The sequence below is a fragment of the Wolbachia endosymbiont (group B) of Aricia artaxerxes genome, from assembly GCF_964026975.1.
Lineage (GTDB): Bacteria > Pseudomonadota > Alphaproteobacteria > Rickettsiales > Anaplasmataceae > Wolbachia.
Genome location: NZ_OZ034718.1, coordinates 115,344 through 173,014, shown reverse-complemented (window position 1 = coordinate 173,014; position 57,671 = coordinate 115,344). Strand labels below are relative to the sequence as shown.

Below are 57,671 nucleotides of genomic sequence, written 5' to 3'. Positions count from 1 at the left end.
GAGGGTATTATTCCTTGTGGACTAAAAGATTACGGCGTTACATCAATGGAAAAACTAGGAGTAAAAGTTTCTCTTTGCGAATTAGATGATATATTAAAGCAAGAGTTTCATAAGATATTTTAATGTATTCCTTTATTCTTTATTTTCTATGCCTTTTACTCACTAATCCTGCAAATCAAGTTGATATTATTGCTCCTTCTTCGAAGGGAAAAGAATCGGATCTGCCCACTATAAAAGAATCCGTAAAAACTTTGGGTTTTAATCCTCACATTTCGGAGAAAATATACAGTAATGACAACCCATTTTATTCTAACTCTGATGAGTTTAGAGCGAATGATTTGGTTAATGCGCTCACTGATGATAGCAAAATAATTTGGTGTATCAGAGGAGGAGAAGGGGCTTCTCGGCTAATTCCCTATCTAGAAAAGTTACCCAATGATAAAAAAGAAAGAATTGCTCAAAACAAAAAAATTCTTATAGGCTATAGTGATATCACTGCTTTACATATTTATCTGCAAGTTAAATATGACTGGCAAACTCTTCACGGTACCATGTTGGAAATGATAGTAAATAACTCTGTTGCTGAAACCTCTGTTGAAAAATTAAAAGAGTTAATTCTTAAGCAACGCAACTCTATCAGATTTGATAACCTAAAAATGATCGACAATGGCATTAGACTAAAAAATGGCAAATTAGAGTCTAAAATCATCGGTGGTAATATGACTTTGGTTGAAAATAGCATAGGAACTGCTTGGCAAATAAACGCAAAAAACAAAATTCTATTTTTAGAAGACATAAAAGTTTATCCATATTCAATTGAGCGAAGTCTAGATCACCTAAAACAAGCTCATATTTTTGATGGAGTAGATGCAGTAATATTCGGTGACTTTGTTAACTGTTATAATGATAATCTTGTTGAAATTGTAAAAGAAAGGTTTGCAAAAAGTGTTAACTTTCCAGTATTTACAATAAAAGGGGTAGGACATGGACATAGAAATGACCCTTTACCTCTCAACACTCACACTATCATCAGCATGCAAGACGAGAAAGAGTTTATGGATGTGCAACAGTTATACAAGTAGCTTTATCTCACACTCCTTTCATTCCAGCACCTTCGTTGTCATCCTAGTATCCCCCCTTGTCATCCCAGTGCCTAGACACTGGGATCCAGATCAAGTACGGCTATTATCCAAATAACCCTTCGTTGTTATTCAAGCAGCCCCTTCATTGTCATCCCAGTACTGGGATCCAGGAACCTGCGTCACGCGCTCTAATATGAAGAAATGCTAGTAACTCCCTGCTGTTCATTTATTGAGTTGACAATTGGTTTTTCTGCTCCATCAACTTTAGTACTAGGCTTTAGTAATTCATATGTAGCACAACCAACTACCAGTGCTGCTGCTGTAACTGCAACCACTGCTATAACGATAGGTATCAACTGAGCTGTAATTGTTCCAGTTGTAAAAAGTGCCACTGCTATAGCAGTGCCTAATAATGTATTCACTCCACCAGCAATCATTGCCTTATTACGTGCTTTCACAAAAGAACCTCCTCTTGCGTCTAATAGAGCTTTTACTACGTCTTGATTCTTAGCATAACCTTCAGCATAATCTAAAGGAGTCTTTCCATATCGATCTACTGCGTTAACATTTGCTCCTTCTTGGATTAAAACCTCTACTGTCTTTTTGTGACCATTCCTAGCAGCGAAATGCAAAGGAGTCGCATCACGCCAACCTTTCTCATTAACATTTGCTCCTTTTTCGAGTAAAACCCCTACTATATTTGCTCGACCATGAAGAGCAGCGACATGTAAAGGAGTCCACCCTTCAATATCTACTGCGTTAACATTTGCTCCTTCTTGGATTAAAACCTCTACTGTCTTTTTGTGACCATTCCCAGCAGCGAAATGCAAAGGAGTCGCATCACGCCAACCTTTCTCATCAACATTTGCTCCTTTTGCTAGTAAAACCTCTACTACACTTGCGTGACCATTCCTAGCAGCGAAATGCAAAGGAGTCGCATCACGCCAACCTTTCTCATTAACATTTGCTCCTTTTTCGAGTAAAACCCCTACTATATTTGCTCGACCATGAAGAGCAGCGACATGTAAAGGAGTCCACCCTTCAATATCTACTGCGTTAACATTTGCTCCTTCTTGGATTAAAACCTCTACTGTCTTTTTGTGACCATTCCCAGCAGCGAAATGCAAAGGAGTCGCATCACGCCAACCTTTCTCATCAACATTTGCTCCTTTTTCGAGTAAAACCTTTACTACATCTACGTGACCATTCTTAGCAGCTAAATGCAAAACAGTATTACCCGAATGATCTCTCTCATCAACAACTACTTCTTTTTCTAGTAAAAGGTTTACTATATCTACGTGACCATTCCCAGCAGCTAAATGCAAAGGAGTCATATCATACCAATTTTTCCGATTAACATCTGCTCCTTTTTCTAGTAAAACATTTACTATATTTGTGTAACCATTCTTAGCAGCTAAATGCAAAACAGTATTACCCGAATGATCTCTCTCATCAACAACTACTTCTTTTTCTAGTAAAAGGTTTACTATATCTACGTGACCATTCCCAGCAGCTAAATGCAAAGGAGTCATATCATACCAATTTTTCCGATTAACATCTGCTCCTTTTTCTAGTAAAACATTTACTATATTTGTGTAACCATTCTCAGCAGCTATCGTTAATAACGTACACTCACAGAAGAAGAGAGAAAATACATAATTTACATCAAATTTACCTTCCTCCCAATTTTTATATAGACCTTGATCCCGTTCCTCTAGTTCTGTTTTTATTTTCTCAATTATATTATTGAGATTTAAATCTTTCTCAGCCTCAATCGTCTTTAGTACTTTTTCCAGTGACTCATATCCTCCTGTCATAATTCTACCTTCAATATTAAACAATATGTTTAATTATTACATAATTATGATGAAAAGTCAACTCAAATAAGCTAATAACCGGGATTGTGAATAGTAAATTAGATTCAAATAGCCTCTTTGGTGTCATCCGAGTAGCTTGACACTGGAATCTAACTAAGTTGGTAAACACGAAAGCGCTTTTTTTGACGGAATTGCACAAAAAAACTGGATGCCAGTGTCAGCTACTTGCATGACATCATCTTTTTTATCAGATGCATATGAAACCAGTGCTTTCTTGTCATCCCAGTACTCCTTATTCTTGTCATTCGAGTAACCCCTTCAGTGTCATCCGAGTAGCTTGACACTGGGATCCAGAACAGGTAATAAGAAGCACTGAAATGACATCTCTATAGAACTCCTAACCAATCAAAAATATTAAGAAATTTACCAAGCAAAAAAAGGCAAAAGAATCCCCCAGTAGTGAGTTTTAACCCTATAATAATGTAAATCGGCATTGTAATAATGTGCTAACGCTTATTTAAAGCGCGTTTTGGCTGAATGTAGAAAAAATAAAAAAGACATGCAGCCGCTATAATTTTATGTAATCTGCCAATATATACCTGAGTTTTTTACTGAATTTTTGTTGTTAAATCTGCAGAGATTAAAAACAAGGATAAATACTCTTATTGTCATGATAAGAAGACTGATGAGGTTTGTCAAGTTGACTCTATTGCATATCCTTATAAGTAAATTAATGTTATCCTTAACTATTGCTAATCTAAAATTTTTTATGTTCATACACTTACGTGTTCATAGCGTTTATTCTCTGCTTGAGAGTTCGGTTAAAATTGAGGAGCTGATTGGTCTTTGTTTGCAGAACAAAATGCCGGCAGTTGCAGTTACTGATTCAGGCAACTTATTTGGCTCACTTGAATTTGCAGAATATGCAGCAAATAAGGGAATACAGCTAATAGTAGGATGCAATATTATCGTTCGACACTTAGAACAAAATTTATCAATACTCCTACTTGCAAAAAATGAACAAGGGTACACTAATTTAGTCACTTTGGTGAGTGAGTCTTTTAAAAAGCGCAAAAATAGCAGCGATATTCCCTACGTTGATTTTGATGAGCTATTAAGTTTTAATACAGGTCTAATCGCCTTAACTGGTGGATGTTTGGCTCAACTGTTATTGGAGCAAGACAAAGAAACGGTTGAAAAACTGCTTTCAGCATTCGATGGTCATTTATATGTTGAATTGCAGCGTCATGGGCTGAATAAAGAGCTAGAGCTTGAAGAAGCTTTAATAGATTTTGCTTATCAGCGCAATATACCACTAGTGGCAACGAATGATGTGTTTTTTTCAAATAGATCTGATTATGAAGCTTATGATATATTAACGTGCATATCGGAGGGCAGTTATGCCCTGGAGAATAACAGAAAGAAGTTAACTACCGAGCATTACTTCAAATCTGTGGCAGAAATGGAGGAACTGTTCAGCGACATTCCCGAAGCAATTTATAACACTTTAGTGATAGCTAAGCGGTGCTCTTACATGCCAAGAAGCAGGCAGCCTATCTTGCCTAAATTTCCTTGTCGAGAAAATAAAACTGAGAATGAAGAACTGAGGGAGCAGGCAGTTGCAGGATTAGAATTCCGCATTGCAAATGAAACGGACATAGACCTTAAACAATACTACGATCGGCTGAATTACGAACTAAGCGTAATAACTTCGATGAACTACGCTGGCTACTTTTTGATAGTTTCTGATTTCATTCGTTGGAGCAAAGCAAATGGCATTCCAGTTGGACCGGGAAGAGGTTCTGGTGCTGGATCAATTGTTGCTTGGAGCTTGCAGATTACAGATCTTGATCCAATAAAATTTGGTCTGATCTTTGAAAGATTTTTAAATCCTGATCGTGTATCGATGCCTGACTTTGATATCGATTTCTGCCAAGAGAAAAGGGACCTGGTTATTGATTATGTTCAGAAAAAGTACGGTTATGTTGCTCAAATAATCACTTTTGGAAAATTGCAAGCAAGGGCAGTATTGCGTGATGTTGGTAGAGTATTGCAAATGCCTTACTCTCAAGTGGATAAAATATCTAAAATGGTTCCATTTAATCCAGTAAATCCTGTAACTTTATCGCAAGCGATAGAGTTTGATCAAAATCTTCAGAAAGAAAGGGATAGTGATGAAGTAATTGCCAAACTTCTTGATATATCTCTAAAGCTCGAAGGAATATATCGTCACGTTTCAACTCATGCTGCTGGAATTGTAATATGCGATCAAAAATTAGAAAATTTTGTTCCCGTCTATTATGATCCAAATTCGGCTCTGCCAATCACTCAATACAGCATGAAATATGTAGAGAAAGCTGGGTTAATAAAATTTGATTTTCTTGGACTTGGTACGCTAACACTAATAGATCATGTATGTCGTTTAATTAATCGTGATAAAAAAAAATTTGATATTTCCTCAGTTTCTTTGATTGATCAAAGAACCTATGAAATGCTCTCAAGAGGTGATTCAATCGGAGTGTTTCAGCTTGAAAGTTCGGGAATGAGAGAAGCTTTAATAAAACTAAAGCCAGACTGCATTGAAGATATCATCGCTTTAATTTCTCTTTATCGCCCAGGGCCTATGGATAACATTCCAACTTATGTTGCAAGAAAGCATGGACTTGAAAAGCCAGATTACATTCATCCATTGCTTGAGGAGGTGTTAAAAGAAACATTCGGAGTAATAATCTACCAAGAACAGGTAATGGAAATAGCGCGTATTCTCTCTGGATATAGCTTAGCAGAGGCGGATTTACTCAGACGTGCCATGGGTAAGAAAATTAAGGCAGAGATGGATAAACAACGTGAACTTTTTGTTCAAGGAGCAACAAAAAACGGTGTTGATTACGACAGGGCAAGTTATATTTTTGATCTTGTTGCAAAATTTGCTGGTTATGGATTTAATAAATCCCACGCTGCAGCATATGCGATTATATCTTACCAAACAGCTTACCTTAAGGCTAACTACCCGCTAGAATTTTTTACGGCCTTGATGAATCTCAACATTGATGATAGAGACAAACTGAATTTGTTTTATCATGCTGCAAAATTCAGTGGAGTTGCTGTTCTTTCGCCTGATATCAGCAAATCTAAGGCTGAATTTTCAATAGAGGGTGAGCACATACGCTACGGAATTGCTGCTTTGCGTAATGTTGGTTTTGCTATAGCAGAAGGAATAGTAAATGCACGCTCAAGTTCTTATAAGGACATATGGGAATTCATTCAAAATTTGGGGCATATAATAAATAAAAGGGCATTAGAAAGTTTAATTAAATCTGGAACATTCGATAGTGTGCACAAAAATAGAAAGCAGTTATACGAGTCAATAGACACATTGATTTACTTTGCAAATAAAAATAGGCAGTCAAATCAAGCTGCTTTATTTGGTAATCTTGATATTCTGAAGCCAAAACTTGAGAACGTGGAAGATTTTAATGAAGAGGAAAAATTAGAGCATGAGTTATTTTCATTGGGATTTTACTTAACTAATCATCCACTTGAAAAGTTTAGAACTCTCTTGAAAAAATTAAATATTGGGTTTATCGGAGAGAGTAAAACGATAAAAACTGCTGGTGTAATATTAAATGTGCGTATGAGAACCTCAGAACGTGGAAGATTTGTTATACTAACACTTTCTGATCCCCACAATGTTTCTGAAATAGCATTCTACAATAATGAAATAATAGAAGAAAAAAGGAATCTATTTTCACCTGGAGCATTTGTGATAATTGATCTTGAAATTTCAGAAAACACAACGAGACTATCAGGAAAGGACATATCTGAATTTACAGAAAAGGTTACTTCTCTAATGAAAGGATTAGTTTTAACTGCTGTATGTTCAGACTCGCAAAAAGTTGCTGAGGAGTTGAATGCAGTGTTGAAAAATGGAGGCAAAACCAAAATAATGCTAAAGTTTCTTCTCGAAAAACATAAAGTCAGCATCTTGTTGCCAGGTACATATTCAATCACCCCCAAAGCTATTTATGAAATATCTCACTTAAGTTGGATTGAAGACGTAGAAATTAATACAAATAACTTGCTTATATAAAAAAGTTTTATATAATTAAAGTGTTTAATTGATATTAAAGGAAGATATAGTGAATCTCTATGAATTTACTTTTATAGCACAACCGAACTTATTGCAGCAAGAAGTAGAAGAAATGGTCCAAGAATTGGCTATTTTGTTGAAAAATATTAAAGCAGATGTTATTTCTCAGGAGGTTAAAGGTCTCATAGAAAGAGAACATAGCACAGTTATAAAACAAGAGCTAGAGGCAAGTACCGAAAGCATTAAAAAAAGTCTGATTGTTTACTCTGATTTTTTGGAAACTCTGACAAAAATTTTGTGGGTTGAATTGGAAGAAGATTTTTCAAATTTAAAAGAAATAAAGTCAAGAATCGATAAAGAATTGAAAAATGAACTAAGTGATACGGGAATAAAACAAAATTTTATGGACCTTCCAGGAGCTAACACTAAAAGTGCATTTATCTATAATGTAGTAAATGCTTTTAAGGAAAATATTTCACAACATCTAATAAAGCCCCTTCAAGAGGTTTTAAAAAGTTTTAAAATAGTAGACTCAAATCAATTGAATAAAACGCTGGAAGTGCTTTTGAAAAATATTGAAGCTTCAGGATTGATAAAATATGAATATTGGGGTCTATTGGATTTTGCATACCCAATAAATAAGATGAAAAGTGGTCATTACTGTATGATGTGTATAAGTTTTACTTCAAGCATTATGGATGAATTTGAGCGTAGAGTAAAACTGAATGAGAATATTATTCGCCACTTGTCTGTACGGGTTAATGAGTTTTTTAAAGGTAAATCTTACATGATGGATAAACAAATTGAGGAGAAAAGTGCATAATGATGAAAAGACGAAATAGTTTTAATAATTCTTACGTGTCTGTAAATAACAGAACTGGCTTTAGGCGTCCTAAGGTCTGTCCTCTTGCTGCATCTAAAGATGAGGACATAGACTATAAGAATATAGATTTATTGTCCAAATTCACCTCTGACTATGGTAGAATATTACCTAGAAGGTTAACAGGTGTGTGCGCAAGAAAACAAAGAAAGTTGCGCTTAGCAATTATAAGAGCACGCTTTTTAGCTCTTGCTCCTTACTGTACTAAAAAAGTTAGGTGATTTATGTTAATAATTTTAAAGGAAAATATAACAACTTTAGGTAAGCTTGGTGAAGTTGTCAAAGTTAAGCCAGGTTATGCACGTAATTTTCTTTTTCCACAAAAAAAGGCGATGAAAGCCACTAAGGAAAATTTAATAAAGTTAGAGGAACAGCGTTTATTATTGGAAGAAGAAAATACCAAAAAATTAAATGCAGCAAAAGTGCTTGCATCATCACTGCATGATAAATTTATTATATTAATAAAGCAAGCTTCAGAGGATGGAAAGATTTTTGGCTCTGTAACCACACGTGAAATTGCAAAAACTTTATTACAAGAAGGATATGATATAAGTCATCATAGTTTATCTTTGGGTGGAATAAGCATCAAAAATTTGGGCGAGTATCAAGTGAATATAGAATTACATAGTAAAGTGATAGTGCCAATTACTATATACGTTGTCAGATCTGAGAAAGATGCACATGAATTAAGGCAAGCAAAGTTGCAAAATCAGAAATCTGAGCAACAAGAGGCAGAGCAAGATGCGAGTAAAGAAGCTACTGATGCTGATGATAGCTGATCAAAGATGATCCCTTGTTATAGTCGTAAAGAAATGTCTTCCATTGCTAAGCTGGTATCATCCCAGTGCTTCCCTCATGTCATTCCAGTGCATGACACTGGAATGACACCATTATTGGAATAAATCAAAAATGATTCCACGCTATAGCCGCAAAGAAATCTCTTCTATTTGGGAAGAAAAAAATAAGTTCAACATATGGCTCAAAATAGAAAAATTAGCATGTGAAGCTCAAGCAAAATTAAAAGTTATTCCAAATGATGTTGCTGAAAAGCTCTCTGGTGCTATTGAATTTGATATTGAGCGTATTAACGAAATTGAATCCATTGTAAAACATGATGTTATAGCCTTTTTGACATATATTGCTGAAAAAGCGGGAGTTGATGTTCGTTATCTCCATTACGGAATGACAAGTTCTGATGTTTTAGATACATGCTTTGCAGTGCAGTTGAAAGAGTCATGTGATATTTTACTCAAGAATCTAAAAAATTTACTTATAGTATTGAAAAAAAAAGCTGAGGACTATAAAGATATTGTTTGTGTTGGGCGCAGTCATGGAATGCATGCAGAACCAATAACTCTTGGATTAAAATTTGCTAGATTTTATGCTGAATTTAAACGCAATTATCAGAGATTAATTAGCGCGCAAAAAGAGATCTCAATTTGTAAAATATCAGGTGCAGTAGGTAATTTTACAAATATTAATCCATTTGTTGAAGAGTATGTAGCGAAAGAAATGGGACTCATACCTGAAACCATATCGTCTCAAGTCATCCCTCGTGATAGACATGCCATGTTCTTTTCAATTTTGGGAGTAATTGCAAGCTCAATAGAAAATATTGCAATTGAGATTCGTCATTTGCAAAGAACTGAAGTCGGCGAAATCTCTGAATATTTTTCCACTGGACAGAAGGGAAGTTCTGCTATGCCGCATAAGTGTAATCCTATTTTAAGTGAGAATTTGACTGGGCTCTCACGCTTAGTACGCAGCTACGTTTTTCCTGCATTAGAAAATGTTGCATTATGGCACGAACGAGATATATCGCACTCGTCTGTGGAAAGGTGCATTGCTCCTGATGCTTGTATAGCAATGGATTTTGCTTTAGTACGATTAACAGATTTGATAGATAAATTGGTGATCAATAAGGAAAATATTGAAAAGAACTTAAATTCTTCAAAAGGCTTGGTTTTTTCACAACGAGTATTACTCGAGTTGGTAAATAGTGGTTTGGCGAGGGAAGAGGCGTATAAAATTGTTCAGAGCAATGCAATGAAAGTGAAACAAAACAATAGTGATTTTCTGGCCGAACTGAAACAAGATAAATCCTTACTTGAAGTTATTAACTCTAAAAAACTTGAATCTTTGTTTGATTTGAAGTATTATACGAAGCATGTAGATCATATATATAGCAAGGTTTTTAATGAGGCTGAGTAGCTCAGTGGTAGAGCAGGAGGATCATAATCTCTTGGTCGGGGGTTCAAATCCCTCCTCAGCCACTCAAGCTAAGCTATGGTTTGGCGATAGCAGCGCATTTGACAAAATAACGTGATTCATTGTCAATTAACTGAAGTCTTTTTTCAGTTGTTCATATAGTATATGGAATAATGTATGTGAAGTGATAAAGATACAACATTTGTTGTATCTATTCAGGGGAATGGCTAATGGTATCCGTTCAAGAAAGTGGTAAGGTAGATGAGAAAAGACAACTAAATGAATTTCATCCGAGTAGCTGACACTGACATCTATATAAAGACAATCTAATGCACTCATTTAAAGTGAAGTTTTCTGGATCCCAGTGTCTAGGCACTGGGATGACAAGAAAAGAGTTGACTTGAATGACACCGAATAGGTACTGGGACAGAGGCTACTTGAATAATATTTCACCATGTCATTCCAGCACTTGATGCTGGAATGGCTTTGTTGCACCACTCAAGGAAAGAACAGGCAGTTACTGATGGAATTTGTTATAAAATAGATATTTAGCCGACAAAGGAAAAATATGCCAATAAGAATGAAAGTCAGTAACTGCAATGAATATAACAAATTTCTTCAAGAAAGGGGAAATGTTTTTCATTATATCAACGATGCCATTGAAAATTGGTACGAAAATAGTCCAAAAGTAGCAGGTGGCAACAATGTCTACAGCGACAAAGTAGTGATTCTAATTCACATAATAACCTATCTATTCAGGATTGGTCTTAGGCAAACAGTGGGATTTATAGAGAAATATCTTGAGCAAATAGGGAAAATTTTGCAAATTATCAGCTATTCGCAGGCTTCAAGAAGGTTTAAAAAGCTTAATATCAAAATCAACGACTGCAGAGTTGATAAGAACGATATGGAAGATATTGAAATTGCTATAGATAGTACAGGTATCAGCATCTACAATAATATTCCAGGCCATAGTAAGGCAAATGGTACAGATAGAAAGTATCGCCGCTATGAGCAAACAAGAAAGCTACATGTAATGCTAGAGATAGGTAGTAAAAAAGTTATAGCTGCAAAATACAGTAGTGGAGTTTATTCCGACCACTATGGAGCCTGTGATCTTATTGAAAGAGTGGATACCAAGTATAACATAAGCACGATATATGCAGATAGGGCATATAATCGAAAGAAGTTATACAAACTGTGCGATGAGCTTGAAATAAAGACAAGGATTCCTCCGCAAAATAATGCAGTAGAGCATCCAAAGTTGGATTATATGAATGAGAGAAATTCTACAATCAAGCTCATAAAGTCATATGATGAAGATGGTATGAAGAGGTGGAAAAAAGAGATAAATTATTGGAAGAGATCTTATATAGAAAGTTTTTTCTCGCGACTGAAGCAAATATTTGGATTTAGTTTTAGGAATAAATCTGAGATTAATCGTGAGAAGGAACTGCTACTCAAGTGTTATTTGCTTAACAAATTTACTGAAATAGGCATGGCTAAGTTTGATATAGCTTCATGAATTTATTATACATTACCCACTATCCGAAGAGCTGTGCAACAAAGCCTGCTGGAATCCAGAAGTTTTTTGAGCACAAAAGTCATGCTAAGTTTTTGTTGTTAAGAAAGGCTGGATAGCTACTTGAATGACACCATTTGTTACTGTGTTTTTGTCTATCTTATTTTGCTACCCTACTGAACGAATACACAAAATCTAACTTTTTTCTATACAACCAGCTAGGTCAAGAAAGGTGAATCTATCTCTTGTTGCAAATGTAAGATTGACTACCTTGCAATATTGCTCTTTGTTCCAATTAAGATGCTCCGGTAAGTACGGAATTGATAGATCTTCAAATACTTTCTGCAGGTGTTTTGCAGATAGTAAATTTTGCTTAATTAAACTAGAAATATTACTCCATTCTTTGTAAATAATCTCTTGAATTTTTTGCTGCATAATTTGCTTCTGCTTTAGAATTTTTATAAATTCGGTATTACCAAAGCACTGAGTTATATGTTTTACATCTAAAGTGATCGGTTTGGTAATCGGGTTTTGTATTGACAATATCTCCTCTTGCAAGTTAGCCATAGTAATCGTCGTAACAGCAATTTTTTCGCCATGTAACGAGGAGGAATAATCTTTTGTTACCGTCTCCATTGCATGAGCTATCATATGTTCTCCTTGGCTTGCAGAGTAGCTGCCTTTTGACATCACCATTCCAAGTCCTGAAATCAATAAGGCTTCCATAAGTAATAAAACTACTCTTTTATCTTTTTTAGCAAGTGCCAAGTGTTCTCTGAGCAAAATTTCCTCCAGATTGCGAACAAGTTTAAAGGGGAGTTCATTATATTCTGTGCCAAGTAATAGATGAGATAATAGCCAATCGGCTTGTACTGTTGAACGGCAGATGAAATCTGCAAATCCACTTAATGTGAGGCGTGGTGGTGCGTTGGCAATTATATCGTTATCAATGTATATTGCCTTTGGAAGATGTGCTCCGAACGATTTTTTATATCCATCAACTAATATTGAAGCGTTTGCAGAGCTATACCCATTCATGGAAGCGGCTGTTGGGAACGATATATAATCTTTTTTCTCGAGGTAGCTTGCATATTTGCAGATATCATTAACAGTGCCACTACCAAATGCAACCATTAAGTCACTATCTTTTGCTTTATTTCTAACTAGGTTTACAGTTTGGAGGGAAGCAGCGCTGTTCAGTCTATTTGGTGTCATCCAAGTAGCGTGACACTGCGATCCATCATAGTCACGCGCTGGAATAATTAAATGAGAAACTTTATTAAGTATGTTTTTGTTTAAAAGTTTTGCTGTATTTTCATCTGCAATCAGAAAAATGTCATTTCCGTATTGTCTACATATTTCATAGATATTATCAGCAAGTACTGTTACTTCCCTAATAAGAACTTGTTCTGTGTGCTGTAATATTTGTTTTAAATATCGCATAGAATGTTTACAATACGGTAATGTTAGTATTTCAAGATTGATATGAAGATTGACCCTGTAGAACTAACTAAGAAATTAATTTCTTTTAAAAGTATAACACCAAAAGACGATGGGGCAATAGAGCATATAGCAGCCATTCTTAAGAAAAGTGGTTTTGAATGTGAGATTTTAGAGTTTGGTGATAAAGTTAAAAATCTTTATGCGAAATATATAAATGGAGTACCAAACTTGTGTTTTGCTGGACATGTTGATGTTGTACCACCAGGTGAGTTAAAAGATTGGATATCTGATCCATTTAAGCCAGAAGTTAGAAATGGAATGCTATACGGAAGAGGAGCAGCTGATATGAAAGGCGGAGTAGCTGCATTTATTGCTGCTATCGTAGATTCAGTTGCAGGTAAGTTTCGATTCAGTGGTTCAATCAGTGCATTGATTACCGGTGCTGAAGAAAGCACGGAAGAACATGGAACAAAGGCCGTTTTGGAATGGATGAAAAGTAAGCAAAAAAAGATAGATTTTTGTATAGTTGGAGAACCAACGAGTAGTGAGAAATTAGGTGATACCATAAAAATAGGTAGAAGAGGTTCTGCAACATTTAAATTGATTTGCCATGGTAAACAAGGGCACGTTGCCTACCCAGATCTAGCAGATAATCCAATATATAAAATGGTATCGATACTAAGTAAGATAAAAGATACCACTTTTGATACTGGTAATAAATACTTTCAGCCTTCACATTGCGAAATTACTACTATCGACGTTGGAAATAATACTAATAATCTAATACCTAGTTCAATAGCAGCAGGTTTTAATGTTCGATATAACAATACACAAACACCGGACGTTTTATATAAGATGATTGATGCAATATGCACCAATGTGACTAACGATTATAAACTGTCTATGCAGAGCAGCAGGGACGTTTTTCTCTCTACTCCTGATAGAAATACTGATATTATGCTTGATGCGATAAATAAAATTACCGGTATTGATGCTGTGCTGAGTACAAATGGTGGCACATCTGATGCTGCGTTTATTAAGGATATTTGTCCAGTAATTGAATTTGGTATGATCAACAAAACCGCACATCAGGTAAATGAATGCGTATCAATAGACGATATACATAAATTAACAGCTATATATAAGGAGTTTATAAAAAATTATTTTTACCCCACTAATAAAATATTAAACCAAATCAATGTAATTGGTAATACGCCTGATGGTCCATTATTAGCTTGAGGTGCAGTTGCATAGAGAAGAAACTTACTAGACACATTTTACCAACCCCTTATTATAATATTAAGGGTATTTTTGACTCAAAACTTGTCTTTGATCTGTGCGAGCTTAATAACAAAAATTCAGTAGAAAGCTTATTGGCGAAAATTATCTGTTCAGCAGAGTGACAAAATAAGATAGACAAAAAGGGTGTAAGAACAAATAGTGTCATGCAACACTGGCTTTTGTACACAAAACGTTGTAAAGCGCTTTTGTCAACCTGGATCCCAGCAGGCTTTGTTGCACCACTCAAGGAAAGAACAGGCAGTTACTGATGGAATTTGTTATAAAATAGATATTTAGCCGACAAAGGAAAAATATGCCAATAAGAATGAAAGTCAGTAACTGCAATGAATATAACAAATTTCTTCAAGAAAGGGGAAATGTTTTTCATTATATCAACGATGCCATTGAAAATTGGTACGAAAATAGTCCAAAAGTAGCAGGTGGCAACAATGTCTACAGCGACAAAGTAGTGATTCTAATTCACATAATAACCTATCTATTCAGGATTGGTCTTAGGCAAACAGTGGGATTTATAGAGAAATATCTTGAGCAAATAGGGAAAATTTTGCAAATTATCAGCTATTCGCAGGCTTCAAGAAGGTTTAAAAAGCTTAATATCAAAATCAACGACTGCAGAGTTGATAAGAACGATATGGAAGATATTGAAATTGCTATAGATAGTACAGGTATCAGCATCTACAATAATATTCCAGGCCATAGTAAGGCAAATGGTACAGATAGAAAGTATCGCCGCTATGAGCAAACAAGAAAGCTACATGTAATGCTAGAGATAGGTAGTAAAAAAGTTATAGCTGCAAAATACAGTAGTGGAGTTTATTCCGACCACTATGGAGCCTGTGATCTTATTGAAAGAGTGGATACCAAGTATAACATAAGCACGATATATGCAGATAGGGCATATAATCGAAAGAAGTTATACAAACTGTGCGATGAGCTTGAAATAAAGACAAGGATTCCTCCGCAAAATAATGCAGTAGAGCATCCAAAGTTGGATTATATGAATGAGAGAAATTCTACAATCAAGCTCATAAAGTCATATGATGAAGATGGTATGAAGAGGTGGAAAAAAGAGATAAATTATTGGAAGAGATCTTATATAGAAAGTTTTTTCTCGCGACTGAAGCAAATATTTGGATTTAGTTTTAGGAATAAATCTGAGATTAATCGTGAGAAGGAACTGCTACTCAAGTGTTATTTGCTTAACAAATTTACTGAAATAGGCATGGCTAAGTTTGATATAGCTTCATGAATTTATTATACATTACCCACTATCCGAAGAGCTGTGCAACAAAGCCTGCTGGAATCCAGAAGTTTTTTGAGCACAAAAGTCATGCTAAGTTTTTGTTGTTAAGAAAGGCTGGATAGCTACTTGCATGACAAGAGGAGAACTACTGGGATGACAAGGGGAGAGCTACTAAATGACATCTTCAATTTCTATGTGTCAAGCACTGAAGAGGTCTCTCCTATTTTCTCTTGATGAATAAATCTAAGTAGAGTATAGTAAAAATGCATTTATGTAGCGATTAATGAGCAACTTAGTTTTAGTCTATATAACTTTTTCAAACCTGAAAGAGGCTAAGACTATTTCTGAAGAATTGTTAAACGAGAAGTTAATTGCATGTGTAAATATATTTCCCGAAGTAAATTCTCTGTATTTATGGGAAGGTAAAATTAATAGTAATTGTGAAATAGTGGCAATTATGAAGAGCAGGAATGATCAGACTGATAAGATTGTAGAAAAAATCGAGGCAATGCATTCTTATGATCAACCAGCCGTTGTGATAATACCCATAGGAAAAGCGAATAAATCTTTTACTAATTGGGTTAATAATGTTATTGATATAAACAATATTGGGGTGTAGCCAAGTGGTAAGGCAGCGGTTTTTGATACCGCCACGCGAAGGTTCGAATCCTTCCACCCCAGCTTTATTAAAGTGTGCGTGAAATGATATCACTTTTTTATAAATTAAGGTTATTTAATTATATACTGGGCAGCTTGAAAGATATAGTTGTCAAGCTATTTCTTTTCACTCTGTATCTTTATACATCGAGCATTATGCTCATGTTTCTCACCAGTGGCTTTTGGTATGCTGTAGAGTTTAGCTCTTTCAAAAATGCATTTTACCATTTGTATCAATATTTAAAATGGTATTATGAAAATAGAGATGATTTGGGTTATGGAGTTTCTATTAGAATATTAGTAGCGTTTCTTACTCCGCATTTTCTCTACAAATTATTTTCTGGCACAGGCTGGAAGTCTTTTTTCAAGGAAAAGATAGTTCAGATACTCAGCACAAGAAGAAAAATGAGTAATAAACCAAATGGCAGTAGTTATGGTTATAGTAATAAGAACAGTTACGGTAACAATAATCTTCAAGAGGCAGAACGGAAAGTGAATATGATAAAGCAGCTATTAATCCAAGATATAGATGAAGCTATAGAAAAAAGATTAAATGATATTTTTCTTGGTGAGAGGGGTAAACCTCATTAAAAGGGCTTTATCTTTTTTAGAATTGGCTGTATTTTGTTTTTTACGTATAATGGATCGCAATCAGCCAGTATACATGTTTCAACAAAATCTTGACTGAAGTCTGATAGCCAGGAAATTGCTTTACGTTTCTCTACCAAGCTTTCTGTTTTTTTACAGTTACTTGCTGCATCAATCATTGCCTGTGATATCACTGATTGCCACAGTATGCAGTACCTTTGTATATCATCTAAAGTGCTATTTGCTTCGTGATGGTGAAAAAATTCTTTGAAATTGAAGTTATTTGACATTACGTACCTCTTTAAGTTGAAAATTAGAATTTGAAGTAGTGCGAAAGTTGTCTGCTGCAATGAGTAGCCTTTATGACAGTCAGACCGGGTTTTATGTGAGCTATAAATGTTTAAGAAATTATATCTGTTCAGATCTATGTGAAACCAGTGCTTCTTTTCTTGTTATCCGAGCTGGGATGGCTTTGTTGCACAGCTCTTCGGATAGTGGGTAATGTATAATAAATTCATGAAGCTATATCAAACTTAGCCATGCCTATTTCAGTAAATTTGTTAAGCAAATAACACTTGAGTAGCAGTTCCTTCTCACGATTAATCTCAGATTTATTCCTAAAACTAAATCCAAATATTTGCTTCAGTCGCGAGAAAAAACTTTCTATATAAGATCTCTTCCAATAATTTATCTCTTTTTTCCACCTCTTCATACCATCTTCATCATATGACTTTATGAGCTTGATTGTAGAATTTCTCTCATTCATATAATCCAACTTTGGATGCTCTACTGCATTATTTTGCGGAGGAATCCTTGTCTTTATTTCAAGCTCATCGCACAGTTTGTATAACTTCTTTCGATTATATGCCCTATCTGCATATATCGTGCTTATGTTATACTTGGTATCCACTCTTTCAATAAGATCACAGGCTCCATAGTGGTCGGAATAAACTCCACTACTGTATTTTGCAGCTATAACTTTTTTACTACCTATCTCTAGCATTACATGTAGCTTTCTTGTTTGCTCATAGCGGCGATACTTTCTATCTGTACCATTTGCCTTACTATGGCCTGGAATATTATTGTAGATGCTGATACCTGTACTATCTATAGCAATTTCAATATCTTCCATATCGTTCTTATCAACTCTGCAGTCGTTGATTTTGATATTAAGCTTTTTAAACCTTCTTGAAGCCTGCGAATAGCTGATAATTTGCAAAATTTTCCCTATTTGCTCAAGATATTTCTCTATAAATCCCACTGTTTGCCTAAGACCAATCCTGAATAGATAGGTTATTATGTGAATTAGAATCACTACTTTGTCGCTGTAGACATTGTTGCCACCTGCTACTTTTGGACTATTTTCGTACCAATTTTCAATGGCATCGTTGATATAATGAAAAACATTTCCCCTTTCTTGAAGAAATTTGTTATATTCATTGCAGTTACTGACTTTCATTCTTATTGGCATATTTTTCCTTTGTCGGCTAAATATCTATTTTATAACAAATTCCATCAGTAACTGCCTGTTCTTTCCTTGAGTGGTGCAACAAAGCCATTCCAGCATCAAGTGCTGGAATGACATGGTGAAATATTATTCAAGTAGCCTCTGTCCCAGTACCTATTCGGTGTCATTCAAGTCAACTCTTTTCTTGTCATCCCAGTGCCTAGACACTGGGATCCAGAAAACTTCACTTTAAATGAGTGCATTAGATTGTCTTTATATAGATGTCAGTGTCAGCTACTCGGATGAAATTCATTTAGTTGTCTTTTCTCTTTTTCTTATTTTACTACTCTGATGAACGGATACAAAAAAAACTCATGCACCTTGATGTAAGTAGATCTTGCAAGCATTTTAAGATTGCCGGTTCACTAGTTAACATAGAAAAAGCTCAACAAAATTATAAGAATAGTATATAATTGAAAATATTTAATAGTGAAAATAATGCCTAACACTAAAGAAAAAGAAATACATCTTATATTCTTTCATGGGTTAGGGGATAATTATAAAAATGCAACTACATTCTGTAAAGATATGCAATCTGAGCTCATGCACCACCATGATATACCTAATTTTCACACTCATGCACACAAATACCCGGCTGCATTTCAAAATTATATAACTTATGCCTTAACCAGCTTCGTATGCTTACTAGCATCAATATTGCCACCTACTGTCATACTGCTCACTAATCCAATAACAGCTAGAACAGCTGGATTGGCAGTCTTATCAGCTTCAGCTTGTGTTTTTTTATCTATATTGCTACTCATGATTCCGTTTCTAAATAAGAATCAAAACTTATTCAAGTCTTCAATAGAGAAAATTAATCAACTAATAAATCAAGGTGTAAAACCCGAAAATATTATACTTTTCGGTCATTCTTTTGGAGGAGCAGTTGCATCAGAAGTATCAAGGCATTTTGCGAATAGAGATGTTAAACTTGGAGGAATTGTCTTCACTAGCACTTTTAGTTCTTTTCATACAGCAATAGAGCATTTTCCAATGCCTCAGACGAAAATTTTGAGTATACTGCCCTCATTCCTACTAAAAAGAATACTAAAAGCCTTCGATTTAGACTTTGATATAGTAGATAATTTACAAAAGTCACAAAATGAAAAAACGCCAATAGTAATTATTAATCACGCAAGAGACAAATTAATACCACTTCCTGCACAGTTGGCAAATGCAATGAGAGATGATCGATTATTAAATGGTAATCCGATCAAGATTCGTGATGATCTGTGTATATATGGAGATGATCCTTATAACAGTGTTTTGGATAGTGGCACACTGACTGAAGAATTAAGAGAAATGGTACTTAGTAAAGTTACGTCTAGAACGCGTTAACTTTTTTGCTGCTTTTTTTTTGGCTAAGGTCACACTTCATTATGCATTAAATTGTATGCATCTATTCAGGGAATTTGCTAATGTGAAAGCCAGTGCTTCCTTTCTTGCGATGTAGCTGTACAGAAATTGAAGATGTCATTTAGTAGCTCTCCCCTGTTATTTAAGTAGCTAACACTGAGATCCATAAATTTAACTGGATGCCAGTTTCTGGGCACTGACCATCATAAAGGAGCCAGTGTCATGCACTGATAGTTGTCTTTTCTCGCCTACCTTATTTTACTACTCTGCTGAACGGACACAATTGCATATAGTATAGTCTTTAGTTTTAGTGAGAATAGTTTTATTCCACTGATCAAGGAGTGCTAAATTGAAATACGTATCACCTTTATAAGTTTTATGCATTTCAGTCATAATAAATTCTGAGATTAGGTTATGCTCTAAAAAAAGGTGTGCTATTTGTGCCCCACCAATCACAAAGACTTGAGAACTACTTTGAATTGACAGAAATTCTTTCATGGAAGAGACAACAGTACATTTTGGGCCTCTATTAAAACACTTGTTACGGGAGAAAACAATAGGTGTACGATTCTTTAGTATACTCTGAGGCACGGTTTCAAATGTCTTTCTTCCCATCACAATAACTTGCTTGTCGGTTACTTGACAAAAATGTTTAAACTCACTTGGATAACGCCAGGGCAAATCATTATTTATTCCAATTACCCCATTAGGGTCAACAGCCATAATTCCAATAATCTTCATCCCTTTAAGACAGCTTGGGCTACAAAAAATCTCATGTGGTCGCGTACATTATGCACTCTAAGGAAATCAACCTTATTTTGCAGTATAGCAGATATAGCAATTGTTTCTAAATCTCTATTAGAGGGAGATTCTATGGAAAAAGAGGAAATAAATGACTTTCTGGAATGGCCAACTAAAACCTTGCAGCCAAAATTTTGTAAAGTTTCTATACTGCGTAAAATCTGAATATTCTGATACATAGATTTGCCAAAACCAATACCAGGATCAATAATTATTGAACTTTCATCAAAACCAAGGGCAAGTAACCTATTAATGCTCTCCTCTGCCCAATTATTTATGATATCAATTGGGTCAATATCATGTGGAATAATATTGTCCTTATGTGGTGGTATCGAAAGTGAATGCATAATAACGACACTACACCCACTGCTAGCAACTTCTTTTAAGGTATTACTACTCAGATCTCCTTTCTGATCATTTACCCAGGCAATATTGTAGTGCTTCAAAACGTTTAAAATAACGTCTGGCCAAAAACTATCAATGCTGACTTCAATATCACCATTTTTCATATAGTCGCTAAGATTATCAAGTACTGGTTTTAGACGTTCATACTCTTCCTCTGGCGTCTTTATTGAAGCTCCAGGCCTTGTTGATTGAGCTCCAAGATCAACTATGCTTGCACCATCTGATACCAGCTGCAATGCCTGCTTGGTTGCTCGATTCGCATCATAATAAAGACCACCATCTGAAAATGAATCAGGGGTAATGTTGACAATACCCATAAGCTTTGGTGAAATCGTAAAACTCTTTGAAAAACAGTCTTGAACATTGAAAGCAAATGTTTTGTTAACCATTGCCATCAAGTGGATCAAAAATGGCCTGTTTACCAATTCTGGGTGAGGAATTTTAAGATCAGGTGTATCAAGCGTTAGATCATCCCATAACAAAATATCTAAATCAATAACACGAGGTGCCCATTTTTCGTAGACTTGTGGACGACCAATATCACATTCGATTTGTTTTAAGCCTTTTAGTAGCTCCTCAGGAGAAGAAGAACAACTTCCATAGACAATCATGTTGAGAAATGGCTTGTTCCAATCAGGTGGAGCACCATTTGGTAAAATAGCCTTAGTTTCTAGAATGATCGAAGACTTTAAGTCTTTTAAATAGCGCTTCTTTAGTAACTCAGTAGCTCTTTGTAAATGGGAAAGGCGATTCCCTATATTTGATCCAATAGAAATATAGATCATTCTTGCAATTCATTACAGTAAGTAAAAAAAACGCCCCCATGCACACCAGGAACTGGTGGTGCGATTTTGTGAGTAGTCACCCTGACAGAATGCTCTTTTTGCATAAAAAGGTCGTTAATCATCCTGTATATATCATGAGTTAAATGCTCGATTAAATTAAATTGCTTGCCCTGAACAAGAGATTGAATATTTTGCACTACTTCCAAATAGCAGATAGTATCTTTAAGTTGATCAGTTGTAAGCCCTGAAGGAGGAGATTTAAAAGTGAAATCAACGTCAATACTCACCAATTGGGGAGAAAACTTCTCTTCTGCACTACATCCCAAATGAACCCAAAGCCGTAAATCAGATATAAGAAGATTACATGCTACCACTGAATTTAGTATCTACTTATAATTAATGACAAACATCAACATTCATCATGCCATCAAGAAAACCCCATAAGAGTTTTGCTCCTTTTTCAGCGCCTTGCATAACTTTCTCTTGTTCTTCTTCGTTTAAATCTGCAATAAGGTTTGCACATTCTTCAGAATGCCACTCATCAGCTTCCATATGAACAGTAAAAAATTTGAGAGGACGCTCATCATTTATTGAATAGTGTTTTTTTAGACCTTCAATTTTAGATTTAGAAACCTCTGGAGTTTGACGTTCATAAGCGTACAGAGCTCCAAGACCTGCTGCAAAATCTGATTTTACAATGTCAAAATAACCATCAACTAATTCTCGTGTCTCCTTAATTTGTGCATTTTCACAAAGTTCTGAACGTGCTACTCCCAGTCCTTCAGCAAAACGCTGCCATAATTCTGGGTGATTCTCGTCGCCTTGTTCTTCCTCTATTAAATTACCAAGTAAAACTTGCCGCATTTTCAAATTCGGACAGGCTTTGTTGCATAGCTAGTGTTGGTTGAGGTTATTGTAAGAAGAAAAGCTTTTTAATATATGGCTACTAACGAATTTTGTTGTAAAATAGGCATTTTTCAAACAAGTACAACTTATGCCACAAAAAATGAGAGTAAGTAACCAAAGAGAATATAACGAGTTTCTCAAAAAAAGAGGAAATGTTTTTCATTTTGTTAATCAAGCCATAGAAAATTGGTATGAAAATAGTCCAAAAGTTGCAGGTGGCAATAACACTTATAGTGATAAAGTTGTAATTTTAATACACATAATAGTTCATCTTTTTAGAATTGGCTTGAGACAAGCTGTAGGTTTTGTAAAAGGTTATATGGTACAAATAGGCAAAAAACTTAAGATTATCAGCTATACACAAGCTTCCAGAAGATTTAAAAAGCTTAATTTGAAGATTGATGACCATAGAAGCAATAAAGATGATCTGGAAAATGTTGAAATTGCCGTAGATAGCACTAGAGTTAGTATCTACAATAATAACGGTGGGCATAGTAAGCTTAATATTCGAAAAAGAAAATACAGTGGTTATGGTCAAGTAAGAAAATTACATGTTGTTTTAAACATAAATGATAAGAAAGCAATAAGCATGAACTACACTAGTGGTGTTGCTGTAGACTATTTGCCGGTCTGCGATATGTTAGAAGAAGTCAGTGATAAATATAACATTTGTTCTATTCGAGCAGATGCGGCTTATGATATAAAAAGTGTGTATAAAGAATGCAGAAAATACAATATTGTGCCTATTATTCGCCCTAGGAAGGATACTAAAATTTGTTTAGCTGACTACTTATCAGAAAGAAACAAGTATATTAGTAGAATTAGGTCATATGAGAATTATGAAGATGGTATTAATGAATGGAAGAAAAAAGTTAAGTATGGAGCACGGTCTTATATTGAAGTCTTTTTCTATAGGTTGAAGCAAATATTTGGGTTTGGCTTGAAAAATAAATCAGAGGTAAATCGTGAAAAAGAGCTGTTAATTAAGTGCTACTTATTGAACAAATTTACTGATATAGGTATGGCTGAATTTAAATTAGCTGCGTAAATTCACTGTGATTTACATGCCTATCAGTGCTATGCAACAAAGCCATTCGGACACAAGGAATGTATACCGCTGATATAACGAGGAAAAGCAGCAACATGGTGATAATATTCCTTAGCGTAGGTTTGCAGAGCCTGCAGGCTTAAGCTACCTTCATTCCATGACTCGTAAAACGGGTGTTTTAATAAGTGTAAACTATCTAATTGATTATTAAGTGATTGAACAAATGTCATAAATAAACAGTAAATTGTTTTAGGCTACGTTTAGGTTTATCAAATGTCAAGAGGCATTTCTCACTACTACTTTAATTCCGATAAATATAAAGATAGATACGCTATAAGTTAATTTTTTAGTAAAATTGATTTTTTCTAAAATTTCATGTATTATTAAATCAATATAGTGAAAAACGCAAAATGAAAGTAACAGAAGAAAATACAATAAAAATTAGGGAAGAGTTCGTAGAAGTTCAAAATGGAATGCGAATTCAAAAGATAGTGATGTCAAACTCGAAGAGCAGTGCAGATAGCAGAAAGAAAAAGCATATAGTTTACTTTCCAGGGCTTACATATACTTTTGAAAAAGAGCCAAATGAAGACAAAAGTGAATGGAATTGGGCAGCTAAAGCAGGTATGGATGTTCACCTTATTAATTTTCCTGGTTCTGGAAAAAGCAAAGGCCATTCTTTAAACGGTCGAAATCGAGTAAATGCAGGAATTGGAGTCATTTCAGATCTTCTAAAGCAAGGCATTCACCCAGACAATATAGTACTGTATGGAAGCTGTGCTGGAGGACCAATAGCTGCGGAGGTTTATAAAAAGTTTAAAAAAGATGACAATATTCATTTAAGATGCATTATCAATAAATCCTTTAGCTCATTCAAAAAACTTGTAGTGAAATTACTACACATATCAAAACCTAAATGGCTATTTCCTCCTATAATAAAATTCATACTCAAATGCTTTGGTTGGCACTTTAAGCCACACACAATAGTAAACGACATTACTCCATACACAATTTGTTTTAACTTAGAGAACGATGGCTTTATTAGTAAGCAGGCAAACATAGGTACTAAAATTGCCGACATAGAAAAAAGTCATAGGAAAAAAAATTATCAGAAAAAAGAAACTTTTGAAGGTTTTGAGCAATACAAAGAGTTTTTCATGGAGAATACTAATTTAGCTAAAATAAAAAATCTTGAACCTGAAGTTGGAGTAATGAGAAAATGCTGGAATAAGTTTCTATCGTTACTACCTATTAAGGCAGATGATATTCACTTTTCTCCGATTACAGAATTGTGCTCATCAAGTGAACATAAATACACTCTTCCTGAGTTAATTTCACTCTTTTTAGAATCCACAGATAATTATTTTGAAAAGAAGGGCTCGCTCAATCAAGAGATAAAAACAGAAGCGATATGTGGAAAGAATAGTGAAAAAGAAATAGAGGAAAAGAAACAGTATTTTACCAATTTAAAGAATTATTCAATAAGTCAGAGTATACCTCAAAAGCTAACATCCCCGCAAATATTGAAATAAGTGTTTCTTTTGTGATTAAAAAAACATTGCATCTAGAGTATCTGCCATAAGTGATAATTTTGTGCTTTCATCATAGAGATTGTTTTCACTAGCTGCTAATTTCTCACTAACTTGTGAATAAGGTTTAAAAACTTCAGAACTGTACTTATCAAGGCATTTGTTTAGGCAGTCAGGATCTGTCCATTTTTTTGTGTGGATATAGCATTTCTGCCTACATTGATTCTGTCTAAAATTAATCCCTTTCTCTTTGTTTGATGCTTATTGTTCCATAATATTCTCCAATTCAAATAATTCTAATATTAGCATACAAATATGAACATTATGTTAATATCATTACTTTTTAGGTATACATGACAAATTTATGCCTGGAAACAGTTTTTGGTTATTTCCTACACTTTCTTTATAAAAACCACAGGCGCCTGTTATTAGCTAAGGTAAAGGTCAAATATCTGGAATTCTGGACATAAAATCCTCCTGTATAAAAAGACTTGGTAGCGCACATACGGCAGAAATTAAGTATGTGTGTGCACCCACATACGCTGAAGAAGATACGCTACGTTTTTTATTGAAAAGTTAATTGAAAGTCTGCAGACAAATTTGAGCTCTTAAAATATCTCTAATTGTCATTATAATCAGATTCAAAATACGCGGAAGTAATTTTTTTTGACAATAGATTTCTTTCATAACCAGGCGTCATCCCAGCTGAGATCGAATAAGAAAACCGCGCTGGAACTTTTGAATTCCAGTTATGCAAGAAATCTAATATCATGGAGTTTTCAAACACTAACAACCAAGTACTTTAATAAGGCAAAAAGCTTATCTAAGAGAGTAGGCCTTGCAATTGTATCAATAGTGGTGGGATTGGTAGGACTCGAACCTACGACCAATTCGTTATGAGCGAACTGCTCTAACCGACTGAGCTACAATCCCTTTTATCAACACCTATAATACACGCAAAAGGAAATTTGTCTACTCGCTTATTTCACTATCAACCCAACTGTGTAAATCATTTATTGCGCCAATTTTGCGTGCAATTTCCTTACCATCTTGAAATATGATTAAAGTAGGTATAGATTGAACTCCATACTTACTTGGCACCTCAGTTTCTCCATCTATGTCGAACTTGCAGATCTTGATCTTGCCTTTTCTATCCTCAGCCAATTGCTCGATACGTGGCATCAGACTTTTGCATGGTCCACACCATTCTGCCCAAAAATCTACCAGCACAAATCCTTTGTGGTTAGCAACTTCAGATTCGAAATTTTGATCATTTACCGCTTTAATATCATCACTCATAAAATACCTAAATTTTTATAAATATAGCGTATCAATTAACAGCTGATCAACTAAATTTTTCTGGATTCAAGTGAAGTGATTACATATGATGATTAAAGATATCTACACTCCCCCAACCCATTGAATCTAGCTCAATACGAGTAGGAAGAAATTCAAAGCACTTTTCGGCTAATTCTTTTCTATTTTCACGTTCTAGCATTAAATCTAGCTTTTCCTTTATTTTATGGAGATATAAAACATCAGATGCAGCATAACTTTTTTGCTTGTCTGTTAAATTTTCATTTCCCCAATCAGAAGATTGTTGTTGCTTATTTAATTTTATATCAAGTAGTTCTAAGCACAACTCTTTTAAGCTATGATTATCTGTGTAGGTGCGAACTAAACGTGAGGCTATTTTCGTGCAATAGCAAGGCAGTGACCAAGTTTGAAGGTAGTAATGTATTATACTCACATCAAATCGCGCAAAGTGAAATATTTTGGTTATATTTTTATCCTCTAATATTTTTCTCAAATTTGGAGCTGTATAATCGTTTTTGAATTGAACTAAGTGAGCGTTGCCATCATTGAAAGAGAGCTGAACAAGGCATAATCTATCTCTGCTATGCAGTAGCCCCATTGCCTCTGTATCAACAGCTATAGATTTTACATCTCTCGGTATTGCACTAGCTGGCAAGTCATCTTTATGTACAAATATTCTCATAAATTTAATATATTTTATGACACATATAATAATCAAAAATGAGTTTTAAGTATACGAAAAGATCATAGAAAATTGGCTCTCATGATTTTCATGCATGTAGGGTTTACAAATTGTAATATGTACCTATAATTAGAAGTAGAACCTAAGCAGAATTTAACTGCGGGAGTAGCTCAGTTGGTAGAGCGCAACCTTGCCAAGGTTGAGGTCGAGGGTTCGAACCCCTTCTCCCGCTCTTTAATTTTAACATAAAAAATTTCCTTCCCCTATTCAACTAGTTCAGCTATACTAAAAGTAGCTAAAAGCTTTTTAGAAAATTATTATTTAGGAGGATTATATGGACAACAAGACTAAACCAATGTTATTTATCTTAGGTACAGATATACCAATAGGAGCACTTACAGGCTTAGCGCTCAGTTTTACAGCTCTGTCACCTTTGGTGATGGGTGGAATTATTGCTGCGGTTCCGGCAGCCTTACTTGCATGTCGGATAATCTCTAATGGAAGACTCTCCAAAGAAGTCTTTTTTCGGACTGCTTGTTCTTGTTCTGTAGGTACTGCAATTGGAGTTGGTCTTGCTGCAGCTGCAACTGCTGTTTTCCCTGGTGCAATGCTTGGAATGGGATCGGCAGCTTTAGCAGGTGCGGTGATAGCACCCATAGCAGTAATCGCAGGGGTATTTGTAACAGTTTGTGTTATTGAACCAATAGCTGAAAAAGTGAATGATTATATTATATCACCTATAGTTGAGCGTTTTTCTTCAAAAGGGGAAGAGAAAGCTATATAATAATCAATTGACGTTAGCATTTAGTTTTCTTTATAATTTCCTTTGTGGAAGAACAAAAATGCTTATTTGTAACGATAGCTGGTTTGCCAAATGCTGGAAAGTCAACGCTAATTAACAGCATCGTAGGCAAGAAAATTGCAATTGTCACACCTAAAGTGCAGACAACAAGGACGCAGGTAAGGGGTGTTGCTATATGCAACAATGCGCAAATTGTTTTTACTGACTCTCCAGGAGTGTTTTCAGCAGAAACAAATCTTGAAAAAGCTTTAGTCAAATCTGCATGGGGAGCAGTTAAGGATAGTGACATTACTTTGTTGCTTGTTGATGTAAACAATTACCTAAAAAATATAGAAAGAATAAAAACGATATTTGCACGACTGGAGCGCACAAAAGGCAGATGCATTTTGGTTATCAATAAAACTGATTTAGTAAAGAAATCAGAGCTCAAGATGGCACATGAGCACCTAAATTTGCTTTATAAGTTTGAAAAAATTTTTACGATCTCGGCACTGAAGAATGATGGACTTTCTGATCTGACTAGTTACTTGTCTGAAATTGCACCGATAGGCCCTTGGTTTTATGAAAAAGATCAAATAACTGATTCCTCAGCTGATTTTTTATCAGCGGAAATTACGAGAGAAAAGTTATTCTTGAACCTACGTGAAGAATTGCCATACTCTACAGCTGTTATAACTGAACAATTTGAGGAAAAAAAAGATAAGAGTTTAGTCATAAAACAGATCATATTTGTATTGAAAGATAATCATAAGAAAATAGTGCTAGGAAAAGACGGCAGTAGCATAAAAAAAATTAATATCGAGGCACGTACAGAATTGGAAAAGTTATTTGAGTGTAAAGTTCATCTCTTTTTGTTCGTAAAAGTGCGACCTTGGACTGATCGCCCTGAGGAATATATAAGTAATGCTTAATTCTTTGTTGGTATTTGATATTGAAACTATACCAGATGTAAATTCCTGCAAGAATTTACTAAATATTAGTGATGATAGCAGTGTAGAAGAAAAGAGGAACGCATTAACAAAATATCATCTTGAAATAACAAACGGGCAAAACTCTTTTCTGCGTCAGCCCTTCCACCTTGTTGTAGTCATTAGTTTTTTACTTTGTAATATAACACGCCAGAGCGGTTATGAAATGTTCACACTACAAGAAATAAGATCTGGAGGCACAGTAAACTCCAATGAAAAAGAGCTAGTAAAGGGATTTTTTAACTACATATCAGAGAAAAAGCCAAGACTAGTTTCGTTCAATGGACGCACTTTTGATATACCGGTACTGAAGTACCGTGCTATGGTTCATGGCATTCAAGCAGAATATTTTCACAAAGCTGGCGATAAGTGGAATAGTTACAATCAGAGGTACAGTAGTGATTGGCATTGTGATTTGCTTGAATCTCTCTCTGATTTTGGAGCTTCTGCAAGAATGAAGATGAACGAAGTTTGCGCAGCATTTAATCTTCCCGGTAAGATTGGAGTTGATGGTTCACAAGTTATGGACTTATATGATAGTGGCAAAATACAAGAGATTCGCGATTATTGTGAAACAGATGTGATTAACACTTATTTGATTTATTTGAGGTTTATGCATCATCAAGGAAGAATTACTACAGAAAGCTATAATAAGAGCATAGAAGAACTGCTTTTAGAATGCGAAAAAAAAGAACACCTAAAGAAATTTAAAGAAGAATGGAAAATAACTTCTGGTGAAAATTTTTATATTGAATTTAAATGAATAGATGCTACAGAGCAATCTAATGATTGCTCTGTATAGTAGTTATAAACTCCTTGTAGTAGAAAAGACATTTTGATGTGCCCTTTGCTTAACTTCTGCTTGTTCAAGCTTAGAAAAATTTTCTAAGTTTTTATCTTGGTATTCCTTTTTTACTTTCTCGAAAAAATTTTGTCCACCAAGAATATAATTACCTAAATTAGCAGCATAATATTGAGCATTACCTAAAACTGCACAGTTAATTCGACTTAATATTCTCGAAGGGTAATAAAAGAGAGAAACGTTATTGTTCGATCGGAAATCTTTTTCATCCATTATTTTAATGGCTTCATGATAACCATCTATTTGATGAACAAAATATCCTTCAGGTACTGATATTCTCAATTGTGCACCTACATGAGCATAACCACAAATACCAGGTGATACCGCTGGTACTGGGTCTTGTCTATGTTGAGTTACTCTAATGGTTTTTTCTTGAAGAACATCATTATAAAATTCACTAGCAGTAAGATCAAAAACTCGTGGATCACCAAAAGTTGCAACATGAACATCTTCAGCTCCTTCTGTTTTATTGAGGCATAAAGCAGCTATCTTAGCAATAGCTCCTCCCATACTGTGACCTGTGAGATTAATTTTAAAATCCTTGATTTCTGATCCCTGTTTTTCAGCATGAGATTTCAAAATGCCATACAGATTAGGCCATGAATCCATAAATGAATTATAGAAACCACAATGAATTCTTCCACCTTCAGGTAAAAATTCCGAAGTAGCAAAAAGTACATTTATATCAGTAATTCCATCATTAAAACTCTGGCTCAGACGAGTACCATGGTAGGCTATTGTTATTTCTTTACCTTTTATAAAAACGTGACCAGCATCTTTTTCAAAGCTATTACCAAATGGAATAATTTCATAACCTTCGCTGATGAGTTCAGCTCTAGTTTTATACATTTTTTCAGTAGATGGAACAATTTCAAAATCTTCTACAATTTCAAATTCAGTTTTGTATACTCTTTGAGCTAGGTTGTTACATCTTTTTTTACTTAATTTACCATCATCATCGCCATAGCTTATCTTGCAGAAATTACCCATTTCTAATAATTTCTCTCTATCAAATCCTGCAATTTTTACAATACTTTCATCTATTTTATAGTCAGAAGGTAAAGAACATGGCTCATTTGGATCAGCACGATTTATAAATTCATAATCTTCAATGATCTCAAATTCATCGTCATATTCTTTCATCTCGTATTTGCCATCATCTACTGAAATAGAGTCTGGCTGTTCAGTATTACCTGGCTCTGAGCCTGTAGCAGCACCTGTAGTGCTAAACCAATTGCGTAAAAAACTAAAATCCATAAGTACCCCAATCTATCAAAAATAAAACAATAATCTACCAACTATAATACAAATTAATATTATTGTCAACAATTTATATTAATAATTTAATCTTTTTATGCTTTTACTTTGAGTAAATTTTACTTCCATAGAATAAGTATAGAGTTATAATACACTAACAAGCAAACCTCTGTACTAAATTTTGGTTAATATACACGTTGAGCGTATTAAGAAAGTTGCTTTTAAAGTATTGCATTTTACCTTTATTTTCGCTATAAGGTTGCTTTAAGTTGGATTTTCAACACCTTTATACTATTTATGTTATGATTTTAAAATTTTTTGGGGGCACTTCATGAAAAAATCTATTTATACTAGAACTGCTCTAGCTTCTCTATTGACTTTATGTTCTTTCAGTGGCTTTGCTGCTGACTTTTCTGACGAGAGTATGAAGGAAGTAAAAAAGCAAGAGAGTAACGAGTCAATCAAAACTTCTGGAAAGATGGAAGTGATGAAGACGTCAAATAAGAAACTAAAAGAAAAAATGGACAGGATATGTAATGCTGATCCAAGAAAAAAAGCCGAGGAGCTTAAGAAAAAAGAAGAACTAAGATTAGCAGCTGAGCAGAAGAAAAAAGAGGAGTTAAAATTAGCAGCTGAACAAAAGAAGAAAAAAGAAGAGTTAAAATTAGTAGCAAAACAAAAGAAAAAAGATGAAATTAGGCTAGCAAAAGAGAAAAAAGCAAAGCTTATAGAGGATTCAAAGGCGAAAGCTCTAAGCACTAAAAATTCTAATGTAGAAAAGTCAAAAATTAAGGGTTCTAAAACTAAGAATGCTAAAATTGAAGCTAAAGATATAAAAAAGGATGTAAAAGTTGTTAACAGCAATACAGAGGAAAAAGGTAAGGCAAGTCCTGTTGTTTCAGTTGGTGGGGTTGATATTATCAATACCAATCAAGGGGATGGTTTAAGAATAACTTTCGGTGGCGTTGTTGATTCTCAAGGTTATGGTAACCATGGGCTAAGTGGCTATAACCATTATAATGTTATGCCAGGTAAATCTACAGATTATTTTAACAATACTCCAGATAGTATAAAAGGAGCAAATCCAATATTTCCTAAAGGGATAGGGAATATTGGTGATTACAGTGAAAACATGGGCATGATTTCAGATGCAATATTGCACTTAAGAGCTGAAAATAAAAATGAGGATATTGGTCTTCGTTATGGTGCCGATGTACAATTCCATGTTCCAGTTACTGAAGGTAAAGGAGCTTCACAAGGCGTGAATGCTGCAAGAGGTAGAAGTGCACATGTGTTTTTGAATTCAAAATATGGTGATCTGAAACTTGGTTATCAGTTTGGTCCTGAGTCTCTGATGAGACTTGATGCAACAAGAATTGCAACTGTTGATGGAGCTGCAGATAGTGACTGGTTTAGAAAAGTAAACTTAGAAGGAAGTGCTGCAAACTTCCCATTTTACGTAACACCACGTCTTTACACTGAAAGCTTCTCGAGCGAGAGCGAAAAACTCTCCTTCCGTATGGCAGGAAAATACAACAAAGACGTTATGACCACATTGCCGTTTAGAGCTGCTTACTACTCACCAAATTATATGGGTGCAAGATTTGGTCTTAGCTACTCACCTCGCTATGATAGTGGTTTATCCGTTGTAAAAGAAATAGATTCAGTTCTTTCTAAAAATGCTCAAAAGCAAGATGAGGTAAAGCATAAGGAAACGTTAAGACATGTTGGACCAGATTACGAGCATATAGTAAGCGCTGGTGCATCATATGAATATGACTTTAGTAAACATAATGTAAAAGTTAAAACTTCCGTAGTTGGTGAATATGGGTTTTCAAAGCAACCGAGTAAAGATAAGCACCTTTATAATGAGTTCATAGAATACAATAATCTGGCAGGCATTAATTTGGGTGCAAGCGCTGATTATAAGATTGATGAAGATCAAAGTGTAAAATTCGCTGCTTCTTTTGCATATTTAGGCAAATCTGGTCAACCTAAGAGTATCAAGGAACTCGACCTTGCTTCAAAAGAATATAAAGAGACTACTGATATTGCTAGAAAAAATGGCTTAAAGCAATTTAATGATAACAATACCATGTATTGGACTGCAGGTGCTGGTTATCAATATGATAACATCTACACAAGCGTGACATACTTTGGTAGCAGAATGAGTGATAAAGATATGCTTCATGATGTTGCACTTGGTGTTCAGTATGATCTATCTTCTTGCAATAAGAGCAAATTTGTTCCTTATGCAGCCTTACATTATTTTATGACTGATGAAAAAGGTGCGCTGAAAGATAAAAATAATGCTGATGTACCTTCCAACAAAGGAATTCTTCTCCTCACTGGTGTGAAGTTTTCTTTCTAATTTGTTCTAGTAATACACACCACAACTTGAATGTGGTGTGTATCTTATCTGTTAGCATTTACTCATCGATCAAATAAACATAAGCCAGTGCGTAATAAACTCTACGAGTATTTATTTTATTCACACAATAAGTAATGTCATCCCAGTCACAGCTGTACGAAAATTGTGGCAATTTGCATAGTAAATGGTGTCATCCCAGTGCTTGACACTGGGATCCATTTTTCCATCATCATCAGAAACGTTGTATTTTAACATTACTTTTATACTCGTAAATTTAACTGGATGCCAATAGTCTGGGCGCTGGCATGACACCCTATGGCTACTCAGATAATGGATATAATCCCTTACCTATCGAACGTTTTCAAATTCAATCAATTAAGCAGTATGCAAACCAAACTAAAAAACCATTTAACTGGAGAATTACTTACCATCGCTACTTGCTGGAAATTAACACTTGTAAGTGGAGAAGTAATGGGATTTACTGACTATGATGAAGATTTAAATCTCAATAATGTATTCTATAAATCTTCAAGCGGTTTTATAGCCAGCAGTATAATATTAAATAGCGATTTGAGAACTGATAATTTAGAAATTGAAGGAATATTAAATAGTGCTGATATTAAAGAAAAAGATGTTTTATCAGGAAGGTATGACTTTGCAAATATTGAAATATTTCTTGTGAATTATAAAGATTTGAGTCAGGGAATTATGAATTTGCATGCAGGAACTTTTGGTAAAGTAACATTAAATAGTGGGAGGTTTATCGCTGAAATTAGAGGTCTTGCGACAAAGCTTGAGAGAAGCATAACAGAGCTATATTCTCCTGTATGCAGGGCACAATTTTGCGATGATAGATGTAAAGCTGATGCTAAAAAGTTTAGTAGAATGAGCACAATTACTAAAGTGATAGATGAAAGAAGATTTGAAGACACTAATTTAATCGAAAGTGATGGATATTATAAGCACGGAGTGGTAAAATTCTTTAGTTCAGCAACATTTGAAGTTGTAGTTAAAGAATACAAAAATAAAGTAGTTACATTATTTGCTTCTCCTCCATATCAAATTTCTACCGGAGATAAATATTCGATACTTGCAGGTTGTGATAAAGCGTTTTTAACGTGCAAAAACAAGTTTAACAATACTGTGAATTTCCGTGGCGAACCATATATACCAGTTGTTTAGCAGCATAATTTTTAATATTATGAATAAGTATGGAAAGGTGGCTGAGCGGTCTAAAGCACACGCTTGGAAAGCGTGCACATATGAAAATATGTCGGGGGTTCGAATCCCCCCTTTTCCGCACATTATTTCTAGTGTAACATAGGATTTTCCGTTTTGTTCTTAAACCGTAATAACCATAGCACTTCAGCTCCGCAATTTTTCAGAGTCATCTACGTCAATAAAAGAATAGAGTTATCAAGTTGCAGAGCCTTCTTGATTTTTGATGATGAAGAGTAGTTGTTATCATAGAAATACATCCAGTAGCCAGCATACCTTCCTTATTCCTAATGATGTCTTGCAATACGTCTGTGTCATTTCTCCCTAAAATCTAATACTAGTATATACTCAATCTACCATAATCCGTCAATACAATTCTTTATTGAAAATTTTAGGAAAATGTTGTATAATTATGCAGTAGATTTCGGTAAAACTTATGGCTGATTCAAGTATTAACATTAGTGAAAAAGTTTTAAAAAACCTTACTCGTTTAGCTAAAGTAAAGAATCAATCAGCTCAAGAGCTAGCAGAGCAGTTTATACAAGAAGCAATTGAAAATGAAGAAGATATGGCAATAGCCAAACTTGCTATTCAACGTGACACTCGAAATGCAAAATTCATCAGGCATGAAGACATCAACTGGTGATAAGTATTTAATCTGCTATGAGGAAAATGTAGTTCACAAAGACATTCCAAATCTTCCAAAGACAATATGGTCAAGGGTAAAAGAAATCGTAAAAGAGCGTCTTACACTTTCTCCTGAGAAGGCAGGAGATCCCTTGCTCGGTGAGTTCAAAGGACATCGTAGAATACGATCTGGTGATTATCGTTTGGTTTATAGGATAAGTAAATTAGAACGTACAGTAATAATTACTGCAATAGAGCATAGAGAATACATCTATAAAAGTTAGAACCTTCCTATAAGCATTGTATATTTCATTATACAGACCTCTTTCCTCTTCACCTTAGGTGGCTTTGCTCAGCTCAAAAATAACTCATTTTTTGACTATACCCCTATAATTTTACTATTCTACAGACTATAAAATCGATGCTAATAACGGATTAGAGATAAACGTTGCAAAGAATCGCAGTGGATCAACCGGAAAGGTTACAGTAAGTTAATACTGGAAGGATATTAATCTAGGATTCATAAATGTCTTTTCTGTGTTTTATTGAAACACTTCATACTTTGCAGCATTTACATGATACGATAATCGCCAGTTCTCAGTCTTCTGTATCCTTTGAGTTTGTAACAAAACGATTCACCAAAATCAATTGGATTAACTGTAAGTCGCTCTTTTACTATCTCTTCAACTCTTAACTTTATTGTTTTTGGAAAAGCTCTTCTTACCAACATTTTTCAGGAATTTAATCTTATCGCGCTTTAGTCCCACCTATAGTGGTAAGATTATCTACTTATTCTTATATGGGAATTTACCAACTATTAAGACATTAAGTGTAATAAAAATATATTCTAATAGTATGGAAAAATAAAATGAATTTTGAAAAATATGTAAAGGATGGCGTTATAAATTTATATGATTTGCGTAGCAACACAAATAACAAAGAAATACAGGAGCTTATCAATTTTATAGAAAAAAGAAAAGATATCAAAGAATTTGGTTTTGGAAGTCATTATACTAGTGTTAATAACATGAAACTTAGGTGCAGAGGTGCAGGAATTGGTTTAGCTGCTGGTCTAGTTGCAGCATGTTGTTTATGGCAAGAAACTTTAGCTCTTATTGGCGGTTCTGGTGTAGTGTTGATTGCATTTGCTATAGTTGGTGCGTTACTTGGAGCTGGAGCGGGCTATGTCGTAGGTAAATGTCTTGATAAAATTGAGGTTAGTAAGTGTGCAATAAGCAGATTTTCTTAGAGGTTCGTATTGAATTCTAGCTTTCTTTCAATACTTAAAGATTTACAATCAGAGCAAACTACCTGGCCACGTGGAACTGATTTCAGCTCATCAGTTGAAACTTTACTTGAGCAGAATATGCATTTTATTTTATCACTTGGGGCGAGTGAGTGATCAACAGCAATTCTATCATCAAAAACAAAACACTCGCCTTCCCAATTACCACTTTTGTTGTGAGTTTTTTCAAGGTAGGAAAGAATACCGCCTTTAAGGTGATAAACATTGTTAAATCCAAGGCTTTTCATATATGCTGTAGATTTCTCGCATCTGATTCCACCAGTGCAGTACATAGCCACTTTCAGATCTTTACTCTCAGAGAAAGACTCTGCCCACTGAGGAAAATCTCGAAAACGCTGAGTATGTGGATTGATTGCATTTTTAAACTTGCCTAGTTTTACTTCGTAATCATTTCGTGTGTCTATCACTAAAACATCAGGTTGAGAGATAAAATCATCCCAATAATCTGGATCAATGTACTGACCTCTAACGGAAGTATCGAGATTACTTACACCAAGATTCACAATTTCTCTTTTTAATCTCACTTTCATCTTACTAAATGGTTGATATTCTGCTGCACTCTCTTTCCATGTAAGGTCCCTTAGTCTATAATCAGAACGTAGAAAATCGAATATTTTATCAATCGCGTTTCTTTCACCAGATACGGTTGCATTAATACCCTCTTCTGCAAGGAGTATAGTACCCTTTAATTCGACATTGTCGCATGCAACTTTTATTTCATCTTTCATGTCATAATAATTAGAGAGTTTTACAAAATGATAGAAAGTTGCAATGACAAAACTCATAATTAATTAGTTTATCGATTTAAAACATAATATATAAAATTATGAAGATATTCAATAGGACGGCTGTTAATTACTGGATATCTTTAGTTTTTGCATATAACATTTTAATATCAAATATAGATTCAAGTTAATGTTTCTGAGAGTATTTAAAAATATATTCTTGTTTTTAGTAAGTGTATTATTTGTCTGCCCTATACTATCGTTAATATCGATTCTATTTACAGAATCAGCAAACTCTGGATGGGTAATTAGTAGACTTTTTCCTGAATATATACTCAATACGTTGATTTTGATGGTAGGAGTAGGGTTAATATCCTTTATATTTGGAGTAATTCCAGCTTGGCTTACTACATTTTTTTCGTTTCCCGGAAGTAGAATTTTTGAGATTGCCTTATTCTTTCCGATATCAATTCCTGGATATATAGTATCGTTTGTTTATGTAAATACGCTAGAGTTTTCAGGTCCGATTCAGAGCTTGTTAAGAGATACTTTTCAATTGGGCAAAGGTGACTATTGGTTTCCCGAGATCAAATCCCTAGGTGGTGGAATATTAGTAATGGGATTTAGTCTATATCCATACGTTTATATGTTGGTCCGCTCAAGTCTAAAGAGCGTTAGTAACTCAGTCACTATTGCATCAACACTTGGGTTCTCCTCATTACAGAGTCTGTTTTCTGTCATCATACCCTCCATACGTCCATCAATTATAGCTGGGTTATCCTTGGTACTAATGGAAGTAATTACAGATTTCGGCACACCACAGTTTCTTGCTATCGATACTTTCACGACGGGAATATACCGTACTTGGTTTTTACTGCATGACAAATATTCAACTACTGTTTTGGCAGTTGCAGAACTGATTTTCGTTGCAACACTAATAGTTATCGAGAAAAAACTACAAAAAAGAGAAATATCTTACTCTTCAATCAATACTAATGCAGATTATCACAATAAACGTAGTATAAACGGTTCTATATCGTTGATCTTTTCTTATCTTATGTGTTTATTGCCGATATTAATAGGCTTTATTTTACCAATGATTCCACTTATATATTGGAGCATAGAGAAAGGCTTTTTCATATACGAAGCAAGATTTTACAATATAATAACAAACAGTATTAGTTTATCATTTATTACCGCGCTAATCTCGATCAGCATTGCAATAATTATTGGATATACAGCACGTAAAAATAAGCTAATAAGCAATATAGCACGTCTAATTTCTCTTGGATATGCAATTCCAAATGCAATTATTGCAATTAGCATAATAATGTTTTTAAGCAGAATATCTTCTTTCATTACTCAATATATTGTAGAAATTAGCTTGGTAGGAACTATTGGTGCATTAGTTTACTCATATTTATTTCGTTTTTTTGCTATATCTTTCAAAGCAATAGAGTCGGGACTCAAAAAAACACCAAATGAAATTGAATGGACTGCATATACTATGGGTCATGGGCCTATTTCCACGTGCCTGAATATTCATATTCCCCTTATCAAGAAAAGCATACTATCGGGATTTCTGCTCGTGTTTATGGATACGGTAAAAGAACTCACGGCAACACTAATTATCAGACCATTTAATTTTGAAACTATATCAACTAGAATATATGAACTTGTCAGCGATGAGCGTTACAGAGAAGCTGCCCCATTTTCGTTAATGATAGTTATTATAGGTTTAACCTCTACAATAATCTTATTCACACTTGATGATAAGAATCAAAAATAAACTATTTTGCATCTGTTCAGCAGAGTAACAAAATAAGATAGACGAAAAAAGACAACTATAGAAGCAAATGGTCAGTGCTTTCGTGTTTATCAACTTAGTTGGATCTCAGTATCAGCTACTCGGATGACATTATGGAAGCTCAAATGACAAAACAAGAAGCACTGGTTTCAGATGCACTTAAACAAATACACTATCTTGATGATCAATGAGGTCTAGTGTTAACGTATGGACTATCTAAGGAAAAGGGTGGTACCATAACATCAAAGGTTTTTATGCTCTCTTCGTTCAGAAATTCATATTTACCCTGCATTATTCCTGATGGTGTATTTAAGTATGTTCCACTTGTATATTTGAATACCTCTCCAGATTTTATTACAGGTTGTTCTCCAATAACACCAACTCCGGCAATTTCATTTATTTTCCCCTTATGATCTATTATTTGCCAATAGCGACTTAATAATTGAATGGTTGATGAGCTTTTGTTTTTTATCTTAACATTATACATCCATACGTAACAATTTTCATAAGGAATGGATTGCTCTTCAATGTAAATTGGCAAAACTGTAACTTCAACAGAATTAGTAATAAGTGTGTATTTCATGGTCATCGTAAAGTGTTCATGATAAAAGTTTAACACACTTCAATTATACACTTTTTTCATAGATTTTCCAAGCATATTATCGTACTCTAACTAGGAAATATTAATCTACATGATGAACAAAACAGATCCACTGGATAAAAAAGTGATAGGAATAATAGGAAGTGGGCAATTAGGTAAAATGACTGCTATCGCTGCAATAAAACTTGGGCACAAAACGCATATTTTTGCCAGTGCTAAAAACGATCCAGCTTGTTCTGTTGCTGATGATTTAACAATAGCAGACTTCTGTGATAAGAGGGCACTTGAATCTTTTGCACAGAGTGTGGATTTAGTCACTATTGAGTCTGAAAATATTCCATGTAGTGCAATTGATATTGTGTCGCAGCATACAGATTTTTATCCAGGTAAAAAGGCGTTACACATTTCGCAAAATAGGCTGAGAGAGAAAGATTTTATTAGAGATTTAAGCATAAAAACTGCTGATTACAAAAGTATACAAAATTATAATCAGCTACTAGAAAGTAGTGAAACTTTTAGCTATCCAGTGAGGCTAAAAACAACAGAAATGGGTTATGATGGAAAAGGACAATATATGATTGAAAATGATTCTGAACTGAAGCAATTTGCTTCCTTCGATTGGAATAAAGAGTACATTCTTGAAGCAAGTGTTGATTTACTGAAAGAGGTTTCAATAGTCGTTGCAAGAGATAAAAACGGTAAAGTAGCTTTTTTTCCTATAGCAGAGAATCACCACGTTGACGGAATACTTAATACTTCAATAGCACCAGCTAAAATAGATAATAAATTAGCCCAAGAGGTACAAAAAACTGCAGAGAAAATAGCAACTGCACTTGATGTAGTAGGAATTCTAGCTATTGAATTTTTCATCACTCAAAATCATGAATTACTAGTTAATGAACTGGCCCCAAGACCCCACAATTCTTGCCACTGGAGCTTGGATGCATGCAACGTTAGTCAATTCGAGCAGCTAGTTAGGATAATATGCGGGCTATCTATGCAGGAAGTAGTATTACGCTTTCCTTGCATGACAAAAAATATAATAGGTAATGATATATATAATTCTCACAAATATTTGAGCAACGAAAAAGCTAGTTTAACCATATATGGGAAAAAAGAGGTTAGGGACAAGCGTAAAATGGGACATGTCAATATAGATTTAAGCTATTGAGCTATAAATGCTCTTTGATCAAGATCTCCAAGATCTGCACTATATTTAGTGCTGCACCTTTGCGTAGATTATCAGCTACTATCCACATATTTAATCCGTGTTTAACGGTATCGTCTTGTCTAATACGCGATATGTATACGGCATTCTCTTGCACAACATCAATCTGAGTCATATATCCACCATCTTCGCGCTTATCTTGCACTAAAACTCCATCGTCTTCACTGAGCATTTCACGAGCTTCTTCTTCAGTTATATGCTGATCAAATTCTACATTTACTGCTATAGCATGACCAACAAGAACAGGTACTCGGACACAAGTTGCAGTTACTTTTATATCCTCTTCTAAAATTTTTTTTGCCTCCTCTTGCATTTTCCACTCCTCTTTTGTAGAACCATCTTCCATGAACTCTCCTATATGAGGAATGCAATTAAATGCTATTTGCTTAGGAAATATTTCAGGTTTTTTAGCTTCATTCATAAAGATTTTTTTTGTCTGATTGTAAAGCTCATCCATTGCTGCTTTACCTACACCAGAAGTTGATTGATAAGTTGAAGCAACGATTCTCTTTATTTTTGCTTTTTGGTGTAATAAATGTAATGCCAGCAACATTTGTATTGTAGTACAGTTTGGATTAGATATTATGTTATGGTTTTTATACTCCGTAATTTTATCTTTGTTGATCTCTGGAATCACTAGTGGCACGCCTTCTTTCATCCTAAAACGAGAGGTATTATCTACGACAATACATCCAGCTTCAGTTGCAATCGGTACGTATCTCTCGGAAACATGAGACCCAGCACAGAAAATTGCTATATTAATTCCAACAAAATCGTAGTTCTCAAGGTCTAAGACAGTTAATTCTTCATCGCCGAAACTTACCTTTTTTCCCTTTGATTTTTTCGATGCAAAAGCAACAACAGAATCTATCGAAAATTTTCCCTCTTTTTGAAACTCAGCAAGCATGGTCAATACCTCATATCCTACTCTTCCTGTTGCTCCAATAACTGCAATCTTACATCCCATATAAATAAACCTCTGATTTTAAAGCTATATTATATTTTTACTGATAAAATTTACAATTACTTTAATATTTTTACCTTGCAATTAACCATAATTTAGTTATAATTATAAGACACTAATAATAGTGCATGGTAGAATGAAATGAGTAAAAAACATGATGACACTAAGGTCAAACCTGCAGTATCTGCATTTCAAAAGCCTGAAAAAGTCAATAGATTAGAGATTCAAAATGTTCTTTCGAAAAAAAGCAAGCCAGCGATAAATTTTGATGATAAAAAGTATGGTGTGAAAATTTCTAAGATAGACCAGCATCTTTCAAACAAGAAGCAAGAATCTTTTGGATTAAGAGATTTTTTAAGTTCAATACCAATAATAGGAAGATTTTTAGTGAAAATTTTCACGCCTGAAAAAGAAGAGTATAAAAAACTGCAATCGCAAATAGGTCTTTCTAATAAAGCAAAAAATGAGATCTACATAGATAATAAACGCACAGAAGAAGTAGGTAGCAAACTTGAGAATGGTAATATTGAACAAGTAGATAAAGAGAAAAAAAATCTTGTCCCATAAATATTAACCATTTAAAGTGTATCTCTCACTACTGAATTTGTTGCACAGAAGTTTTGCAGTACCAAAATAAATAAATGGGTATGCCACTTGCAGTGAACAGGCTCGAAATCAGCAGAGTACCTACAGGGGTTTCTAATATCACCAAACAACAAAAGGTTGTTGCTATGCTACCAATTAAAAGCTTATAACAACTCCTCTCCTGTATAATAACCTTTAGAAAGGCAAGACTGCATGCAAGATAGACAAATAAAAATGAAATTACAGAAAAGTCAATAATCGACGTAATCTGCTGGGCAAAATTGTTGTTTGAAGTGAGAATTAGTAAAATTGCAGTTCCAATTGAACTAACTGTTATTCCCCAAAAAGGAGAGCCATGCTTGTTCCTTTTAGCAAAGAATTTTGGCATTAGTCTATCTTCTGCAAGACCAAAAGCAACTTGTCCACTAGATAAAACCCAAGCGTTTAGACTGCCAACACAAAAAATGAATGCAACTATAGAAACAATTAAATGCCAATTACCAGAAAACATAATTTTTATCGCATCAACATATGGTGCTCTTGAACTTGCTAAATTGTTGCCATTGATCAATCCCATAATTGCAAAATTGTTGATAAAATATATAACAGCAACACAAACTGTGCCAAGCACCACAGCTTTTGGTATAGTTTTAGCTGGATTATCAACTGACCCTGCAGGTGCTGTTGCCAATTCAAGTCCAATAAAACACCATAAAGTAAGGAGTGTAGAGCGGGCAAGAATTTGCGATGTTGTAAGACTTAATATTTCTTCACTTATGATAAAATTATTTCTATCGAAAAAAAACAACGCTGCTACAGGTATTGCAAGCAATACAGCAACCTTCACAACCGTGAGCAGAAACTCAACGTGCCCTGCAGTAGCTATTCCCCTTAAATTTATTAATGTAATGATTGTAAATAACAACAGCTCTAAAAATAAACGCATACTTTTGATATCTTCATGGAAAAATGGTGTAAGATAGCCAACACCCACAACTATTAAAGCTGTTGTACTAACCCATGAGATTACCCAATATGTCCAACCAACAAAGAACGCTGCAGCAGGACCAAAAGTATGTTTCACATAAACGTGAGGACCTCCTGTTTCTGGAAACTTTGCACATAGCGTAGCAAAAACTAGCGCAAGAGACACAGCACCAGCTCCTGATATCATCCAACTTATAAGGCTATAAGCGCCATATGGAGCAAGGCTAATTGGAAGCATAAAAACCCCAGAGCCGATCTGACTACTAATGACTAAAGCAAAAACAGCCCAAAAACCTATTTTATTTGACACAATACCTCTTAATTCTATTAATGTAAGCCAGTAGTATAGCTTAAGAATTTTAGCAAATAAAAAATTTAAGTTAAGTTTTTAGTTTATGATACCAAAGTAGATAAATAAGTGTTCCGCTTAAAGGGAATAGACTTGATATTAACAATGTTTTTATAGAAGTCTCGTATATTACCCAACAGCAAAAAGATACAGCCACACCTCCAATTAAAAATTTGCAGTAGCTTTTGTCTTGTATATTAACTTTGAGAAAAGCAAGGCTACATGCTAAGTAGATAAACAAAAATGACACCACAGAGATATCAATTATTGAAGTTACTTGCTCAGCAAAACTTTTGTTTGACGTTAGGATAAGTAAAACTAACACCCCCAAAGTACTGAGTATTATTCCCCATAATGGAGCATCATGCTTATTTTTTTTGCCAAAAAATTGCGGCATTAACTTGTCTTTTGCAAGGCCTAAGGTGACCTGTCCATCAGCTAAAAACCAAGCATTTAAATTACTTACAGAAACGATAAAGGCAACAACAGAAACAATTAAATGCCAATTACCTGGAAGCATAATTTTTATCGCATCAACATATGGTGCTTTTGAACTAGCTAGTTCATTACCACTTATCAATCCCATAATTGAAAGACTATTGATGAAATATATCACAGCAACACAGACTGTTCCAAGCACTATAGCCCTTGGTATTGTTTTAGAGGGATTATTGACAGATCCTGCAGGTGCCGTTGCTGATTCAAGTCCAATAAAACACCATAGAGTAAGGAGTGTAGAGCGCGCAAGGACTTGAGACATCGTAAAGTTTGATACTTCTTCACTTACAACAAAATTATTTCTATCAAAGAAAAATAATCCTGCTATGGGTATTGCAAGAAGTGCGATAATTTTAACAATGGTCAGAAGAAGCTCAACATGCCCAGCAGTAGTTACCCCTCTTAAGTTTATTAGCATGATAGCTAAAATTAATGTTATTTCTAAAAGCAAACGTATATCTTGTATATCATTATGAAAAAGCGGGGCTAAATAACCGATACTTGCAATTGTCACAGCTGTTGAGCTTACCCACGAGCTTACCCAATATGTCCAGCCAACAAAAAAAGCTGCTGTAGAGCCAAAGGCATGTTTCACATAAATATGAGGACCACCCGTTTCTGGAAATTTTGCGCAGAGTGAAGCAAAAACTAAAGCAAGAGATATAGCACCAAATCCTGATATAACCCAGCTTATGAGGCTATAAGCGCCGTATGGTGCAAGGCTGATTGGGAGCATAAAAATTCCAGAGCCAATTTGGCTACTAATCACCAAGGCAAAAATAGCAAAAAAGCCTATTTTATTTGACACGACAATGTTTAATTTTTATCTGAATAATTAACAATATAGTTGAAGCTCAGAAATTTCAATTGGTCTTTACAAAATTTGCATTTTTTTAATTTAAGCATATAATAAAAAGTATATTAATAGATTATTAAGAAGCGGGGTATGAATCCAAGGTTAAAAGATTTTTTGATTATTTGTGGGGGTATTTTATTGTTTGTTTCCGCTATTGGAGCAATTTTTTTATTTGAATATTTATTTGATATCTTTATTAATGCGCTTTATGCATTCCTTCTTGCCAAAACTTCAAGTGAAGTATTAGCATTTTTTGGAACACTTGCAATTTTTTTAGCTGTTGGCGTTTCATGCTACGGACTGCATAAGCTCTGTTCTATTTTTACAGAAAAAATTACAAGCAGCTATCAGTCTTTCAAAAATGAAAATAGTGATGATAACATTTTTTCTGAAGTATATAATGATCCAACAGTAGGGTTAAAAGATAAGATTTTATTTTTTTCTATATACTCAATATACTACATTCAATTACCATTTTTGTATTGTGCATCAAAGATATCAGAACTTAGTAGAATGTTATCAGAGAGTAGAGCGCTCGGTCTTAGAATATGTTTAGTGCTTATCAATACTATATTATTGATCCCTGTAGCGCTTCTTGAGTTAATAAAGTATCCATTAATAAAGCTCTTCTCGCCTCTGGGTTTAAGTGTAAAGCAAATGAGCTTTTTGTTTAATGTAAGTGATGTAGGTACTGGTAATCAGAATGTTCATACTAGAAGTTTTGAGCAAAGTGTTATTGAGTGTGCCAAAAAATTAAAGGAAGAATATGGGACTCCGTCAAATGAGCTGGATGAAGAGTTTAAAAACTATATAGGCGGTTTGACAAATCAGCAGAAAGAACTGATAGCGCCTTATTTGAAGGTAGATAATTATAGAGAAGGAGAATGGGTAAGGTGGGTAGATTCCAAAACCGGACTGACATTAACACAGGCCATAAATCTAGTTTTAATTGCAGCAACAAAGCAAAATGCAGATGTAGAGCTGTTGAAATCCATATTGCTGGTTCGTTTTGAGGAAAGTAATCGCCAATGTGGTCCTGGAATGCTTAATCGTATCATTTATGCATTAAGTGGCCTTGAAGCAGAAAATAATTTTGCAGCTCAACTAGAGCCTCAGATAATAGGAGAATTGGCCGGTAATGCTACTAAAAGATTTCTTGAGAGATCTGTAGATAAGCACTACTTTAAAATAAAAATTTTAAAAGAAAATTTTGATGACTTATATTCGCTAGGTTCTGAAGTGGATTTGAGCAATGCAAATGATGAAGTAAAGGATGGAATTTCTCATATGAGAAGTGCTATAAAAGAATTTGTATTTAAAGAGTTATATGTGAAGTTTTATAATGACTATGGAGAACATATTCGTAGAGGACAGATAAAACAAAAGCTAAGGGAATTAATAACAGGTGAAGTCGTAGATGCAGCAATATATGGTAAGATAGATGAAGTAGCAATACCTGCAGAACCATCCACTTGCCTTGAAAGAGTGAAAGCATTTTTGGGAAATATAGCAAGGTTTTCTGCTGCTTAGCACGCCTCTAGAGTTTACTAAACTTTGATTGTGAGTTAGGTGTGAAGCTAAAAATTGGTATTTACGATTAACTCACAGCAAACTAAACGATGGCAACCTGGTCACCCTCTAATTTTTCCTTATTGATTCGTAGCAGGTTCTTTGCTATGGTTATGAAAAGAAACCTCATCAGTATACTTTGATAGGTGAGTATTATATATGATAATATTGATAACAAATGATGATGGTTTTGAGAGTGAAGGAATAAGATTACTTAAAGAAATTGCACACAATTTTGCATCGGAAGTATGGATAGTAGCACCAGATACTGATAGGAGTGGAGCTGCAAGGTCTCTTGACTATCCAGTAAAGCAATTTATTAAAATAAGTCAACATAGTGAAAGGGAGTTTAGTGTGTCTGGTACTCCCGCAGATTGTGTCATTATCGCGTTAAATAAAATTATGAATAAAAAACCAGACTTAATATTATCTGGAGTAAATATTGGATCAAATGTCGGCGATGATATTTGTTATTCAGGCACAATCGGTGCTGCAATGGAAGGTGCTGCAAGATCTATACCTTCTATTGCGCTGAGCCAAGTTTATCATGATAAAATAGACTGGAACAATACAAAGATTTTTGCACCAAAGGTTATTGCCAAGCTAATGAAAGTTGGTTGGCCTAAAGATATAGTGATGAGTATAAATTTTCCTGCTACAGAAAAAGTGAAAGGGGTCGAATTTGCTGAACAAGGTGAATATAACATTGATGGTGATTTAACTTTTACTGAAAACTTAAATGGTTCTTTGAGCTTAAATTGGTCTCGGGAACACTCAGGCAGTGGTAGTGTAGATAAAATAAAAGGAGGTTTTATTACTATTACACCGATAAAATTAGATTTTACAGATTATGATATATTAAATGCTATGAAAAATTCTTGTGCAGAGGAATTTTCTTCTATAGCTAACACTCCTATTGCTTCTGATTAGATATTTTCTACGGTTTTATCGCGAGCAATCATTTTTTCTTCACCCGTGTCCATATTTTTAATTTTTAAAGTTTTACTGCTTAGCTCTTCATCACCAAAGATTAATACAACTTTTGCATTTGCTTGATTTGCTTTTTTCATTCGGGTTTTTAGAGTTCCACTATATTCGTAAATCACATATAAACCATTTCTGCGTAATTCACTTGCAAGTGTTAGAGCATGTTCTTCAGCTTCTCCACCGATTGGAATTATATAAATAGGCCTCTCTTTTTTTTCAGCATAGTTGATTAATTCCATTATACGCTCAATCCCCCCTGCAAATCCTATTGCTGGAGTGTGTTTTCCACCTACTGAAGATACTAGATTATCGTATCTTCCACCGGCAAAAACTGCTCCTTGTGCACCTAAATCTTCTGTGACAAATTCAAATACTGTGTGACAATAATAGTCTAGACCTCGAACTAATTTGCTATTTACAGTGTAAGGTATGCCAAGAGCTTGCAGTCCATTTAACACCTGGTCAAAGAAATATGAAGATTCTTTTGTATAATAATCACTGATTTTTGGTGCGTCAGAGATTATTTCTTTATCTGTCTTATCCTTAGAGTCTAATATTCTGAGTGGGTTTTTAATCAATCTATTTTGACTATCTTCTGATAGGTCATTTTGAAACTTTTTTAAATACGATATCAAAGCTTCTCTATACTGAGTTATTGTTTCACTATCACCCAGAGAGTTGATTTCCAGCTTTACATTTTTATTGATGCCAAATTCAGTTAGTAAGTGCTGAGCGAGTGATATCAATTCAATATCAGCTTTTGGATCTTCTATGCCAAAAACCTCAAAATTTATCTGATGAAATTGCCTTTGTCTTCCCTTTTGCGGTCTTTCATAGCGAAATGCAGGCCCTATTGAAAATAATTTTATCGGCGCTTGTAGTTTTTTTTCAATGAGTAACCTAACAATAGCTGCAGTGAACTCAGGACGCAGAGTTATGCTCTTTCCCCCTTTATCAATAAAAGTATACATCTCTTTAGTGATAATATCTGAGCTATCACCTAAAGTCTTTGTAAAGACTTCTGTGTATTCAAATATCGGAGTTTGAACAGGTAAAAAGCCGTATAAACTTGAGATTCTGCTTGCTGTTTGCTCTATGTGTTTAAACTTGTACCATTCATCAAACAGGAGATCTTTTGTTCCTCTAACTGTTTGATTAGTCATAGCATAGTCTCTATACCTGAAACTTCTGGTATGTGATAGCTTAGCATATTCTGCACTCCTTGTTTTAAGGTAATTGCAGCACTTGGGCACCCAGAGCAAGCTCCTTGCAGTTCAACGTAAACTATTCCGTCTTTATAGCCACGGAACTTGATATCACCACCATCTTGAGCAACTGCAGGTTTAATATAACTTTCCATCAATTCTTTTATTCTATTTACAATTTCTATATCATTTTCATTAAAGAATTCTTCCTCTAGCATTTTATTATCACTTACTCCTTCTTTATCAAATGCTTTTCCACCAGAAGTAAAGTGATCCATAATTGTAGTTAAAATTTCCACCTTTACTATATCCCAATTCATTCTATCTGATTTTGTTACCGAAATAAAATCATGACCAAAAAATACTCTTACAACATGTTCTATTTGAAAAAGATTTACTGCTAGTTTGGAGTTCTTTATTTCATCTGCATTTGAAAAATCAGCTGTTTCTCCTTCGCTCAGAATTTCAAAACCAGGAAGAAATTTCAGCGTGTTTGGGTTTGGTGTTTCTTCAATCTGGATAAACATGTTATTTACCATGACAATTATAATTGTTACTATTTAATCATAAAATGATAAAAAAATATACATGTCATTCATCTTCTTCCTTTTTTTGATATTCACAATAATCACGTTTGTTTTACCTAGCGTTGTTGTATTTTTTCTCTTTTTGGCAAAGAGAAATAACATAAGTTTTATGATGCACTCTATATTAAGTAAGTTTTTGAACGAATTTAACAGCAGTAAAAGTTACACCAAAAATTACACTGGTGATAATATGTCCAAAGATGAAGCATTAAAAATACTGGGGCTGAATTCCGAGGCAAGCCAAAATGAAATCAATAAGGCATACCAAAATTTAATGAAACTGGTCCATCCAGACAAGGGAGGCTCGGAATATTTTGCACAAAAGTTAAACGCAGCACGTGATAGGTTGATGAAGACCTAATTTTAACTATTGTTTTCTCTGTAAATTTTGCTTGTACATATTAAGTTGCATGATATAAAACCGGAAACATTATTCTTTAGGAGGTATTTGATGAAAAAACTTGAGAGATTGAGAAAGAATTTATTTGCGGCTATAGATGAGCTTAATATTAATAAAGTTAAAAGATATGTTAAAAAGGCAAGATATATAAATAAAGAAAAAGAGATTATTAATGGTAAAAAAGATGGTATGGCACCTATACATCTTGCTGTTTATAGAGGTAGCTTAGAGATAGTGCGGTTTTTGCTTAAAAATAATGCTAATATTAATGCTGTTAGTGATGGATGTCTTGTTCCTTACTCGTACGTTACTGCCATGAATAGAAAAGCAGAAATAAAAGAAATGATATATCATTGTACTAGTAGTACCACTTCCCAAGTAATGCAAGGTTTTACAGCTTTACACTTAGCCTTTTTTTATTGTCGATTAGATATCGCGAATCTTCTGCTCAATAATAACACTATTAATATTAAAAATGCAAATGGCAAAACGGCATTTGAGGTTATCCCTGGTTATGAAAATCTTTGCAGTGATGGCTGTGACATAGAAAAAATATTCTTAGCTGTGTTAAGATTTCATAAAAATAATTGTACAGAACTATTACTTTCTGCTAGAATAAATACTAAATTAGAGTTAGAAGCTGGTGATACTCCAGATGCAGCAAGTAGTATAGCAAACCCTTTCTCAACCTCCACCAGGGCAAATACTAAGATAGGATTGGAAGCTGGTGATACTCCAAATCCTGCACCAAGCAGTGCAGTAAAACCTTTTTCTTTTATTAATAGTATATTTAGTTGGGTAACCACTGCCACACTCAATGGCTTATTCAGCAGTGCTCCTACTTTACTTCCTGCACAGCAATTTGTTGATCACTTAGCTGGTAGCCCAATTGGTTCTTCACAAGTTGATTTTAATGCAACAGCTCTACTAGTTGATGTAGTGGTCAAAAAGTTCACAGGGAAAAAGTATTCAAGACTACTGGACAATCCACCTCTGACAAAACTTGATATTATAGAAAAAAAACTCGAGACGGCAATTAGTAGTTGTGAAAAACTTTATCAATGTCCTGAAAGTTCATTAAGCAATTTAACGATATCTAAAAGTATGCATCAAAAGTCCCTTCAAATCAGTTAAAATAAGCTCTCTAATTCGAGTGCTTATTTACAAAACTTATCCCTTATTTCCTCTTCTAAAGCAGATTGCTTATTATCAAGTAATAAAAATTATGAATTAGGGGCTTAAAATATTTTGCAAAAAAGTTACGTGATAGATTGCTGAAGACCTAATTTTTAACTATTGAAATTTTTCTCTGTAAATTTTGCTTGTATATATCAAATTGTGTGATACAAAATCGGGAACGTTGTCTTTTAGGAGATATTTGATGCAAGGGATGCAAAAACGGATAAAAACTGAGAACTTTGTAAATGAGTTATTTATTGCCATAAAAGAGCATAGTCTTCTAAAAGCTAACATATGTATCAGAAGTGCAGTGTACATGAACCTAAGAAAGCAGATTTTTATTTGTGAAAAATACGGTATGAAACCTATAAGTTTTGCTGTGAAAGAAAATAGCTTAAAGATATTGAGGTTTTTGGTTAATAACGGCGCCAATGTTAATGCTGCTAGTAGTGAAAGCTTGAGAGTTGCATTGCACGTTGCTGCTGAATATGGCAGAGAAGATGCAGGACAGCTTCTACTTAGTCGTTATGCTAAGATCAATTTGCAAGATATAACGGGTAAGGTGCCTTTGCACTTAGCGTCTTTCCATTGCCAAGTGGCAATGGTGGAACTTCTTATCAAGCATGATGCTAATATTTATATAAGAGATGCGGGTGGTAGAATACCACTAGATGTTGTTGGAGATGATCCAAAATCTATATGTACTAGTAATACAAGGCAAAAAATAATATCTACATTAAAATGTGCTGATAAAGAAGTTAATTGTCAGACATTAGCTTCTAGAGCAAATCCTAAGGTAATAGAAGCTAGGAATTACTTTAGCTATCATGATAATAGTACAAATGCGTTAAGCAGCGCAGTAAAACCTTCTTCTTTTATTAATAGTATGTTTAGTTATGTGAGAACTTCAATTACTGCTGTACTCAGTAGCCTATTTCAAAGTACCCCTGCTTTACCTCCTGCACAGCAATCTATTGCACATTCAACTGGAAGCTCAATTGGTTCTTCACAAGTTGATTGTAATGGAATAATTCTGCTAACTGCTGTAGCAATAAGTAAGTTCACAGGGAAAAGATATTCAATGCCACTGGATGATTCACTTTTAACGATAAGACAGGTTAAAGAAAGAAAACTTAATTCTCTAGAAAGAGATGTCAAGATGGCACTTAGCAAGTGTGACAAGCTTCATCAGCATCCTGAAAGCTCACTGAGCAACTTCACAATATCTAAAGGCGTGCATCATCAAAAGCACCTCTAAATCAGTTAAACTAAGCACTCTAATTCGAGTGCTTATTTACAAAACTTATCCCTTATTTCCTTTTCTAAAGCAGATTGCTTCTTATTAAGAGCAAAAAAATTTGAATAATGAAGCTCAGCATATTTTGTACAAAAGTTAACGTGGTAGGTTGCTGAAGACCTAATTTTTAACTATTGAAATTTTTCTCTGTAAATTTTGCTTGCACATATTAAGTTGCATGATATAAACCCGGGAGATTCTCTTTTAGGAGGTATTTGATGGAAAAACAAAAAATAATTGAGATTTTAGGAAGAAAATTAGTTTCTGCTATAAGCAGAGGTGATTTTCAGAAAGTTAAAGAATGTATTAAAGAGATAGAGTATGAACAAATAAAAAATGAAGTTTTGAATTATGAAAGATACTATATGAAACCTATACATCATGCTACTCTCTTGGGTAATTTAAAGATATTAGAGTTTTTATGTAACAGCGGTGCTGATGTTAATACTACTATTAGTAATCGATATTTGAGTACTCCCTTGCACATTGCTGCTAGACATGATAAACTAGAAATAGCAAAGTTTTTACTTGATCGTGATGCTAACATCAATGCTACAAATTATAAAGGCTTTACACCTCTGTACTTAGCATCTGACCACTGTCATTTAAATATGGTAAAACTCCTACTCTGCAAGGGTGCTGATGCTAGTATTCAAAGTCAGTATGGCAAAACAGCATTAGATGTTGTTGGAAATGCTAGAAAAGATGAATGTAGTAGTAGTGAAATTCAAAAAATAGAATCTGTATTGAGCAGTTCTACTGAAGCTGACTGTGAAGCAAAATTAACTTCTATAAAAGCAGGTATTAAAGACGCTAACGACAGCACAGATTTTGTAAGTAGTGCAGCGAGTCTTCAATTATCCCCTACCAAAGCAATTAAGATAGAATTGGAAGTTAGTAATACCAAAAACTTGGCAAGTAGCACAGTGAACTCTTCCTCCACTCCTACCAGAGCAGATTTTAAAGAAGCTAGCAGCATCACAAGCGGTGCAGTAAAACCTTCTTCTTCTATTAATAGTATATTTAGTTGGGTAACCACTGCCACACTCAGCAACTTATTCAGCAGTGCTCCTGCTTTACCTCCTGCACAGCAATCTGTTGACCACTTAGATCGTAGCCCAATTAGTTCTTCACAAGTTGATTGTAATGGAATAATTCTGCTAACTTCTGCAGCAATAAGTAAGTTCACAGGAAAAAAATATTCAAGGACACTGGACAATTCACTTCTCACAATAGAAGAAATTAGAGAAAGAAATCTTAACACTATAGAAAAAAACTTCGAGACAGCACTTAGTAAGTGTAAAAAACTTTATCAATGTCCTGAAGTTCATTAAGCAATTTAACGATATCTAAAGGTATACATCAAAAGTCCCTTTTAATCAGTTAAAATAAGCACTCAAGCTTGAGTGCTTATTTTCGTATAATCCTCTTTAAGTTAAAGCTCTTATATGTTGAGAATAAGCTGCTAAGCAATTTAAGCAAACTAAGGAGGCTTATGGTGTTTTGTACAAAAACTAAATGTAGCACGTGATCAAATAACAATCTCTTACGTTGTAAATTTTTTTTAATTTTACATATAAATTTCACTAGCATATGCCCAAATTATGTGGTATGAGGGCAAAAATTTTATCCTTTAGGAGGGTTATGGTTACAAAAACAGAAGTTGAAAAATGGAGAGATGGGTTACGTTCTGCAGTAAAGGAACGTGATTTTCAAAAAGCTGAGGAGTATATTAGAGAAGGAAAGACACATACTACTAATGTTATTAACTCTAAAGATAGAAATGGTAACTCACCTTTATCGATTGCTGTTAGTAAACAAGATTTAGAAATGATGAGGTTTTTAATTGAGAATGGTGCAGATGTTAATATTGAGGACTTTTTTCGTGTGCCTCCTATATACTATGCTGTTACAAAGGGCACCAAAAAAATGATAGAGCTTCTAATCGATAAAAAGGCTAGCATTAGTGGTTATTTTTCATATGCTGGTGAAAAACGTACTCTTATAGGCTGGGCTATAGATAAAAATAGTTCGGAAAAAGTAGAGGTCCTACTTAAACATGGTGCTAGTCCAGATGGCAAATTTGATTTTAATGATTCTTCACAAGATTCGTGTCTACATATTGCCATTCAGAAAGATTACCAAAAAATAGTAGAGCTTCTTATTGAATATCATGCTGACGTCAATGTTCAAAACAGACGGGGGCACACACCTATATATTTGGCTATTAGTTTAAAACGTCCAAAAATAATGAAGCTGTTATACGATAGTGGTGCTGATATTGATAATGTTAAGGATATAAGGAACGAGACACCATCAGATTATGTTAAGTTATTTTATCCCGGTAAAACGATAAAAGAGATTGTTGCAGAAGCAGAGAGTGCCAATGTAAACCCAGGTGATACTACTCTTGCACCAAGTAGTGCAGTAAGACCTTCTTCTTTTATTAATAGTGTATTTAGTTGGATGGGAACTTCAACAACTGCTGCACTCAGTAGCTTATTTCAGAGTGCCCCTGCTTTACCTCCTGCACAGCAATCTATTGCACATTCAACTGGAAGCTCAATTGGTTCTTCACAAGTTGATTGTAATGGAGCAATTCTGCTAACTGCTATAGCAATCAGTAAATTCACAGGGGAAAGATATTCAATGCCACTGGATAATTCGCTTTTGACATTGGAGCAAATTAAAGAAAGAAAGGTTAGTGCTATAGAAAGAAATGTCAAGATGGCACTTAGTAATTGTGAAAAACTTTATCAATGTCCTCGAAGTTCATTAAGCAATTCAACAATATCTAAAGGTGTATGTCATCAAAAGTCCCTTTAAAACAAGCACTCAAATTTGAGTGCTTGTTTTTGTGAAATCTACTCTTTAAACTTAAACTTTTTATTGTTTATTAGCGTTAAATTGTTACAATACAATGAGTTAAGATGACAAAGCTTTAAGTTATGGAAGATGATAGCAAAAAAGAAATAATAGAAGAAAAAGGTATATTAGGTTGGATAGAATATAGACTGCCTATATTTTCTTTTCTAAAACATATTGCTTCTTATCAAGTACCAAAAAATTTAAATTATGCTTGGAATTTTGGTTCTTTGGCTGGTATAGCGCTGATTTTACAAATAATAACAGGTATATTTCTTGCTATGCACTATACTCCGCATGTTGATTACGCGTTTAATAGCGTGGAGCGTATAATGCGTGACGTAAGTTACGGATGGTTAATGCGCTATACTCATGCTGTTGGGGCGTCACTCTTCTTTATGGTGGTCTATGTTCATATCATGCGTGGATTATATTACGGATCTTATAAGAGACCGCGAGAAATGGTATGGTTTATTGGCATATTTATATTTTTTGCAATGATGGCAACTGCCTTTATGGGATATGTTCTTCCATGGGGACAAATGAGTTTTTGGGGTGCAACAGTTATAACTACTTTATTCTCGGCTATACCTTTAATTGGTGATAAAATAGTTATATGGCTATGGGGAAGTTTCTCTGTTGATAATCCAACGCTCAATCGTTTTTTTGCGCTGCATTATCTTATGCCTTTCATTATTATCGCTTTAGCTATGTTGCATGTTGTTGCTCTGCATAGGTTTGGCTCTAATAATCCAAGTGGAATAGAAGTCAGGTCAGATAAGGATACCATTCCTTTTTACCCTTACTATATAGCAAAGGACTGCATAACTTTTGGTTTATTTTTTATAATTTTATTTGCATTTGTTTTTTATGCCCCTAATTATCTTGGGCATCCTGATAATTATATAGAGGCTGATCCTATGGTAACTCCAGTACATATAGTGCCAGAGTGGTATTTCTTACCTTTTTATGCGATGCTGCGTTCAATTCCAAATAAACTTATTGGTGTACTTACCATGTTTGGATCTATTTTAGTGTGGTTTCTTTTGCCTTGGCTTGATAAATCAAAGGTTAAAAGTGGTGCTTATCGCCCATTATTTAAGAAATTTTTTTGGGTTTTTGCAATAAATTTTGCATTTCTTGCCTGGCTTGGGGGACAAGAAATTAAGGAGCCTTACATTACTTTAAGTAGGCTCTCAACTCTTTATTATTTTTCATATTTTGTGATAATTTTACCTTTACTTAGTAAGTATGAGAAACCAAAAAAATTACCAAAAACAATAAGCGATTCCGTGCCGGAGATGAAGTGATGCTATTGGTTAAAGTTGCTGTGTTTTGTGTATTATTTTTCGCTAATTCTTTGTCTGCAGAGGAGTTTAAACCTTTACCAAATAAGAAAATCGACTGGAGTTTTGATGGAATTACTGGATCTTTCGATAGAGAGTCAATTCAGCGTGGCTATAAAGTATACAAGGAAGTCTGTGCTGCTTGCCATTCAATGAATAGAATAGCGTTTCGTAATTTGCAAGATGTTGGTTTTTCTGAAGAGGATGTAAAACAAATTGCAGCCTCTTACCAAGTTAAAGATGGTCCGAATGATTTGGGTGAAATGTTTGATAGGCCGGGAGTGTCTTCGGATTATTTTATTGCACCTTTTGATACAAAAGAAGCAGCTGCAGCAAGCAACAATGGAGCAATTCCACCGGACTTATCATTAATTGTCAAAGCAAGACATGATGGTGCAAATTATGTCTATTCACTACTAATTGGTTATCAAAACGGTGAACATGATGAGAACGGTTTATATTTTAATCCATATTTTTCAACAGGCAGGTTAGCTATGGCACCACCACTCTCTGAAGGAATGGTAGAATATGATGGTACAAGGCAAGCCACAGTTGAAAATATGGCATATGATGTGGTAAATTTCTTACAATGGGCAGCAGAGCCAGAACTGGAGCGCCGACATAAACTTGGGCTAAAAGTAGTGACATATTTTATAATTTTGACGGTGTTTTTTGTATTAACCAACAACAGGATTTGGAGCAGGCTCTATAAAAAGAAAAAATAGAGTTTTTTATGTTCATTCTTTCATACCTTATTTACACTAGCAAATGTATTGTATAGTAATAAATACATTATGAAAATATAAAGGTATGGAATTTCAAATAGTTACACATTTTCAGCCAGCTGGAGATCAACCACAGGCAATAGACAACTTAGTTGCAGGGTTAAATAGTAATAAAAGAGATCAGGTTTTACTTGGAGTAACTGGCTCTGGAAAAACTTTTACTATGGCAAATGTTATTGCAAGAACAAACAGGCCTGCGTTAATTATGGCACATAATAAAACTTTAGCGGCGCAGCTTTACGAGGAGATGAGAGGATTTTTTCCTCACA

At 34.5% G+C, this 57,671-nt stretch carries 54 protein-coding genes, 5 tRNA genes and 2 pseudogenes (2 of these 61 cut by a window edge); 40 read left to right on the top strand and 21 right to left on the bottom strand.

Annotated elements, in window-relative coordinates; all coding sequences use genetic code 11:
• Both lipB and AAGE00_RS00795 read left to right on the top strand, forming a co-directional pair.
• Positions 1–123, top strand: partial view of a lipoyl(octanoyl) transferase LipB gene (gene lipB, locus AAGE00_RS00800; RefSeq protein ID WP_052264792.1) — the final stretch only. The gene continues 495 nt to the left of window position 1, outside the view; the window shows 123 of its 618 coding nt (coding positions 496–618); its start codon lies off the left edge, out of view; its stop codon occupies positions 121–123.
• Complete coding sequence (locus AAGE00_RS00795) at positions 123–1,082, top strand: LD-carboxypeptidase (RefSeq protein ID WP_052264793.1); 960 nt, start codon at positions 123–125, stop codon at positions 1,080–1,082. Before lipB ends, AAGE00_RS00795 begins: the two co-directional genes overlap by 1 nt.
• Before the next feature lie 188 nt (positions 1,083–1,270).
• Here AAGE00_RS00795 and AAGE00_RS00790 read toward each other — a convergent pair whose 3' ends face one another.
• Positions 1,271–2,899 (bottom strand): ankyrin repeat domain-containing protein, encoded by a 1,629-nt coding sequence (locus AAGE00_RS00790; RefSeq protein ID WP_341815276.1) that lies wholly within the window; start codon positions 2,897–2,899, stop codon positions 1,271–1,273.
• Positions 2,900–3,668: 769 nt separating this feature from the next.
• Here AAGE00_RS00790 and dnaE point away from each other — a divergent pair.
• From dnaE to AAGE00_RS00755, 7 genes are all read left to right on the top strand, one after another.
• Entirely contained in the window at positions 3,669–6,989 is a 3,321-nt protein-coding gene (gene dnaE / locus AAGE00_RS00785) for a DNA polymerase III subunit alpha (RefSeq protein ID WP_096097239.1), read from the top strand.
• A gap of 49 nt (positions 6,990–7,038) precedes the next feature.
• Complete coding sequence (rpsF, locus tag AAGE00_RS00780) at positions 7,039–7,812, top strand: 30S ribosomal protein S6 (RefSeq protein ID WP_052264806.1); 774 nt, start codon at positions 7,039–7,041, stop codon at positions 7,810–7,812.
• On the top strand, positions 7,812–8,090 hold the full coding sequence (gene rpsR / locus AAGE00_RS00775) for a 30S ribosomal protein S18 (protein ID WP_015587948.1): 279 nt from the start codon (positions 7,812–7,814) through the stop codon (positions 8,088–8,090). The genes rpsF and rpsR overlap by 1 nt, the downstream gene beginning before the upstream one ends.
• 3 nt (positions 8,091–8,093) lie before the next feature.
• On the top strand, positions 8,094–8,648 hold the full coding sequence (gene rplI, locus AAGE00_RS00770; RefSeq protein ID WP_019236699.1) for a 50S ribosomal protein L9: 555 nt from the start codon (positions 8,094–8,096) through the stop codon (positions 8,646–8,648).
• Positions 8,649–8,778: 130 nt separating this feature from the next.
• Positions 8,779–10,080: an adenylosuccinate lyase gene (gene purB / locus AAGE00_RS00765; RefSeq protein ID WP_007302075.1), complete on the top strand. Its 1,302-nt coding sequence runs from the start codon at positions 8,779–8,781 to the stop codon at positions 10,078–10,080.
• Positions 10,071–10,142: transfer RNA gene (locus AAGE00_RS00760), tRNA-Met, on the top strand. The genes purB and AAGE00_RS00760 overlap by 10 nt, the downstream gene beginning before the upstream one ends.
• A gap of 503 nt (positions 10,143–10,645) precedes the next feature.
• A complete protein-coding gene (locus tag AAGE00_RS00755; RefSeq protein ID WP_341815148.1) occupies positions 10,646–11,602 on the top strand; it encodes an IS5 family transposase in 957 nt (318 codons plus the stop codon).
• Positions 11,603–11,794: 192 nt separating this feature from the next.
• Here the strand turns inward: AAGE00_RS00755 and AAGE00_RS00750 are convergent, their stop codons facing one another.
• Positions 11,795–13,042, bottom strand: coding sequence for an iron-containing alcohol dehydrogenase (locus AAGE00_RS00750; protein WP_213863793.1), 1,248 nt, complete (start codon positions 13,040–13,042; stop codon positions 11,795–11,797).
• A gap of 42 nt (positions 13,043–13,084) precedes the next feature.
• On the opposite strand from AAGE00_RS00750, the gene dapE reads away from it, so the two are divergent.
• The 5 genes from dapE to AAGE00_RS00725 all read left to right on the top strand — a co-directional run bounded on the left by dapE (position 13,085) and on the right by AAGE00_RS00725 (position 16,835).
• Positions 13,085–14,281: a succinyl-diaminopimelate desuccinylase gene (dapE, locus tag AAGE00_RS00745; protein WP_019236715.1), complete on the top strand. Its 1,197-nt coding sequence runs from the start codon at positions 13,085–13,087 to the stop codon at positions 14,279–14,281.
• A gap of 355 nt (positions 14,282–14,636) precedes the next feature.
• Positions 14,637–15,593 (top strand): IS5 family transposase, encoded by a 957-nt coding sequence (locus AAGE00_RS00740; RefSeq protein WP_341815148.1) that lies wholly within the window; start codon positions 14,637–14,639, stop codon positions 15,591–15,593.
• A 277-nt stretch (positions 15,594–15,870) separates the two neighbouring features.
• Entirely contained in the window at positions 15,871–16,206 is a 336-nt protein-coding gene (gene cutA / locus AAGE00_RS00735; protein WP_082241857.1) for a divalent-cation tolerance protein CutA, read from the top strand.
• Positions 16,197–16,268: transfer RNA gene (locus AAGE00_RS00730), tRNA-Gln, on the top strand. The genes cutA and AAGE00_RS00730 overlap by 10 nt, the downstream gene beginning before the upstream one ends.
• A 21-nt stretch (positions 16,269–16,289) precedes the next feature.
• Entirely contained in the window at positions 16,290–16,835 is a 546-nt protein-coding gene (locus tag AAGE00_RS00725; RefSeq protein ID WP_015587954.1) for a hypothetical protein, read from the top strand.
• On the opposite strand, the gene AAGE00_RS00720 is transcribed toward AAGE00_RS00725, so the two are convergent.
• The 3 genes from AAGE00_RS00720 to AAGE00_RS00710 all read right to left on the bottom strand — a co-directional run bounded on the left by AAGE00_RS00720 (position 16,832) and on the right by AAGE00_RS00710 (position 19,103).
• On the bottom strand, positions 16,832–17,122 hold the full coding sequence (locus tag AAGE00_RS00720; RefSeq protein ID WP_007301973.1) for a hypothetical protein: 291 nt from the start codon (positions 17,120–17,122) through the stop codon (positions 16,832–16,834). The two genes, AAGE00_RS00725 and AAGE00_RS00720, sit on opposite strands and share 4 nt — an antisense overlap.
• A gap of 224 nt (positions 17,123–17,346) precedes the next feature.
• Complete coding sequence (locus AAGE00_RS00715) at positions 17,347–18,303, bottom strand: IS5 family transposase (protein ID WP_341815148.1); 957 nt, start codon at positions 18,301–18,303, stop codon at positions 17,347–17,349.
• 653 nt (positions 18,304–18,956) lie between these two features.
• Positions 18,957–19,103, bottom strand: coding sequence for a hypothetical protein (locus AAGE00_RS00710; RefSeq protein ID WP_019236717.1), 147 nt, complete (start codon positions 19,101–19,103; stop codon positions 18,957–18,959).
• On the opposite strand from AAGE00_RS00710, the gene AAGE00_RS00705 reads away from it, so the two are divergent.
• A complete protein-coding gene (locus AAGE00_RS00705) occupies positions 19,102–19,680 on the top strand; it encodes an alpha/beta hydrolase (RefSeq protein ID WP_213863794.1) in 579 nt (192 codons plus the stop codon). The two genes, AAGE00_RS00710 and AAGE00_RS00705, sit on opposite strands and share 2 nt — an antisense overlap.
• Positions 19,681–19,959: 279 nt before the next feature.
• On the opposite strand, the gene AAGE00_RS00700 is transcribed toward AAGE00_RS00705, so the two are convergent.
• From AAGE00_RS00700 to AAGE00_RS00685, 4 genes and pseudogenes are all read right to left on the bottom strand, one after another.
• Positions 19,960–20,439 carry a dihydrofolate reductase gene (locus tag AAGE00_RS00700; RefSeq protein WP_019236719.1) on the bottom strand — a complete coding sequence of 160 codons (480 nt, stop codon included), beginning with the start codon at positions 20,437–20,439 and terminating at the stop codon, positions 19,960–19,962.
• Entirely contained in the window at positions 20,436–21,689 is a 1,254-nt protein-coding gene (folP, locus tag AAGE00_RS00695; protein ID WP_019236720.1) for a dihydropteroate synthase, read from the bottom strand. Before folP ends, AAGE00_RS00700 begins: the two co-directional genes overlap by 4 nt.
• Positions 21,686–22,063, bottom strand: a complete 378-nt coding sequence (locus AAGE00_RS00690) for a dihydroneopterin aldolase (protein ID WP_007302114.1) — start codon at positions 22,061–22,063, stop codon at positions 21,686–21,688. Before AAGE00_RS00690 ends, folP begins: the two co-directional genes overlap by 4 nt.
• 22 nt (positions 22,064–22,085) lie before the next feature.
• Positions 22,086–22,568: pseudogene (locus AAGE00_RS00685) on the bottom strand (CADD family putative folate metabolism protein); the annotation flags it as partial.
• A 115-nt stretch (positions 22,569–22,683) separates the two neighbouring features.
• Between AAGE00_RS00685 and AAGE00_RS00680 the strand changes: the two are divergent.
• A complete protein-coding gene (locus AAGE00_RS00680; RefSeq protein ID WP_341815149.1) occupies positions 22,684–23,643 on the top strand; it encodes an IS5 family transposase in 960 nt (319 codons plus the stop codon).
• Positions 23,644–23,687: 44 nt separating this feature from the next.
• Here the strand turns inward: AAGE00_RS00680 and AAGE00_RS00675 are convergent.
• Positions 23,688–23,873 (bottom strand): annotated as a pseudogene (locus AAGE00_RS00675) (pyrroloquinoline quinone biosynthesis protein PqqC); the annotation flags it as partial.
• Positions 23,874–24,053: 180 nt separating this feature from the next.
• Here AAGE00_RS00675 and AAGE00_RS00670 point away from each other — a divergent pair.
• Positions 24,054–25,175: an alpha/beta hydrolase gene (locus AAGE00_RS00670; protein ID WP_213863797.1), complete on the top strand. Its 1,122-nt coding sequence runs from the start codon at positions 24,054–24,056 to the stop codon at positions 25,173–25,175.
• 853 nt (positions 25,176–26,028) lie between these two features.
• On the opposite strand, the gene AAGE00_RS00665 is transcribed toward AAGE00_RS00670, so the two are convergent.
• The 3 genes from AAGE00_RS00665 to AAGE00_RS00655 form a co-directional block, all read right to left on the bottom strand.
• Positions 26,029–26,105 (bottom strand) — tRNA-Ile (locus AAGE00_RS00665).
• A 39-nt stretch (positions 26,106–26,144) separates the two neighbouring features.
• Positions 26,145–26,471, bottom strand: a complete 327-nt coding sequence (trxA, locus tag AAGE00_RS00660; RefSeq protein WP_007302120.1) for a thioredoxin — start codon at positions 26,469–26,471, stop codon at positions 26,145–26,147.
• 79 nt (positions 26,472–26,550) lie between these two features.
• Complete coding sequence (locus AAGE00_RS00655) at positions 26,551–27,171, bottom strand: ribonuclease D (RefSeq protein WP_213863798.1); 621 nt, start codon at positions 27,169–27,171, stop codon at positions 26,551–26,553.
• 159 nt (positions 27,172–27,330) lie between these two features.
• On the opposite strand from AAGE00_RS00655, the gene AAGE00_RS00650 reads away from it, so the two are divergent.
• The 4 genes from AAGE00_RS00650 to AAGE00_RS00635 all read left to right on the top strand — a co-directional run bounded on the left by AAGE00_RS00650 (position 27,331) and on the right by AAGE00_RS00635 (position 29,704).
• Positions 27,331–27,403, top strand: a tRNA-Gly gene (locus AAGE00_RS00650).
• Between the two features lie 102 nt (positions 27,404–27,505).
• Positions 27,506–27,955, top strand: a complete 450-nt coding sequence (locus AAGE00_RS00645) for a hypothetical protein (protein ID WP_019236723.1) — start codon at positions 27,506–27,508, stop codon at positions 27,953–27,955.
• A 44-nt stretch (positions 27,956–27,999) separates the two neighbouring features.
• Positions 28,000–28,884, top strand: coding sequence for a GTPase Era (gene era, locus AAGE00_RS00640; RefSeq protein WP_213863799.1), 885 nt, complete (start codon positions 28,000–28,002; stop codon positions 28,882–28,884).
• A complete protein-coding gene (locus AAGE00_RS00635; protein ID WP_019236725.1) occupies positions 28,877–29,704 on the top strand; it encodes a 3'-5' exonuclease in 828 nt (275 codons plus the stop codon). The genes era and AAGE00_RS00635 overlap by 8 nt, the downstream gene beginning before the upstream one ends.
• A gap of 42 nt (positions 29,705–29,746) precedes the next feature.
• Here AAGE00_RS00635 and AAGE00_RS00630 read toward each other — a convergent pair whose 3' ends face one another.
• Positions 29,747–31,060, bottom strand: a complete 1,314-nt coding sequence (locus AAGE00_RS00630; protein WP_007302125.1) for a lipase family protein — start codon at positions 31,058–31,060, stop codon at positions 29,747–29,749.
• 331 nt (positions 31,061–31,391) lie between these two features.
• Between AAGE00_RS00630 and AAGE00_RS00625 the strand changes: the two genes are divergently transcribed.
• The 6 genes from AAGE00_RS00625 (at position 31,392) to AAGE00_RS00600 (ending at position 36,525) form a co-directional block, all read left to right on the top strand.
• Positions 31,392–33,431 carry a porin gene (locus tag AAGE00_RS00625; protein ID WP_213863800.1) on the top strand — a complete coding sequence of 680 codons (2,040 nt, stop codon included), beginning with the start codon at positions 31,392–31,394 and terminating at the stop codon, positions 33,429–33,431.
• 384 nt (positions 33,432–33,815) lie between these two features.
• Complete coding sequence (locus AAGE00_RS00620) at positions 33,816–34,613, top strand: DUF2163 domain-containing protein (protein WP_213863801.1); 798 nt, start codon at positions 33,816–33,818, stop codon at positions 34,611–34,613.
• Between the two features lie 31 nt (positions 34,614–34,644).
• A tRNA-Ser gene (locus AAGE00_RS00615) sits at positions 34,645–34,731 on the top strand.
• 354 nt (positions 34,732–35,085) lie between these two features.
• The gene (locus AAGE00_RS00610) at positions 35,086–35,295 is read left to right on the top strand and encodes a DUF6290 family protein (protein ID WP_007302130.1); all 210 of its coding nucleotides are present in this window, start codon (positions 35,086–35,088) and stop codon (positions 35,293–35,295) included.
• The gene (locus tag AAGE00_RS00605) at positions 35,258–35,560 is read left to right on the top strand and encodes a type II toxin-antitoxin system RelE family toxin (protein WP_264376629.1); all 303 of its coding nucleotides are present in this window, start codon (positions 35,258–35,260) and stop codon (positions 35,558–35,560) included. Before AAGE00_RS00610 ends, AAGE00_RS00605 begins: the two co-directional genes overlap by 38 nt.
• Before the next feature lie 584 nt (positions 35,561–36,144).
• Complete coding sequence (locus AAGE00_RS00600; protein WP_096097218.1) at positions 36,145–36,525, top strand: hypothetical protein; 381 nt, start codon at positions 36,145–36,147, stop codon at positions 36,523–36,525.
• On the opposite strand, the gene AAGE00_RS00595 is transcribed toward AAGE00_RS00600, so the two are convergent.
• Positions 36,522–37,367 (bottom strand): rhodanese-related sulfurtransferase, encoded by an 846-nt coding sequence (locus AAGE00_RS00595; protein ID WP_341815275.1) that lies wholly within the window; start codon positions 37,365–37,367, stop codon positions 36,522–36,524. The genes AAGE00_RS00600 and AAGE00_RS00595 overlap by 4 nt on opposite strands.
• A gap of 130 nt (positions 37,368–37,497) precedes the next feature.
• Between AAGE00_RS00595 and AAGE00_RS00590 the strand changes: the two genes are divergently transcribed.
• Positions 37,498–39,096, top strand: a complete 1,599-nt coding sequence (locus AAGE00_RS00590) for an ABC transporter permease (RefSeq protein ID WP_052264833.1) — start codon at positions 37,498–37,500, stop codon at positions 39,094–39,096.
• 202 nt (positions 39,097–39,298) lie between these two features.
• Here AAGE00_RS00590 and apaG read toward each other — a convergent pair whose 3' ends face one another.
• The gene (gene apaG / locus AAGE00_RS00585) at positions 39,299–39,703 is read right to left on the bottom strand and encodes a Co2+/Mg2+ efflux protein ApaG (RefSeq protein ID WP_012481895.1); all 405 of its coding nucleotides are present in this window, start codon (positions 39,701–39,703) and stop codon (positions 39,299–39,301) included.
• Positions 39,704–39,809: 106 nt separating this feature from the next.
• Here apaG and AAGE00_RS00580 point away from each other — a divergent pair, with 106 nt between their 5' ends.
• A complete protein-coding gene (locus AAGE00_RS00580; protein ID WP_029237555.1) occupies positions 39,810–40,886 on the top strand; it encodes a 5-(carboxyamino)imidazole ribonucleotide synthase in 1,077 nt (358 codons plus the stop codon).
• Between the two features lies 1 nt (position 40,887).
• Here the strand turns inward: AAGE00_RS00580 and AAGE00_RS00575 are convergent, their stop codons facing one another.
• Positions 40,888–41,910: an aspartate-semialdehyde dehydrogenase gene (locus tag AAGE00_RS00575; RefSeq protein WP_052264832.1), complete on the bottom strand. Its 1,023-nt coding sequence runs from the start codon at positions 41,908–41,910 to the stop codon at positions 40,888–40,890.
• Between the two features lie 138 nt (positions 41,911–42,048).
• On the opposite strand from AAGE00_RS00575, the gene AAGE00_RS00570 reads away from it, so the two are divergent.
• Positions 42,049–42,474, top strand: coding sequence for a hypothetical protein (locus tag AAGE00_RS00570; protein WP_019236732.1), 426 nt, complete (start codon positions 42,049–42,051; stop codon positions 42,472–42,474).
• A gap of 28 nt (positions 42,475–42,502) precedes the next feature.
• Here the strand turns inward: AAGE00_RS00570 and AAGE00_RS00565 are convergent, their stop codons facing one another.
• Positions 42,503–43,789 (bottom strand): APC family permease, encoded by a 1,287-nt coding sequence (locus AAGE00_RS00565; protein ID WP_019236733.1) that lies wholly within the window; start codon positions 43,787–43,789, stop codon positions 42,503–42,505.
• A 70-nt stretch (positions 43,790–43,859) separates the two neighbouring features.
• Positions 43,860–45,134 carry an APC family permease gene (locus AAGE00_RS00560; RefSeq protein ID WP_012481896.1) on the bottom strand — a complete coding sequence of 425 codons (1,275 nt, stop codon included), beginning with the start codon at positions 45,132–45,134 and terminating at the stop codon, positions 43,860–43,862.
• Between the two features lie 138 nt (positions 45,135–45,272).
• Here AAGE00_RS00560 and AAGE00_RS00555 point away from each other — a divergent pair, with 138 nt between their 5' ends.
• Together AAGE00_RS00555 and surE are read left to right on the top strand one after the other, a co-directional pair.
• Positions 45,273–46,712, top strand: a complete 1,440-nt coding sequence (locus tag AAGE00_RS00555) for a hypothetical protein (protein ID WP_017532208.1) — start codon at positions 45,273–45,275, stop codon at positions 46,710–46,712.
• 198 nt (positions 46,713–46,910) lie between these two features.
• Positions 46,911–47,681: a 5'/3'-nucleotidase SurE gene (gene surE, locus AAGE00_RS00550; RefSeq protein ID WP_213863802.1), complete on the top strand. Its 771-nt coding sequence runs from the start codon at positions 46,911–46,913 to the stop codon at positions 47,679–47,681.
• On the opposite strand, the gene hisS is transcribed toward surE, so the two are convergent.
• A complete protein-coding gene (gene hisS, locus AAGE00_RS00545) occupies positions 47,678–48,901 on the bottom strand; it encodes a histidine--tRNA ligase (RefSeq protein WP_007302144.1) in 1,224 nt (407 codons plus the stop codon). The two genes, surE and hisS, sit on opposite strands and share 4 nt — an antisense overlap.
• Positions 48,898–49,470, bottom strand: a complete 573-nt coding sequence (locus tag AAGE00_RS00540) for a NifU family protein (RefSeq protein WP_006015115.1) — start codon at positions 49,468–49,470, stop codon at positions 48,898–48,900. The genes hisS and AAGE00_RS00540 overlap by 4 nt, the downstream gene beginning before the upstream one ends.
• Positions 49,471–49,639: 169 nt before the next feature.
• Between AAGE00_RS00540 and AAGE00_RS00535 the strand changes: the two genes are divergently transcribed.
• From AAGE00_RS00535 to uvrB, 8 genes are all read left to right on the top strand, one after another.
• Positions 49,640–49,891 carry a J domain-containing protein gene (locus AAGE00_RS00535; protein WP_230440382.1) on the top strand — a complete coding sequence of 84 codons (252 nt, stop codon included), beginning with the start codon at positions 49,640–49,642 and terminating at the stop codon, positions 49,889–49,891.
• A 90-nt stretch (positions 49,892–49,981) separates the two neighbouring features.
• Positions 49,982–51,064, top strand: coding sequence for an ankyrin repeat domain-containing protein (locus AAGE00_RS00530; RefSeq protein ID WP_052264828.1), 1,083 nt, complete (start codon positions 49,982–49,984; stop codon positions 51,062–51,064).
• Positions 51,065–51,311: 247 nt separating this feature from the next.
• A complete protein-coding gene (locus tag AAGE00_RS00525) occupies positions 51,312–52,367 on the top strand; it encodes an ankyrin repeat domain-containing protein (protein WP_213863803.1) in 1,056 nt (351 codons plus the stop codon).
• Positions 52,368–52,624: 257 nt separating this feature from the next.
• On the top strand, positions 52,625–53,740 hold the full coding sequence (locus AAGE00_RS00520; RefSeq protein WP_213863804.1) for an ankyrin repeat domain-containing protein: 1,116 nt from the start codon (positions 52,625–52,627) through the stop codon (positions 53,738–53,740).
• 310 nt (positions 53,741–54,050) lie between these two features.
• Positions 54,051–55,232, top strand: a complete 1,182-nt coding sequence (locus AAGE00_RS00515) for an ankyrin repeat domain-containing protein (RefSeq protein ID WP_213863805.1) — start codon at positions 54,051–54,053, stop codon at positions 55,230–55,232.
• A 122-nt stretch (positions 55,233–55,354) separates the two neighbouring features.
• Complete coding sequence (locus AAGE00_RS00510; protein ID WP_341815274.1) at positions 55,355–56,581, top strand: cytochrome b/b6; 1,227 nt, start codon at positions 55,355–55,357, stop codon at positions 56,579–56,581.
• Entirely contained in the window at positions 56,581–57,342 is a 762-nt protein-coding gene (locus tag AAGE00_RS00505; RefSeq protein WP_341815273.1) for a cytochrome c1, read from the top strand. The genes AAGE00_RS00510 and AAGE00_RS00505 overlap by 1 nt, the downstream gene beginning before the upstream one ends.
• A gap of 85 nt (positions 57,343–57,427) precedes the next feature.
• A protein-coding gene (gene uvrB, locus AAGE00_RS00500; protein ID WP_052264709.1) for an excinuclease ABC subunit UvrB crosses the window boundary here: on the top strand, positions 57,428–57,671 show its 5' end (the start). The gene runs 1,691 nt beyond the window's last position; 244 of the gene's 1,935 nt are visible here — the first part of the coding sequence; it begins with the start codon at positions 57,428–57,430; its stop codon lies off the right edge, out of view.

What these genes read in the sequence shown, in the direction of transcription:
- AAGE00_RS00795 (WP_052264793.1), top strand. Translation starts at nt 123, where the DNA reads ATGTATTCCTTTATTCTTTATTTTCTATGCCTTTTACTCACTAATCCT.
- AAGE00_RS00790 (WP_341815276.1), bottom strand. Translation starts at nt 2,899, where the DNA reads ATGACAGGAGGATATGAGTCACTGGAAAAAGTACTAAAGACGATTGAG.
- dnaE (WP_096097239.1), top strand. Translation starts at nt 3,669, where the DNA reads ATGTTCATACACTTACGTGTTCATAGCGTTTATTCTCTGCTTGAGAGT.
- rpsR (WP_015587948.1), top strand. Translation starts at nt 7,812, where the DNA reads ATGATGAAAAGACGAAATAGTTTTAATAATTCTTACGTGTCTGTAAAT.
- rplI (WP_019236699.1), top strand. Translation starts at nt 8,094, where the DNA reads ATGTTAATAATTTTAAAGGAAAATATAACAACTTTAGGTAAGCTTGGT.
- purB (WP_007302075.1), top strand. Translation starts at nt 8,779, where the DNA reads ATGATTCCACGCTATAGCCGCAAAGAAATCTCTTCTATTTGGGAAGAA.
- AAGE00_RS00755 (WP_341815148.1), top strand. Translation starts at nt 10,646, where the DNA reads ATGCCAATAAGAATGAAAGTCAGTAACTGCAATGAATATAACAAATTT.
- AAGE00_RS00750 (WP_213863793.1), bottom strand. Translation starts at nt 13,042, where the DNA reads ATGCGATATTTAAAACAAATATTACAGCACACAGAACAAGTTCTTATT.
- dapE (WP_019236715.1), top strand. Translation starts at nt 13,085, where the DNA reads ATGAAGATTGACCCTGTAGAACTAACTAAGAAATTAATTTCTTTTAAA.
- AAGE00_RS00740 (WP_341815148.1), top strand. Translation starts at nt 14,637, where the DNA reads ATGCCAATAAGAATGAAAGTCAGTAACTGCAATGAATATAACAAATTT.
- cutA (WP_082241857.1), top strand. Translation starts at nt 15,871, where the DNA reads ATGAGCAACTTAGTTTTAGTCTATATAACTTTTTCAAACCTGAAAGAG.
- AAGE00_RS00725 (WP_015587954.1), top strand. Translation starts at nt 16,290, where the DNA reads ATGATATCACTTTTTTATAAATTAAGGTTATTTAATTATATACTGGGC.
- AAGE00_RS00720 (WP_007301973.1), bottom strand. Translation starts at nt 17,122, where the DNA reads ATGTCAAATAACTTCAATTTCAAAGAATTTTTTCACCATCACGAAGCA.
- AAGE00_RS00715 (WP_341815148.1), bottom strand. Translation starts at nt 18,303, where the DNA reads ATGCCAATAAGAATGAAAGTCAGTAACTGCAATGAATATAACAAATTT.
- AAGE00_RS00705 (WP_213863794.1), top strand. Translation starts at nt 19,102, where the DNA reads ATGATTCCGTTTCTAAATAAGAATCAAAACTTATTCAAGTCTTCAATA.
- AAGE00_RS00710 (WP_019236717.1), bottom strand. Translation starts at nt 19,103, where the DNA reads ATGAGTAGCAATATAGATAAAAAAACACAAGCTGAAGCTGATAAGACT.
- AAGE00_RS00700 (WP_019236719.1), bottom strand. Translation starts at nt 20,439, where the DNA reads ATGAAGATTATTGGAATTATGGCTGTTGACCCTAATGGGGTAATTGGA.
- folP (WP_019236720.1), bottom strand. Translation starts at nt 21,689, where the DNA reads ATGATCTATATTTCTATTGGATCAAATATAGGGAATCGCCTTTCCCAT.
- AAGE00_RS00680 (WP_341815149.1), top strand. Translation starts at nt 22,684, where the DNA reads ATGCCACAAAAAATGAGAGTAAGTAACCAAAGAGAATATAACGAGTTT.
- AAGE00_RS00670 (WP_213863797.1), top strand. Translation starts at nt 24,054, where the DNA reads ATGAAAGTAACAGAAGAAAATACAATAAAAATTAGGGAAGAGTTCGTA.
- trxA (WP_007302120.1), bottom strand. Translation starts at nt 26,471, where the DNA reads ATGAGTGATGATATTAAAGCGGTAAATGATCAAAATTTCGAATCTGAA.
- AAGE00_RS00655 (WP_213863798.1), bottom strand. Translation starts at nt 27,171, where the DNA reads ATGAGAATATTTGTACATAAAGATGACTTGCCAGCTAGTGCAATACCG.
- AAGE00_RS00645 (WP_019236723.1), top strand. Translation starts at nt 27,506, where the DNA reads ATGGACAACAAGACTAAACCAATGTTATTTATCTTAGGTACAGATATA.
- AAGE00_RS00635 (WP_019236725.1), top strand. Translation starts at nt 28,877, where the DNA reads ATGCTTAATTCTTTGTTGGTATTTGATATTGAAACTATACCAGATGTA.
- AAGE00_RS00630 (WP_007302125.1), bottom strand. Translation starts at nt 31,060, where the DNA reads ATGGATTTTAGTTTTTTACGCAATTGGTTTAGCACTACAGGTGCTGCT.
- AAGE00_RS00625 (WP_213863800.1), top strand. Translation starts at nt 31,392, where the DNA reads ATGAAAAAATCTATTTATACTAGAACTGCTCTAGCTTCTCTATTGACT.
- AAGE00_RS00620 (WP_213863801.1), top strand. Translation starts at nt 33,816, where the DNA reads ATGCAAACCAAACTAAAAAACCATTTAACTGGAGAATTACTTACCATC.
- AAGE00_RS00610 (WP_007302130.1), top strand. Translation starts at nt 35,086, where the DNA reads ATGGCTGATTCAAGTATTAACATTAGTGAAAAAGTTTTAAAAAACCTT.
- AAGE00_RS00605 (WP_264376629.1), top strand. Translation starts at nt 35,258, where the DNA reads ATGCAAAATTCATCAGGCATGAAGACATCAACTGGTGATAAGTATTTA.
- AAGE00_RS00600 (WP_096097218.1), top strand. Translation starts at nt 36,145, where the DNA reads ATGAATTTTGAAAAATATGTAAAGGATGGCGTTATAAATTTATATGAT.
- AAGE00_RS00595 (WP_341815275.1), bottom strand. Translation starts at nt 37,367, where the DNA reads ATGAGTTTTGTCATTGCAACTTTCTATCATTTTGTAAAACTCTCTAAT.
- AAGE00_RS00590 (WP_052264833.1), top strand. Translation starts at nt 37,498, where the DNA reads ATGTTTCTGAGAGTATTTAAAAATATATTCTTGTTTTTAGTAAGTGTA.
- apaG (WP_012481895.1), bottom strand. Translation starts at nt 39,703, where the DNA reads ATGACCATGAAATACACACTTATTACTAATTCTGTTGAAGTTACAGTT.
- AAGE00_RS00580 (WP_029237555.1), top strand. Translation starts at nt 39,810, where the DNA reads ATGAACAAAACAGATCCACTGGATAAAAAAGTGATAGGAATAATAGGA.
- AAGE00_RS00575 (WP_052264832.1), bottom strand. Translation starts at nt 41,910, where the DNA reads ATGGGATGTAAGATTGCAGTTATTGGAGCAACAGGAAGAGTAGGATAT.
- AAGE00_RS00570 (WP_019236732.1), top strand. Translation starts at nt 42,049, where the DNA reads ATGAGTAAAAAACATGATGACACTAAGGTCAAACCTGCAGTATCTGCA.
- AAGE00_RS00555 (WP_017532208.1), top strand. Translation starts at nt 45,273, where the DNA reads ATGAATCCAAGGTTAAAAGATTTTTTGATTATTTGTGGGGGTATTTTA.
- surE (WP_213863802.1), top strand. Translation starts at nt 46,911, where the DNA reads ATGATAATATTGATAACAAATGATGATGGTTTTGAGAGTGAAGGAATA.
- hisS (WP_007302144.1), bottom strand. Translation starts at nt 48,901, where the DNA reads ATGACTAATCAAACAGTTAGAGGAACAAAAGATCTCCTGTTTGATGAA.
- AAGE00_RS00540 (WP_006015115.1), bottom strand. Translation starts at nt 49,470, where the DNA reads ATGTTTATCCAGATTGAAGAAACACCAAACCCAAACACGCTGAAATTT.
- AAGE00_RS00535 (WP_230440382.1), top strand. Translation starts at nt 49,640, where the DNA reads ATGATGCACTCTATATTAAGTAAGTTTTTGAACGAATTTAACAGCAGT.
- AAGE00_RS00530 (WP_052264828.1), top strand. Translation starts at nt 49,982, where the DNA reads ATGAAAAAACTTGAGAGATTGAGAAAGAATTTATTTGCGGCTATAGAT.
- AAGE00_RS00525 (WP_213863803.1), top strand. Translation starts at nt 51,312, where the DNA reads ATGCAAGGGATGCAAAAACGGATAAAAACTGAGAACTTTGTAAATGAG.
- AAGE00_RS00520 (WP_213863804.1), top strand. Translation starts at nt 52,625, where the DNA reads ATGGAAAAACAAAAAATAATTGAGATTTTAGGAAGAAAATTAGTTTCT.
- AAGE00_RS00515 (WP_213863805.1), top strand. Translation starts at nt 54,051, where the DNA reads ATGGTTACAAAAACAGAAGTTGAAAAATGGAGAGATGGGTTACGTTCT.
- AAGE00_RS00510 (WP_341815274.1), top strand. Translation starts at nt 55,355, where the DNA reads ATGGAAGATGATAGCAAAAAAGAAATAATAGAAGAAAAAGGTATATTA.
- AAGE00_RS00505 (WP_341815273.1), top strand. Translation starts at nt 56,581, where the DNA reads ATGCTATTGGTTAAAGTTGCTGTGTTTTGTGTATTATTTTTCGCTAAT.